General features: G+C 44.8%; 52 protein-coding genes and 1 tRNA gene (1 of these 53 running past the window's edge). 10 read left to right on the top strand and 43 right to left on the bottom strand.

The window, feature by feature from the left end:
• From D7Y06_RS26550 to D7Y06_RS12390, 4 genes are all read right to left on the bottom strand, one after another.
• Positions 1-121, bottom strand: the 5' portion of a protein-coding gene (locus D7Y06_RS26550) for a hypothetical protein (protein ID WP_199714700.1). The gene continues 83 nt to the left of window position 1, outside the view; the window shows 121 of its 204 coding nt (coding positions 1-121); it begins with the start codon at positions 119-121; its stop codon lies off the left edge, out of view.
• Positions 111-1376 (bottom strand): Y-family DNA polymerase, encoded by a 1266-nt coding sequence (locus D7Y06_RS12400; protein ID WP_120408109.1) that lies wholly within the window; start codon positions 1374-1376, stop codon positions 111-113. The genes D7Y06_RS26550 and D7Y06_RS12400 overlap by 11 nt, the downstream gene beginning before the upstream one ends.
• 75 nt (positions 1377-1451) lie before the next feature.
• Positions 1452-2228: an inositol monophosphatase family protein gene (locus D7Y06_RS12395; RefSeq protein WP_120408108.1), complete on the bottom strand. Its 777-nt coding sequence runs from the start codon at positions 2226-2228 to the stop codon at positions 1452-1454.
• Positions 2229-2237: 9 nt separating this feature from the next.
• Entirely contained in the window at positions 2238-3602 is a 1365-nt protein-coding gene (locus D7Y06_RS12390) for an MATE family efflux transporter (protein ID WP_120408107.1), read from the bottom strand.
• 201 nt (positions 3603-3803) lie between these two features.
• Here D7Y06_RS12390 and D7Y06_RS12385 point away from each other — a divergent pair, with 201 nt between their 5' ends.
• Positions 3804-5117: an O-acetylhomoserine aminocarboxypropyltransferase/cysteine synthase family protein gene (locus D7Y06_RS12385; RefSeq protein ID WP_120408106.1), complete on the top strand. Its 1314-nt coding sequence runs from the start codon at positions 3804-3806 to the stop codon at positions 5115-5117.
• Positions 5118-5180: 63 nt separating this feature from the next.
• On the opposite strand, the gene D7Y06_RS12380 is transcribed toward D7Y06_RS12385, so the two are convergent.
• From D7Y06_RS12380 to D7Y06_RS12360, 5 genes are all read right to left on the bottom strand, one after another.
• A tRNA-Gly gene (locus D7Y06_RS12380) sits at positions 5181-5251 on the bottom strand.
• 65 nt (positions 5252-5316) lie between these two features.
• Positions 5317-9312, bottom strand: coding sequence for an efflux RND transporter permease subunit (locus D7Y06_RS12375; protein ID WP_120408105.1), 3996 nt, complete (start codon positions 9310-9312; stop codon positions 5317-5319).
• Positions 9313-9412: 100 nt separating this feature from the next.
• Complete coding sequence (locus D7Y06_RS12370) at positions 9413-10783, bottom strand: MATE family efflux transporter (protein ID WP_120408104.1); 1371 nt, start codon at positions 10781-10783, stop codon at positions 9413-9415.
• Between the two features lie 29 nt (positions 10784-10812).
• Complete coding sequence (locus D7Y06_RS12365; RefSeq protein WP_120408103.1) at positions 10813-12549, bottom strand: methyl-accepting chemotaxis protein; 1737 nt, start codon at positions 12547-12549, stop codon at positions 10813-10815.
• Between the two features lie 15 nt (positions 12550-12564).
• Positions 12565-13854: an extracellular solute-binding protein gene (locus tag D7Y06_RS12360; protein WP_120408102.1), complete on the bottom strand. Its 1290-nt coding sequence runs from the start codon at positions 13852-13854 to the stop codon at positions 12565-12567.
• A 134-nt stretch (positions 13855-13988) separates the two neighbouring features.
• Here D7Y06_RS12360 and D7Y06_RS12355 point away from each other — a divergent pair, with 134 nt between their 5' ends.
• Positions 13989-14372, top strand: coding sequence for a hypothetical protein (locus tag D7Y06_RS12355; RefSeq protein ID WP_120408101.1), 384 nt, complete (start codon positions 13989-13991; stop codon positions 14370-14372).
• A gap of 139 nt (positions 14373-14511) precedes the next feature.
• Here the strand turns inward: D7Y06_RS12355 and secA are convergent, their stop codons facing one another.
• The 4 genes from secA to D7Y06_RS12335 form a co-directional block, all read right to left on the bottom strand.
• A complete protein-coding gene (gene secA, locus D7Y06_RS12350; protein ID WP_120408100.1) occupies positions 14512-17082 on the bottom strand; it encodes a preprotein translocase subunit SecA in 2571 nt (856 codons plus the stop codon).
• A 156-nt stretch (positions 17083-17238) separates the two neighbouring features.
• Positions 17239-18609, bottom strand: coding sequence for a hypothetical protein (locus D7Y06_RS12345; protein ID WP_120408099.1), 1371 nt, complete (start codon positions 18607-18609; stop codon positions 17239-17241).
• 12 nt (positions 18610-18621) lie between these two features.
• Positions 18622-19128 carry a hypothetical protein gene (locus D7Y06_RS12340; RefSeq protein WP_120408098.1) on the bottom strand — a complete coding sequence of 169 codons (507 nt, stop codon included), beginning with the start codon at positions 19126-19128 and terminating at the stop codon, positions 18622-18624.
• Positions 19125-20846, bottom strand: a complete 1722-nt coding sequence (locus D7Y06_RS12335) for a B12-binding domain-containing radical SAM protein (RefSeq protein ID WP_120408097.1) — start codon at positions 20844-20846, stop codon at positions 19125-19127. The genes D7Y06_RS12340 and D7Y06_RS12335 overlap by 4 nt, the downstream gene beginning before the upstream one ends.
• A gap of 148 nt (positions 20847-20994) precedes the next feature.
• On the opposite strand from D7Y06_RS12335, the gene D7Y06_RS12330 reads away from it, so the two are divergent.
• A complete protein-coding gene (locus D7Y06_RS12330; RefSeq protein WP_120408118.1) occupies positions 20995-22530 on the top strand; it encodes a nitrite/sulfite reductase in 1536 nt (511 codons plus the stop codon).
• Positions 22531-22551: 21 nt separating this feature from the next.
• Here the strand turns inward: D7Y06_RS12330 and D7Y06_RS27945 are convergent, their stop codons facing one another.
• The 18 genes from D7Y06_RS27945 to D7Y06_RS12240 form a co-directional block, all read right to left on the bottom strand.
• Positions 22552-23271, bottom strand: coding sequence for a metallophosphoesterase family protein (locus D7Y06_RS27945; RefSeq protein ID WP_120408096.1), 720 nt, complete (start codon positions 23269-23271; stop codon positions 22552-22554).
• A gap of 126 nt (positions 23272-23397) precedes the next feature.
• Positions 23398-24372: an Rpn family recombination-promoting nuclease/putative transposase gene (locus tag D7Y06_RS12320; protein WP_120408117.1), complete on the bottom strand. Its 975-nt coding sequence runs from the start codon at positions 24370-24372 to the stop codon at positions 23398-23400.
• 114 nt (positions 24373-24486) lie between these two features.
• Positions 24487-25074 carry a manganese efflux pump MntP gene (locus D7Y06_RS12315; protein ID WP_120408095.1) on the bottom strand — a complete coding sequence of 196 codons (588 nt, stop codon included), beginning with the start codon at positions 25072-25074 and terminating at the stop codon, positions 24487-24489.
• Positions 25075-25086: 12 nt separating this feature from the next.
• Complete coding sequence (locus D7Y06_RS12310; protein WP_120408094.1) at positions 25087-27441, bottom strand: hypothetical protein; 2355 nt, start codon at positions 27439-27441, stop codon at positions 25087-25089.
• A gap of 31 nt (positions 27442-27472) precedes the next feature.
• Positions 27473-29557 carry an efflux RND transporter permease subunit gene (locus tag D7Y06_RS12305; RefSeq protein ID WP_120408093.1) on the bottom strand — a complete coding sequence of 695 codons (2085 nt, stop codon included), beginning with the start codon at positions 29555-29557 and terminating at the stop codon, positions 27473-27475.
• Between the two features lie 154 nt (positions 29558-29711).
• On the bottom strand, positions 29712-30278 hold the full coding sequence (locus D7Y06_RS12300; RefSeq protein ID WP_120408092.1) for a TetR/AcrR family transcriptional regulator C-terminal domain-containing protein: 567 nt from the start codon (positions 30276-30278) through the stop codon (positions 29712-29714).
• A gap of 28 nt (positions 30279-30306) precedes the next feature.
• Positions 30307-31359, bottom strand: a complete 1053-nt coding sequence (locus D7Y06_RS12295) for an HD-GYP domain-containing protein (protein WP_120408091.1) — start codon at positions 31357-31359, stop codon at positions 30307-30309.
• 66 nt (positions 31360-31425) lie between these two features.
• The gene (locus D7Y06_RS12290; protein ID WP_120408090.1) at positions 31426-31656 is read right to left on the bottom strand and encodes a hypothetical protein; all 231 of its coding nucleotides are present in this window, start codon (positions 31654-31656) and stop codon (positions 31426-31428) included.
• A 1-nt stretch (position 31657) separates the two neighbouring features.
• Positions 31658-32251, bottom strand: a complete 594-nt coding sequence (locus tag D7Y06_RS12285; RefSeq protein ID WP_120408089.1) for an HdeD family acid-resistance protein — start codon at positions 32249-32251, stop codon at positions 31658-31660.
• Positions 32252-32263: 12 nt separating this feature from the next.
• Entirely contained in the window at positions 32264-33604 is a 1341-nt protein-coding gene (locus D7Y06_RS12280) for a glutathionylspermidine synthase family protein (protein ID WP_120408088.1), read from the bottom strand.
• Positions 33605-33790: 186 nt separating this feature from the next.
• Positions 33791-34537 carry a hypothetical protein gene (locus tag D7Y06_RS12275; protein ID WP_120408087.1) on the bottom strand — a complete coding sequence of 249 codons (747 nt, stop codon included), beginning with the start codon at positions 34535-34537 and terminating at the stop codon, positions 33791-33793.
• A 65-nt stretch (positions 34538-34602) separates the two neighbouring features.
• Positions 34603-35295: a hypothetical protein gene (locus D7Y06_RS12270; protein WP_120408086.1), complete on the bottom strand. Its 693-nt coding sequence runs from the start codon at positions 35293-35295 to the stop codon at positions 34603-34605.
• A 102-nt stretch (positions 35296-35397) separates the two neighbouring features.
• A complete protein-coding gene (locus D7Y06_RS12265) occupies positions 35398-36225 on the bottom strand; it encodes a 4Fe-4S binding protein (RefSeq protein WP_120408085.1) in 828 nt (275 codons plus the stop codon).
• Between the two features lie 132 nt (positions 36226-36357).
• Positions 36358-37731, bottom strand: a complete 1374-nt coding sequence (locus D7Y06_RS12260; RefSeq protein ID WP_120408084.1) for a TrpB-like pyridoxal phosphate-dependent enzyme — start codon at positions 37729-37731, stop codon at positions 36358-36360.
• Between the two features lie 118 nt (positions 37732-37849).
• Positions 37850-38689 (bottom strand): phosphatidylserine decarboxylase, encoded by an 840-nt coding sequence (locus tag D7Y06_RS12255; protein WP_158591363.1) that lies wholly within the window; start codon positions 38687-38689, stop codon positions 37850-37852.
• Entirely contained in the window at positions 38686-39327 is a 642-nt protein-coding gene (locus tag D7Y06_RS12250) for a CDP-alcohol phosphatidyltransferase family protein (RefSeq protein WP_120408082.1), read from the bottom strand. The genes D7Y06_RS12255 and D7Y06_RS12250 overlap by 4 nt, the downstream gene beginning before the upstream one ends.
• Before the next feature lie 15 nt (positions 39328-39342).
• Positions 39343-39900, bottom strand: a complete 558-nt coding sequence (locus D7Y06_RS12245) for a TVP38/TMEM64 family protein (RefSeq protein ID WP_120408081.1) — start codon at positions 39898-39900, stop codon at positions 39343-39345.
• On the bottom strand, positions 39884-40582 hold the full coding sequence (locus D7Y06_RS12240) for a phosphatase PAP2 family protein (protein ID WP_120408080.1): 699 nt from the start codon (positions 40580-40582) through the stop codon (positions 39884-39886). The genes D7Y06_RS12245 and D7Y06_RS12240 overlap by 17 nt, the downstream gene beginning before the upstream one ends.
• Positions 40583-40738: 156 nt before the next feature.
• On the opposite strand from D7Y06_RS12240, the gene D7Y06_RS12235 reads away from it, so the two are divergent.
• From D7Y06_RS12235 to D7Y06_RS12215, 5 genes are all read left to right on the top strand, one after another.
• Positions 40739-40918, top strand: coding sequence for a PH domain-containing protein (locus tag D7Y06_RS12235; protein ID WP_120408079.1), 180 nt, complete (start codon positions 40739-40741; stop codon positions 40916-40918).
• 114 nt (positions 40919-41032) lie between these two features.
• On the top strand, positions 41033-43420 hold the full coding sequence (locus D7Y06_RS12230) for an ABC transporter permease (RefSeq protein WP_120408078.1): 2388 nt from the start codon (positions 41033-41035) through the stop codon (positions 43418-43420).
• 18 nt (positions 43421-43438) lie between these two features.
• The gene (locus D7Y06_RS12225; protein ID WP_120408077.1) at positions 43439-44197 is read left to right on the top strand and encodes an ABC transporter ATP-binding protein; all 759 of its coding nucleotides are present in this window, start codon (positions 43439-43441) and stop codon (positions 44195-44197) included.
• Between the two features lies 1 nt (position 44198).
• Complete coding sequence (locus D7Y06_RS12220) at positions 44199-44864, top strand: response regulator transcription factor (RefSeq protein ID WP_120408076.1); 666 nt, start codon at positions 44199-44201, stop codon at positions 44862-44864.
• The gene (locus D7Y06_RS12215; RefSeq protein ID WP_120408075.1) at positions 44851-46074 is read left to right on the top strand and encodes a sensor histidine kinase; all 1224 of its coding nucleotides are present in this window, start codon (positions 44851-44853) and stop codon (positions 46072-46074) included. The genes D7Y06_RS12220 and D7Y06_RS12215 overlap by 14 nt, the downstream gene beginning before the upstream one ends.
• Positions 46075-46079: 5 nt before the next feature.
• Here the strand turns inward: D7Y06_RS12215 and D7Y06_RS12210 are convergent, their stop codons facing one another.
• The 7 genes from D7Y06_RS12210 to D7Y06_RS12175 all read right to left on the bottom strand — a co-directional run bounded on the left by D7Y06_RS12210 (position 46080) and on the right by D7Y06_RS12175 (position 52417).
• Positions 46080-46559, bottom strand: coding sequence for an ATP-binding protein (locus D7Y06_RS12210; RefSeq protein ID WP_243119303.1), 480 nt, complete (start codon positions 46557-46559; stop codon positions 46080-46082).
• Complete coding sequence (locus D7Y06_RS12205) at positions 46540-48069, bottom strand: recombinase family protein (RefSeq protein ID WP_243119301.1); 1530 nt, start codon at positions 48067-48069, stop codon at positions 46540-46542. Before D7Y06_RS12205 ends, D7Y06_RS12210 begins: the two co-directional genes overlap by 20 nt.
• A 313-nt stretch (positions 48070-48382) precedes the next feature.
• The gene (locus D7Y06_RS12200; protein ID WP_120408074.1) at positions 48383-48808 is read right to left on the bottom strand and encodes an RNA polymerase sigma factor; all 426 of its coding nucleotides are present in this window, start codon (positions 48806-48808) and stop codon (positions 48383-48385) included.
• Between the two features lie 464 nt (positions 48809-49272).
• Entirely contained in the window at positions 49273-49455 is a 183-nt protein-coding gene (locus D7Y06_RS12190) for a cysteine-rich KTR domain-containing protein (protein ID WP_120408072.1), read from the bottom strand.
• Positions 49456-49524: 69 nt separating this feature from the next.
• A complete protein-coding gene (gene ilvN, locus D7Y06_RS12185) occupies positions 49525-50025 on the bottom strand; it encodes an acetolactate synthase small subunit (RefSeq protein WP_120408071.1) in 501 nt (166 codons plus the stop codon).
• Positions 50022-51758, bottom strand: coding sequence for a biosynthetic-type acetolactate synthase large subunit (gene ilvB / locus D7Y06_RS12180; protein WP_120408070.1), 1737 nt, complete (start codon positions 51756-51758; stop codon positions 50022-50024). Before ilvB ends, ilvN begins: the two co-directional genes overlap by 4 nt.
• An 83-nt stretch (positions 51759-51841) precedes the next feature.
• Positions 51842-52417, bottom strand: a complete 576-nt coding sequence (locus D7Y06_RS12175; RefSeq protein WP_120408069.1) for a TetR/AcrR family transcriptional regulator — start codon at positions 52415-52417, stop codon at positions 51842-51844.
• 220 nt (positions 52418-52637) lie between these two features.
• Here D7Y06_RS12175 and D7Y06_RS12170 point away from each other — a divergent pair, with 220 nt between their 5' ends.
• Together D7Y06_RS12170 and D7Y06_RS26545 are read left to right on the top strand one after the other, a co-directional pair.
• Positions 52638-52868 (top strand): helix-turn-helix transcriptional regulator, encoded by a 231-nt coding sequence (locus D7Y06_RS12170; protein WP_243119299.1) that lies wholly within the window; start codon positions 52638-52640, stop codon positions 52866-52868.
• Positions 52869-53012: 144 nt separating this feature from the next.
• A complete protein-coding gene (locus D7Y06_RS26545; RefSeq protein WP_243119296.1) occupies positions 53013-53183 on the top strand; it encodes a hypothetical protein in 171 nt (56 codons plus the stop codon).
• A 222-nt stretch (positions 53184-53405) separates the two neighbouring features.
• Here D7Y06_RS26545 and D7Y06_RS12165 read toward each other — a convergent pair whose 3' ends face one another.
• From D7Y06_RS12165 to D7Y06_RS12145, 5 genes are all read right to left on the bottom strand, one after another.
• Positions 53406-53849, bottom strand: coding sequence for a hypothetical protein (locus D7Y06_RS12165; protein ID WP_120408068.1), 444 nt, complete (start codon positions 53847-53849; stop codon positions 53406-53408).
• Positions 53850-53876: 27 nt separating this feature from the next.
• Positions 53877-54425 (bottom strand): SMI1/KNR4 family protein, encoded by a 549-nt coding sequence (locus D7Y06_RS12160; protein ID WP_120408067.1) that lies wholly within the window; start codon positions 54423-54425, stop codon positions 53877-53879.
• Between the two features lie 35 nt (positions 54426-54460).
• Positions 54461-55261 (bottom strand): helix-turn-helix domain-containing protein, encoded by an 801-nt coding sequence (locus tag D7Y06_RS12155; protein ID WP_120408066.1) that lies wholly within the window; start codon positions 55259-55261, stop codon positions 54461-54463.
• 167 nt (positions 55262-55428) lie between these two features.
• On the bottom strand, positions 55429-56727 hold the full coding sequence (locus D7Y06_RS12150) for a tyrosine-type recombinase/integrase (protein WP_120408065.1): 1299 nt from the start codon (positions 56725-56727) through the stop codon (positions 55429-55431).
• A 124-nt stretch (positions 56728-56851) separates the two neighbouring features.
• Positions 56852-57466 carry a helix-turn-helix domain-containing protein gene (locus D7Y06_RS12145; RefSeq protein ID WP_120408064.1) on the bottom strand — a complete coding sequence of 205 codons (615 nt, stop codon included), beginning with the start codon at positions 57464-57466 and terminating at the stop codon, positions 56852-56854.
• Positions 57467-57671: the final 205 nt, after the last annotated feature.

Raw genomic sequence — 57671 nt, 5'->3', positions numbered from 1 at the left:
CCCGTAAAAACTCCTGCTCTTTTTTTGCCAGGGCCTCCTTAAATCCTTTCAGTGCGTCAAAGGGCATAAACTGTTTTGCCCTCTGTCTCCTCTCCATTTTGGGACGCATTTTATCCCCCACTCTTATGCCCCCCAATCTGGTTGTTTCGTTCCCTGGCAGTTCCCGCTTCCAGCAAATCCATTCCCCGGAAAAGAGCATTTTTCCCATAGCGATGTTTGATTTCAAGAGCTGCCCTCTGAAGCTTTTTATCCCGGTCAATCCGGCCGTCATGGGAAAAGAGATTGTACTGTCTGTAACCTTCCTCCGGCACAGTACTGCAGGTTAAGGTAAATTTCCGAATGGGTTTGTCTCTCCGGGTGATTCGCTCATATAAGTTCAATAGATATGGTATCAATACCATATAGGAATTTTCCGGATGATGCATAGAAACTGTCCCTGAGGCAGGCTTTATTTCTGTCTCATAGGAATACCCCACGGAAAGGGACACCGACCGGGCGGCAACTCCTTTTTCCAACATGGAAAGGCACAGATTGTCCGTCATTTCTTTTAAAATAAGCCCGCCTTCCTCAAAGGAATAATCCCTTAAAAGCACCTGGCTGCTGGAGAGAGAATTGTGCTTTGGCACATAGGACTTAATGTCTTCTATTGTGACACTTTCCCTGCCCCAGGCATGGTCGATTAAAAGTTCCGCATCCACGCCAAACATGCGGTAAAGCTGCTCTTCCTCTGCAAAGGCCACATCCTCCATAGTTATAAGCCCCGCATGGGAAAGCCTTTTCATGATTCCTGTTCCCACCCGGAAAAAATCAGTAAGAGGTTTGTGACGCCACAGTTTCTTCCGATACAAACCCTCGTCAAGGAAAGCGATATTGTCCTCTGCATGTTTTGCCAAAATATCCAAAGCCACTTTTGCCAGATATAGATTCGTGCCAATCCCTGCCGCTGCTGTAATCCCCGTAGTTGTTAAAACATCCGCCATAATTTCTTGCGCCAGCTCCTTTGCCGTAAGACCGTAGAGAGAAAGGTAGGGGTTCACATAAAAAAATGCCTCGTCTATGGAAAATACATGGATATCCTCTTTTGCAAAATACTTTAAATAAATACCATAGATATCAGCGGAATACTGGATATACCGTCTCATACGGGGCGGTGCTTTCAAATACTCCACATTCTTCGGGATTTCATAAACCCTGCACCTGTTTTTTATCCCCAGGGATTTCATAGCTGGCGAAATGGCAAGGCAGATCGTACCCTCTCCCCGGTCAGGGTCAGCCACAGCCAGGTTCGTTGTCATAGGGTCAAGTCCTCTGTCCACGCACTCCACAGAGGCATAAAAGGATTTTAAATCAATACAAAGGTACATGTTTTCTTCCATGGGAAAATTCTCCTGTGATTTAGAATTTCCCTTATCATGCCCTTTTTGTCCTGATTTCAAACCTCAATCTTAATTTTATTCCACCATGTCCATAATCTGAAGCAGTGCATCCATAGAAATTTTTCCCCCGCAGGCAATTACCCCCTGGGGATTAGCAAACTGCAAAGGCTCCCCCTCTGCACCTCTCACATGGCCTCCTGCCTCCTCCACAATGAGAGACGCCGCCGCATAATCCCAGGGCGAAAGCCGCAGTTCAAAATATACCCCTGCCCTGCCGCTTGCCACATCGCACAAATCAATGGTGGCGGATCCGCTCCTTCTCACATCCAAAGACTGGGTAAACAATACCTGGGCAAGATTAAAAGATCTCTCCCACAACTCTTCATAATAGGGCGCCGTTCCAAATAGAACAAGGCTCTCACTTAAAGTATCCTCAGACACATGGATAGGCTTCCCGTTTAAGAAAGCACCTTCGCCCTTTTGCGCCGTATACATTTCATCCCGGTAAGGGTTATACACAACTCCCAAAACCGGCTCTCCATCCTTTAAAAGCCCTACGGAAATGGTACTGGCATGATACCCCTTGATAAAGTTCGTGGTACCGTCAATTGGGTCTACCACAAAGAGATACCCTTCTTTTGTAAAATGTTTTCCCACTTCCTCCTCCCCCATAAAAGCTGCTTTTGGCAAAATTTTTCCAAGGCGCTCAAACAGCTCCTGCTGCACGCACTTATCATATTTTGTCACAAAATTTGCATGTCCCAGCTTACTGCTGGTAGCATTTTGTATATTCTCCGCCTCCAGAATAATTTTGCTGCACTCCCTCACAGCCCCCATAATTTGTTCCAGCATAAAATCCTCCTATTTTTCCACTGAACTGTAACCGTTTTTCATGTGTTTCTTTTTTACCCCCAAGTAACAAAGAGCATGCACCCCTCCTGTTATAAACCAGCTGACAGGATAAGAAATATAAAGATTAAGCAGTGACCTGTGCCACTGGAAAATCGTAAAAATCCATAAAATCCTAAGGCCGCAGGCTCCCAAGAGGGACACCACCATAGGCATAAAAGAATATCCCATTCCCCGAAGGGCCCCTACAAACACATCCATAATTCCACACAGGCAATATGTAGTGCAAATCACCGACAGGCGCATAATTCCATAGCGAATCACTTCCCCGTCGGAAGAATATATGTGAAGAAGGGGTTTTCCTGCCAGGTAAGCCGCCCACCCCATGGAGAGTCCCACAAATGTCACCATGGCAAGGCACAAAAGCAGTACCTGGTTAATTCTCTTTATTTTCCCTGCCCCTAAATTCTGGCTGGTAAAACTCATAGCCGTCTGATGGAAAGAATTCATGGCAATATAGATAAAACCTTCCAGATTCATGGCAGCGGTATTTCCTGCCATAGCCACGGAACCAAAAGAATTCACGGAAGACTGTATCAGAACATTTGACAGGGAAAAAACAACCCCCTGCAGTCCTGCAGGAAATCCGATTCTTATAATCTGAATTGTCTTGTCTTTTTTCAGGCAGAGTTTTTTTAAATCAAGCCTGCAGCTACCCTCCAGCCGGGAAAGGCACCGAAGAATCAAAAAGGCAGAGAGTACCTGGGATATCACCGTAGCCATTGCCACTCCTGCCACCCCTAGCTGAAACCCAATGACAAAAATCAGGTTTAATATTACATTTAACACCCCTGATGCCATAAGATAATATAAGGGGCGCCTAGTATCCCCGATGGCTCTCAAAATAGAACTGCCAAAATTGTAGAGAAGCATTACCGGCATCCCCATAAAATATATTTTCATATAAAGGGCAGCCTGTCCTAACACTTCCTCCGGTGTCCCCATCCACACTAAAATCTGCCTGGTAACCACAACTCCCAGCACCAGAAGCAAAACACCGCAGATAATGCTTAACAAAATGGCACTGTGTACCGTCTCACTTGCATCCTTCTCTTTTTTTGCCCCGTAAAACCTGGCAATCAGCACATTTGCCCCCACGGAAAAACCAATAAATAAATTGGTCAAAAGATTTATCAGGGAGGAGGTGGATCCCACCGCCGCAAGAGCCGTGCTCCCGGCAAACCTTCCCACCACCACCGTGTCCGCGGCATTAAACAAAAGCTGCAAAATTCCTGACAACATCAAGGGCAAGGAAAATGTGAGAATTTTCCCAAACAACGGCCCGTTGCACATATCGATTTCGTATGATTTTTTCATCTCTATCCCCTTTTACATTGCCAAACAACGGCAAAGAACCTTACATAATTCCATTATATTCCCATGGAATGGGAAATTCAAGGTTTGGAGTAAGAAAAGAAAAAATGAAACTCCCTATGTAAAAACTTCTTGACAAATCAACCTTGGAGTTTTATATTATACTTAATTCATATAGAAAAGATAGGTAATAAGGAGAAAATTATGGAAAAGAAATTATTACGAAACGAGAGAAACTTAAAATTTGAAACAAAACAGCTCCATGTGGGACAGGAGAAACCGGACCCGGTAACAGACGCCAGGGCCGTGCCGATTTATCAGACATCCTCCTATGTATTTCACAATTCTGACCACGCAGCCGCCAGGTTTGACCTTACGGATGCGGGAAATATTTATGGACGGCTGACAAATCCTACCCAGGACGTGTTTGAACAGAGGATTGCGGCATTAGAAGGCGGTACGGCGGCTCTTGCCGTGGCCAGCGGCGCAGCGGCAATCACTTACACGTTCCAGAACCTTGCAAAAAACGGAGACCATATTGTTTCGGCAAAAAACATTTACGGGGGCACATATAACCTTTTAGCCCACACCCTTCCAGAGTACGGCATCACCGCAGATTTTGTGGAACCCCTGCCGAAGGCTTTTGAGGCGGCTATCCGGGAAAACACCAAAGCGCTTTTTATAGAAACCTTAGGAAATCCCAACTCCGACGTGACTGATATAGAAGCCATTGCGAGAGTTGCCCACGCCCACAAAATTCCCCTGGTGATTGACAATACTTTCGCCACCCCCTACCTGGTAAGGCCCATAGAATACGGAGCTGACATTGTGGTACATTCCGCCACAAAATTTATCGGCGGACATGGGACAACCATTGGCGGTGTGATTGTAGACAGCGGAAAATTTGACTGGGAAGCATCCGGGAAATTCCCTTCCCTCACAGAGCCAAACCCAAGCTATCACGGCGTCAGCTTCACAAAGGCGGCAGGGCCAGCGGCATTTGTCACAAAAATCCGCGCCATTCTCCTTCGGGATACCGGTGCAACCCTATCTCCCTTCCATGCATTTTTCTTTTTGCAGGGCCTGGAAACCTTATCCCTCCGGGTGGAGCGCCATGTGGAAAACGCCCTGAAAGTAGTGGAGTATTTAAAGAACCATCCCCAGGTGGAGGCCGTGCACCATCCCTCTGTCTCTAAAGATGTTTTACAGCAGGAACTATATAAAAAATATTTCCCCAATGGAGGCGGCTCCATCTTTACTTTTGAGATAAAGGGAGATGCAGAAAAGGCAAAAGATTTTATTGATAATCTGGAAATTTTCTCACTCCTGGCAAATGTGGCTGATGTGAAATCTCTGGTGATACATCCTGCCTCTACCACCCACTCCCAGTTAAACGAAGAAGAGTTAAGGGAGCAGGGAATTCAACCCAATACCATTCGCCTTTCCATTGGTACGGAACATGTGGATGATATTATAGAGGACTTGCAGGAGGCTTTTAAAGCTGTAGAAATCCATTAGGGAAGTTTATCTTCCCTGGGCATAAAAATAAGGAAATCCACTTTGGATTTCCTTAAAATATAGAGCGGGTGATGGGAATCGAACCCACGTATCTAGCTTGGAAGGCTAGTGTTCTACCATTGAACTACACCCGCTTGTTTTGACAACAAATACATTTTACATAAAAATGTATTTGTTGTCAATAGGAAATTTAAAATTTTTATCCCTTCTGCTGAAGCTGTTCCATAAACTCTGCCGCATCGTCTGGCACATCATCGATAGTATCATCCCCCACGTCAATCTCTTTTACTTCTTTCCTGTAAAGAATATCGTAGAGCACCGGAACCACAAAGAGGGTCATTAAGGTGGCATACAATAGACCTGCCGCCACTACAATGGCCATGCCCCTTCCCATCTCACTTCCGCTGGTCTTGCTGAAAAGCATGGCAAGCATGGCAAGAATTGTGGTAAATGCCGTCATAAGGATGGGCCGCATACGTGTTTTTCCCGTAGCAATAAGGGCATCCCGTTTTTCCATCCCTCCTAAGCGGAGCTGGTTTGCGTAATCCACAAACACAATACCGTTATTTACCACCGTACCCATCAGTACCAAAAATCCAATCAGGCTGATCAGGGACATCTGCTCCCCGGCAAAAAGCATTCCAAGAAGTCCGCCGGTAAATGCCAGGGGTACGGTAAATATAACAATAAAGGGGGACAAAAGGCTTTGGAACTGGGCCACCATAATCAGATAAATCAATAAAAATCCCAAAAGCATCAATTTTCCCATCTGGACAATCATGTCCTCTGTATTGCTGGCTTCCCCTCCAAATTCCACAGTATAATTTTCGGGCAGGTCGTAGTCTTTTAATAAATTCTCTACTTTCCTTGCCAAAAGTGTGGTATTATATCCCTTCATGGTAGCCGCTGTCACGCTCATAGTACGCACCTGGTTGGAACGGCCGATGCTGTTGACGCCGGGACTGTATTTTAATGTGGCAAACTCACTTAATTTGTGGGTTTCTGTCACCTGTTTTCCCTCATCATCCACAGTCTGGGTTTCAAATTCCATATCCATCAAATTTTCTTTTGTGAGCAAATCCGTCTCATTGACAATTTTTACATCCATGTCTGTCTCGTCCACTTTCAGGGTCACGGCGGTTTTATCCGTGGTGAGCCTGTCGGAAATCTCCCCGTAAATCTGGGCGCCTGTCAGCCCTAAGCGCATGGATTCATCTTTGTCAATATTTAAATGTATTTCTTCGTCCGCATCCTCCTGACCGTTGGTAATATCGGAAAATCCTTCCACCTTTTCAAGCATTCCCATGATTTCTTCCGTAATGCTCTTTAACTTTTCCAAATCCGGGCCAAAAACGTCAATCTGCAAGCCGCTTCCCATCATAGCCTCCATATCCCCCATCATGGAATTGGAAACCGTCACTTCACAGTCCATATCCTTTGTCTTTTCCTCAATCGAATTGCAGATTGCATTTATCTGGCTGATATCCGTATACTCCTCTTTTGGCAGGATAAAGTAAGAATAATTGGTGTAATTTTCAGAACCGGAGGACATTCCTCCCACTAAACTAGAGGAGGCCCCGGCGTCCATAGCCCCCACATATTCCACGCCTTCCACTTCTAAAACGGCGTTCATCACATCATCCGCCTTTTTGTATGCCGTCTTTTTATCGTCCTCCTGGGGCACTTCCATGGTAACAGAAATCTGGTCGCTGCCCATATCCGGGAACATAACAATTCCCATGTTAATCACTGCGTTGATACAGAATGCCAAAAGCCCCACCGACACTGCCAGCGGAACAATTTTAAACCGCAGGCAGAAAGCCAGAACATTTCCGTATACTTCCTGAATCCTGTCAAAAACCTTATGCTCCTTGGGCTTTACATTTTTAAGCATGACGGAACCCATTGTGGGAACAACAGTAATGGCCACCACAAGAGATGCCATAAGGGCAAAGGAAATCGTCAGGGCAAAGGGCAGCATTAATTGTCTTACCAGTCCCGTGGTAAATACCATGGGGAAAAATACACAGATGGTAGTTAACGTGGATGCAAGAATTGCTCCCGCCACCTGCTTTGCCCCCTGAACGGCAGCCCTGGGAGCCGCAAGCCCCCGGTATCTTAACCTGTAAATATTTTCAATAACTACAATGGAGTTATCCACCAGCATTCCCACCGCCAGGGCCAGGCCGGAGAGAGACATAATGTTAATGGAAATATCCGTAAAATACATAATGACAATGGACAAAAGCACACTAAAGGGTATGCTGAAAGCCACAACAAGGGTAGGACGGATATCCATTAAGAAGATGGCAAGGATAACAATGGCAAGCAATGCCCCCTGGACCATGCTGCTTACCAGGCTTTCGATAATCATGGCGATATAATCCCCCTGGTCCACAAGAGCCGTGATATCAAGCCCCTCATACTCCGCCTCAAGCTCTTCCATGGCCTGGTTACAGTCTTTTGACACATCGGAAGTCCCCGCTGTGCTCCCCTTAAAAATAGACAGCACAACGCCGGGGTTGCCGTTTACTCTGGCATAGGTTTCCTCCGCATTGTCTAAAACCACAATATCCGCCACATCCTCAAGGCGTACATCCCCGATATCCTCTATATTGCAAAGCACCATATCCTCAAGCTGTTCTGGGGAATCATAGTTTTCCCCCACTTTTAACAGCCACTGGTTGTCTTCCTTATCATCCACATATCCTGCGGGCATGGAAAAGTTCTGGGCATAAATCATGCCGGACAATGTCTCTAAGGTAAGCATCTGGTTGATATTTGCATTTTCCCTGGCCTCTTTTGCAGAATCCTGGTAGGTCTCGTTTGCCTCCTCAAGCTGTTCCTTTGCCTCGTCCATAGCAGATTTCGCCGCTGCAATCTGGGCGCTGCCGGAGCCAAATCCTGCAGCCGCAGAGATTTTTCCCTGCTCTGCCTGAACATACGCATCATCAATGGTGGACATCTGCTTTTTCACCTGTTTTAATACTTCTTCCGCAGCCTTTATCTCGATTTCCAAATTGGCGAGCTCCGTATCAATCTGGGGCAGACGGGTATTTACGATATCGTATACCTGTTTTAAAGTCTTTTTATCTATGGATTGGGCCTGGCCTGCCATCTCCGGGTCAATCTGGGAATCTGGCATGGCAGCAAGTGTCTCCACAGCATTTTTAAAATATTTTAATTTATCCGGATTGTCTATGGCGTCTTTTATGTCAGAAGGCATGTTTGCGGACTGGAGAGGGGACATCTCCCCCATCTGGGCTTCTAGCGCTTCCACCGCCGCCTTCATCCCCATAAACATGCTGTTTAGACTCTCATAGCTCTCTAAAATCTTGTTTTCCTCGTAAGCTTTTTTCTCCGCCTCCAAAGCGGCCTTGCTGGTCTTTAAATTCGTAAGCTGAGCCTCGTAGGACGCTCTCGCCGCCACGGCCTCATTTAACTTTAAAGTGGCGTCCGCCAGTTGGGAAGAGGTCTCGTCCTGCTTTGTGGAAAGTTCGCTCTCCTGTTTATCTATCTCGCTTCTGGCATCTGTTAACTCCCTCTGGGCATCATCCAGTTCCGCCTGGGCGTCATCTAACTTATCGTTTGCTTTTGCAAGGACTTTCTCGTTGATTTTATCTATCTTACCCTGATTTAAACGGACTTCTATCATATGTTCCACGATACCCATATCCGTCACTCTTGCCACGCCGCTCTGCCGTTCAAAATAGGGGGAAATTTTATCCTCCACAAAGTCCGACAGTTCATAGATATCTTTTCCCTCATAGCTGACGCTGACATACATGGTCGCCATCATATCCATACTGATTTCCATAATATTGGGCGTGCCGCAGGTATCCGGCAGGGAAGACTCAAGCTGGTTTACCGCCGAGGAAACTTTTACCATGGCAGAGTCCATGCTGGTATCCTCCGCAAACTCCAAAGTCACCATGGAATAATTTTCCGCACTGGTACTGGTGACATTTTCCACCCCGCTTATGGTGCCAAGGGCGCTCTCCATAGGCTTGGTCACACTCTCCTCCACCTTCTCCGGGCTTGCTCCCGGATATGTGGTGATTACCATCATATAGGGCATATTCATTTCCGGCAGAAGATCTGTTTTCATACCGGAGAGGGACACAAAGCCGATTACCAGCACAATAATCACTGCAACTAACACTGTAAAGGGTTTCTTTACGCTATACTTAATCATGTTTCCTCCCTGTGAAAAAATCCTGTGTTTTCATCCAAGCGAATACATTTTAAACCTATTGCTCCTCTTTTACAATGATTTTGATTAAATTCATGCTTTTTTAAGATTTTTCCATCTTTGCACTATCCACCATGGATTTTGTCCTCCATTTTCCCTGGAGAAAGCGAATCAGACAAAAAGCCCCGGTGAGTACCCAGGTCAGGCCGTTGGTATACCAAACGCCCCACATGCCCACGGCGGGAATCATCATTAAAATCCATGCAAAACCAATTCTCCCCACAACCTCTGTGGCGCCGTTTAACATGGCAAACATGGCGTCTCCCACCCCGTTTAGCATTCCCCGCATCACATAGATAAGCCCAAGGCCCACATACATGCAGCTTGTAATCCGAAGGCCCTTGGCACCAATTTCAATCACTTCCGGGTCATTGACAAAAAGGCTCACAATGGGGTTTCCAAAGAGGAACATTACCACAATCATTACAGCAGAAAAACCAATCACCAGGTACACGCTCATTTTGCACCCTTTGGACACCCGCTCATAATCCCCCGCACCTGCATTTTGTCCTGCAAAAGTAGAAACAGCCGTCCCCAGAGAGCCGAAAGGCTGCTGCACCAGCTGCTCCACCCTTCCGGTGGCCGTGTAAGCCGCCATCACCACCGGTCCAAAACGGTTTACCACACTCTGCAGTGCCACGCAGGAAAAGGCAATCAGGGCATTTTGGGATGCCATGGGAATCCCAATCTGGAAACTCTTTTTCACAATTTCCCTGTCAAATACAAAATGGCGTTTTTTTAGTTTCAAATAGGGATTTTTCCACATGCCGAAAAGTATGGAGCCAATCATGGAAAAAAGCTGCGCAATCACCGTTGCCAAGGCAGCCCCCGCAACTCCCATATGAAAATTCACCACAAATAAAAGATCCAGCACCACATTGATTGCACATGCTGTTACCAGAAAAATTAAGGGCGTTTTGGAATCCCCCAACGCCCTTAAGATACATGATACAGTATTATAACCTGCCACAATCACCGTGCCCCCGCAGACAATCTGCATATAAGTCTTTGCATCAGCAAATGCCTCCGGCGGCGTGTGCATTGCATGTAAAATCGGCTCAGCCAAAAATACGGCAAACAGGCTCATAAAAAAGCCTGTTCCTATGGTAATGTACACCGCATTGGCATTAATTTTTTTCACATATTCATCCTGCCCGGCCCCAAAATACTGGGAAATTAAAATTCCGATCCCGCTGCCAAGGCCGATGCAGAGAGAAAAAAACAAAAAATTTAAACTTCCCACGGAGCCCACCGCCCCCAATGCATTGGCCCCCACAAATTTTCCCACAATAACAGAATCTACCATATTGTAAAACTGCTGGAAAATATTTCCGATGAGCATAGGCACTGCAAAGCGCAGCAAAAGCCCCATCTCATTTCCTTTTGTCATATCACAAACATACTTCTTTTCCACAATACTCTCCTCTTACTCACAAATCTAACTTACAGCTTTGTGAAAATTGCGGTTTCCTTCTTTAAATCTCCTGCTATTTCATAATTTTCATCCATACGCCTGGAGATATTTTCCATATCCTCCACCAGTCCCTGGGTACTGTCCGCCGCATTGCTCACGCCGGAAACACCGTCCTCAATGGCATGGGCAATGGTGCTTATGGATTCCGCAATTTCCCCCATAGTTACCTTCAATACTTCCGTCCGCTCGTCCAGTTCATTCATGACCAACTCGATATTGGAAGCTTTTTTCTTATACTCGCTGCCGGATTCCACAAAAGAGTCAAACTCCGGCAAAATAGAATCACTCATATACTGCACAAGACCGTTGGCGTTTTCCGCCAGATTATGTACCGCAGCAGTCACCACATTATTTATCTGCTGGATATGGTTTGCAGCCTCCTGGCTGGCAGTTGCAAGCTGGCTGATTTCCGTTGCCACCACTGCAAATCCCCTTCCGGCCTCCCCAGCTCTGGCCGCTTCTATAGAAGCATTTAAAGCCAAAAGATTTGTCTGGCTTGCAATATTTAAAATGTCATTGGTAAGATTATTTACCTGATTGACACTGTCGCTCTCCTCAATGGCCTGATTCAGCACATGTAAAATTTCATTGACCTTCACCTCGGTAGACTCTTTGTTTGTCCGTGCCGCCTCTTCCATGGAGTCTGCGTGGTCTTTCATATCCCTGGCATAATCGTTAATTTCCGTACAGCGCTGTGCAATAGCATCCACCTCGTTTTTCACAGAATCCGTATTGGAATTAATCAGGGTGGCATTTTCAGACATTTCCTGCATGGTAGCGGAGAGTTCCTCCGTCAAGGCGGAAAGGTCTGACACGTTGGAGTTGGAGGTAATGACGCTCTCCCGCACCTCGTTTACAACTTCCTCCATCTTCCGGGAATTACTGATGATAATTTTAAAGATATCCTGGAGTTTTCCCATAAATACATTGATGCCGCTGCCAACCTCGGCAACTTCCCTGTTTGCCAAAATGGTGACACGCCTTGTCAAATCTCCCTCTCTGTTGTCGATACCCGTAATAATATTGCTGATTTCTTTCTGCGTTTTTGTCAATGGCATAATAACCATTTTCAGCACGCTTAAAACCGCAAAGGCTAAGGACACCAAACTGACAATAATCGTAATGGCGCTGATAAACAGAGAACTCTGGTACACTTCCCTAAGCTGGGTCTTTGCCATGTCCGACCGATTGTTTACCACTTCTTTTATATGCTCAATATCCGCCTGCATCTGCTCCGCACAGTTTGCGATAGTCCCGTTGGCCAGACCATAAGCTTCGGCATTTTTACTGGCTGCGCTGTAAGCCATAAGATTGGCTATCTCATATTTCAACTGCTCATAATTTGCCAGAAGGTCATCATAACTCCCCTGGCTTTCCTCGGTAATATACATATGAAAATGTTCCAGATATCCCTCCAGCACTATCTGCCTGGCACGGATGTCGTCCACCAGCATAAGCATGGTGTCCAAATCTGTGGCAATAATATGAGATAAGCCCTGTTTATGTATTTTCTGGGTCTCGTTTTGTATGTCCGCCAGTTCCGATATGCATGACATGTACCCGTCGGCAATCTGTCTGGCATTGGAATTTACCCGCTGGATATTGCCCACGGCTGCCACATTGGAAATAATAGAGACAATCCCCAATATGAAAACCGGAATCAAAATAATCATTTTTGTACTTATGCGTCCCTGTCTCTTATCCATTGCTGTGCCTCCCGTCTATTGAACTGTACTGGCTGTGATACCGGCTACCAGCATGTCCATAACTTCCTGCAATTCCATTCCTTTTAAATTGCCTGCAGCCATCATTTCGCCGAAATCCATAAAAGGATCCCAGTAGCTGTTGCCTACCCGCTGCAGTTTGCCGTACTCTGCCTGGGCAATGACTGCCTGGATTGCCGGTATACTTCCCACCAATTCAGAGGAAGCCACATTCTTGTTGGAGGGTCCCTGATTTCTCACTTCCAGGCGAAGTTTCTGATTCTCCTCATTGGTAAGATAATCTGCAAGTTTTAAAGCCCACCCTTTCTGTTTGGAGTAATAATTTACCCCCAGCATTTTGTATCCTTTAAAGGAAGACATCTGTATCTGCTTCCCTTCGCAGGTGTAAGTGGGGAGTTTCACAGCACCGTAATCCTTGCCCCAGGCCTGCTGTATCTCAACGGCATTCCAAACACCGCTGACACCTGCGATAACGCTGCCATTTTTCACACCTTCCAGGAACTCGGCATCAAGACAGTTTTTAAATCCGGGATGGGCTCCTATGGTAAGCATTGCCTGGGCAATATCCACTCCCTTCACATCTCCCTCCGTGGCATTCCAGTTACAGTAATTGGTAATTCCATCCTCATTAATACCGAAATCCAGTCCTGTGCCTCCAAAAAAGGCATACAGATACCAGCCTGAACTCCAGTCCATAGTAAATTTCTTTTCATTGGCTGCTGCCACTGTCAGAATGCCGTCTAAAGTCTGCACATCCACATCACTGAGATATTTTTTATCATAATAAAGAAAATATCCGTTATCCGCTGTCATGGGATAGGCATAAAGTGTATCCCCCACGCTTGCTGCCGCCACTGCATCTTCCAGATTGGCCTGCTTGACTTCCTCCTGGTTCTCCACAGGATGCAGGGCTCCCCCTCCCACTAAATCCGTGAGCTGATCGTCTACCATAACAAAAATATCCGGCGCATTGTGAACATCGTTTAACACATTTTCCCGGATATTGGCGTCCGCATTTTCCACCAGGTTTACTTTCAAATCCACTTCCCCTGCATGTTCCGCCTTAAAATTTTCTATCATGGTATTTAACAAATCGAAATTGGCGGCCTCAGACCACATGGTTAATTCCACCGTACCGCTCTCCAAGGTTACTTCCTCCTCCGGGGACTCAATGGGAATTTCCGTCTCCTCAGGCGCCCCGGTCTCTGCCGGCTGGTTCCCGCAGCCTGCCAGTGCGGCAACGATTCCTGCTGTAAAAAACAGCCCTAACGCAATCTTTTTCTTCATTGTATGTCTCCTTTATGTATCACATGAAATTAACATTATCTTTTTCACTATTTCTATTTTACAAAAATATGATATATTTTTCAATATTGAGTTTATAATAGTTTCACAATCATTGAAAGGGGACTTTACGTTAAATGGAAAAAAAGTTATATATCAATAAAGAGGAACAGGAAAAATGCAGAAATGTGGTAAATGCTTATGCGGAAGAATTTGACGATGAAACCCTTCTGGTCCTGGAAGCGGGCCGGTTCGGTTTTGTTAAGCTTCAATATTACAATGACCCTTACGGTTTTGAGGACGCCCTTATCTTTCACGACAGCTTCAGCCTGTTTCAAGATTTATGGGAAGAGTGGCTTCATATACAGCTTTTAAACCTGACAAAGGATACGAAAATGGCGGAAATGGAATATGAGGACATGTTCCGTCATCTCGCAAAAGAAAAGCAGGAGAAGCTTATGGAAAAAAGAAATTATTTTGCAGCGAAAGCAAACATGGAATCTTTTTTTCCTCCTCTTTGATTTTTCCCTCTTCACCGGTGGAGCGGTACTGTTGGCTTATATATTGCGAATTCTACCAACATCAGGGGCATATTCCCCTGCAATGTTGATAGATTCGTCTTCTCTTTTAAACGGCACAGCGGAAACAGCTTTCATATTCTTACGCCATTCTGCCGCAGCACTGCTTATATTTTTTCCCGCTGCCGCAGGGACATGGATCATTTGGATAAATCTTGGCCGCATCCCGCTTCTTGGGCCCTCTTGCGGCAGATTCATCCTTATTGGTACCTGTTACTTTTGCCACCTGTTCACGCTCTACCTTCTGCTCAATGCGCACATGGTAGAGAAGCCGCACCGTCTCCTCCTGGATATTGGCAATCATATTGTCGAACATATCAAACCCGCTCATTTTATACTCCACTAAGGGGTCACGCTGGGCATATGCCTGAAGGCCGATACCCTGGCGGAGCTGATCCATATCATCAATGTGGTCCATCCATTTTCTGTCAATCACCTTTAACAGTACCACACGCTCCAATTCACGGAACTGCTCCGGCTCCGGAAACTCCGTCTCCTTTGCCTCGTACAATTTCACGGCTTTTTCTTTCAGGGAGTGTTTTAACTCCTTGTTGTTTTTCATCTCCTGCACTTCTTCCGGTGTGACAGGGGCTAAGGGTATCATAGGAAGGAGGATCTCATTTAATTCCTTCACATCCCACTCCTGGGGGGGAAGTTCATTGGAGATACACATATCCACCGTAGCCTCCACCCGGTCTGTAATCATTTTAAAGATAACATCCCGCATACTCTCCCCGTTTAACACCCGAAGGCGCTCCGCATAGATAATCTCCCTCTGGTCATTCATTACCTGGTCGTACTCTAAGAGGTTTTTACGGATGCCAAAGTTGTTGTACTCTATCTTTGTCTGAGCTTTTTCTATGGCGCTGGAGAGCATCTTGTGCTGAATCTGCTCCCCGTCGGGCACGCCTAATGCGTTAAACATGGACATGAGTTTTTCCGATCCGAAAAGACGCATCAAATCATCTTCCAGGGAAATATAAAACTGGGATTCTCCCGGGTCTCCCTGACGTCCGGAACGCCCCCTTAACTGATTGTCAATCCGCCTGGACTCATGGCGCTCCGTACCGATGATTTTTAATCCCCCGGCTTCCCTTGCCTCTTCGTCTAACTTAATATCGGTACCACGCCCCGCCATGTTGGTGGCAATGGTCACTGCACCGTGGACGCCGGCCTGGGCCACAATCTCCGCTTCCTGCTCATGAAACTTGGCATTTAACACATTGTGCTTAATGCCACGGCGTTTTAACAGCTTGCTTAACTCCTCGGAAGTTTCAATGGTAATGGTACCCACCAAAACAGGCTGTCCCTTTCCGTGGGCTTCTTCCACTGCGTCGCACACCGCCTGCATTTTTTCCCTTTTGGTCTTATAAACCACATCCTGCAAATCCTCTCTGGCAACGGGACGGTTGGTGGGAATCTCAATCACGTCCATGCCGTAGATATCCCGGAACTCTTTCTCCTCCGTCAAAGCCGTACCTGTCATACCGGATTTTTTCTCAAATTTATTAAAGAAATTCTGGAAAGTAATCGTTGCAAGGGTTTTGCTCTCCCGTTTCACCTTCACATGCTCTTTTGCCTCAATGGCCTGGTGAAGCCCGTCAGAGTAACGCCGTCCCGGCATAATACGCCCGGTAAACTCATCCACAATCAATACCTCGTTGTCCTTCACCACATAATCCTGGTCTTTAAACATAAGGTTGTGAGCCCTTAATGCAAGAATCACATTGTGCTGGATTTCCAGGTTTTCCGCATCCGCCAGGTTGTCAATTTTAAAGAACTGCTCTACTCTGCGGACACCTTCCTGGGTTAAGTTTACCACTTTGTCCTTTTCATTTACCACAAAGTCCCCTGTCTCCTCGATTTCCACCCCCATAATGGCATCCATCTTAGAAAACTCCTGGCTCTCCTCACCTCTGGTTAGCTGCTGGGCCAAAATATCACAGGCCTCATAAAGCCTGGTGGATTTCCCGCTCTGGCCGGAGATAATTAAAGGCGTCCTGGCCTCGTCGATAAGCACTGAGTCCACCTCATCGATAATGGCATAGTGAAGGCCCCTCTGCACTAACTGCTCCTTGTATATGACCATATTGTCCCTTAAGTAGTCAAATCCCAGCTCATTATTTGTGATATAGGTGATATCGCAGTTGTAGGCTTCCCTTCTCTCGTCATTGTCCATGGAATTTAACACAACGCCCACGGTAAGCCCTAAAAATTCATGTATCTGTCCCATCCACTCCGCATCACGCTTTGCCAGGTAATCATTTACCGTTACAATGCAGACGCCCTTTTCCTCTAAGGCATTTAAATAGGCCGGCAGGGTGGACACAAGGGTTTTTCCTTCACCGGTGCGCATCTCTGCAATTCGTCCCTGGTGCAGAATAATTCCGCCGATAAGCTGCACCCGGTAATGCTCCATATTTAACACACGCCTTGCGGCTTCCCTCACCGTGGCAAATGCCTCCGGCAGAATATCATCCAATGTCTCCCCTTCCGAAAGACGTCTCTTAAACTCTTTTGTCTTTTCCCGCAGCTCTTCGTCTTTTAACTCCATATAAGAGTCACGGTAAGACTCAATTTTGTCCACAAGGGGATAAATCCTCTTTAATTCCCTTTCACTGTGGGTTCCAAATAGTCTTTGTATCGCATTCATATATTTTAGCTCCTATCAACTTCCAAAAATTACTGTAACATTCTCTGTCCTTCCCTATTGCAAACTACCTTGTATTGTAACACGTTCATTACCAATGCACAATAGCGAAAAACATGAACAATGCGTAAAGGAATTATAAACTTTTTATTACCTCTTTTATACACTTCCTGTTTGTATCAGGCCAAATATAACGCAAAACAGGATAAAACAGGTTCCCACAAGCTGCAGGGCCTCCAGCGCTTTCCGCTTTTCCCGGAGCATGGCAATATTATTTACCACAAGCCAGGTGGCACTGATGCCAAGAATCATGTAGAAAAACAGATATGTCCTCTCCTTTGACACATAAATGGTGGGGGTAAAGCCCATAACCACCCGGGTGGCGAGGCCCAGGACAAGAAGATAGCACTGTGCAATTAATTCCGCCCAGGTGTCACACACCACCACCAGGGAGAGAAGCACGCTCCCCAGCACAAACAGGTATAAAACCATGAGAATGTAACTCTCCCCCAGGTGATAATTTGTGCCGTTAGGATAAGCGTTCTCTTTAAAAAGCTCCCAGAAAGAGGGCACATACTTTTCAAGGGTGCCCTGGAAAAATACCAAAACTCCGTTTACAACCGGAGGAACCAGGGCAAAAAAACGGTACCGCAAATCTTCGCTTTTTAAAAATACAAGTACAGCCAATATCAGGGAAAACATAAAAAACATAAAATTCCCGGAGTTTAGGAGGTGCTGCATTGTCTCCGTAAATCCCAGGCAGATTTTATCCATAAAGTCAAAGGATGCATACCTGGGCATCCAGTTGGCAATCTCCTGGTTTTCCCGAAGAGCGTTTCCCGGACAGGTGAGTATAAATAGAATTTCCCCCAGGGAAACAAGGAAGCATGCAATGACATGCCAGTACTTTTTAAAGCTTATTTTTTTATATACGAAATATAAAATGGCCAGAAAATTTACCGCCAGAAGCACGGCACACATCTGCTCCATATTTGCTCCGTAACATGCGGCCAGTATGTATAAAACCGCCAAAAGAACAGGTGTCTTTTTCCCGTAATATACCCGCACTGCACCGTGGAGGGAAAACACCCCTAAGGCCAGCACCCAGGTATAATTGGCACTGGTGGCAATCCAGCCCGCCGTGCGCAAATCCCACAGAGGGTACATCAGTAAAAATCCCACCGTCATGTAACAGGCCACTCTGCGCTTTTCCTCGGGAAACAGCCAGGCAATGGCCCAGGCAAGAAACACCCAGAAGAAATAGTCCAAAATTTTCCAAAGCAGAACATGCCTGGATAGATACACCAGTACGCCTTCTATAAGAAATCTGGAAGACCATGTCTGATAACGGATAATAAGATAATCTTTCAAAGTATAAGCGTCCAACTGATTTCTGAAAAACCACATGGCGTCCGAAGCTTCCGGCTCCCGCATAAAAAAATGATAGATAAGGGAAATCCCGGCAAATGCCCACAGAGGAATATATTTTTTTTGTGTTATTGTCCCAAAAAAGTCCCGTACTTTATTCATCCCATCCTCCTTTTACCTGTAATCAAAAACTTCTCCCGTATCCGCCAGGATATCCACACCGTTATTTTGACAGCGGATATAAAACTTGGTATCGTCCCAAATCTTATCCGCCAGCACCACGGAAGAAAAGCCGCAGTAATCATAGTTATGGCCGTCCTTAACTTTTTTTGTAACCTTTGTCTTTTTCACAATCTCCGTGGGCAGCCTGTAATATTTATCCTCCCCAGGGTGATAGGCGATAACCGAAATATCGGCATAATCAATGCTTTGCCCCGGCACATAGGCATACCCCTCCAGCTTGATAAAATTTGTCCCGTAGGTTTTTGTAATCTTGTAGGTAAGCTGGCCCTGATCCGCCTCACATCCACCTACATCCACCGGGACAATCCTCTGGTTCCACCAAAACAATGCCAGGAGAAACAAAAGGGATACCGCCAGAAAAATCCCGCCTAAAATCATAAGTACATTTTTCTTCTCGTACTTTTTATCCAAATCCAGTTGTAATCCCTTTCCCCTCATATCAATTCCTCTTTTCTGTATTCCCGTATCTCTGCCTGATGATTTAAGGCATCCCTTTTACGGTAGTCAAACTCCACATATATCTCCTCACTAAGCCGCCGGGGCAGTTCTTTTATTTCCTCCCCCGCCCAGGGAAAATGGTAAAAAAACGGCTCTATATGGGTCATTTTTCCATTTTTGCAGTGTTTTTTTGTCATATGGGCAAAAACAGAAGGGTTTACAGCCCAAATAGGGCGGCTTTTTATGTTTTCCCGGTAATATAAATCAAAAATCAGGGACTCTTTTGCCAAATCCATGGGAATGGTTCCTTCCTCCTGAAAAAATTCCAGCAAAATTTCACATCTGCGGATTCTGGAATGGTTCATGGCAAGATATCCCTTCCTCTCATAAAATTCCCCTAATTTCAGAAAAAATCCAAAGGAATCCTCATATACCGCATCCAGGCATTTCATAGTCACCTGAAACTGACCGCTGTTGTAGTATACTTCAAGCATTTCCTCCACCAGCTTTATGGAGAGAATCTCCCCGTAAGAAAGCCACTTCGTCTCCATCACCTCATAGGGGGGCAGGCTTTTATGCAATATCCCGTACTCTTCTTTTTTTTCACAAATATACGAACCTTTTAAGACCTTTAAAAACCCAAGCTGAAGCTGATTGGGCTTTAGGGCATAAACCTCCCTGAAAGACCGGGCAAAACTGTCAAATCCTTCATAGGGAAGCCCGGCAATCAAATCAAGATGTTCATGGATATTTCCCCCATTTTTTATATGGATTACCCCATCTTCTATTTGTTTCAAAGACGCAGTCCGGCGGATTTCTTTTAAAGTTTTTTCATTGGTGCTCTGCACCCCAATCTCAAGCTGCACCAAACCGGGACGAAAGGAGGCAAGAAGCGCCAGTTCCTCTTTGGTTAAAAGGTCGGCAGCAATCTCAAAATGGAAATTCGTGATTCCCCTGTCCCTCTCCCCTAGAAATTTCCAGATTTCCATGGCGTGGCGGTGATTGCAGTTAAATGTTCTGTCCACAAACTTTACCTGGGGCACTTCTTTTTCTATAAAAAAGGCCAGCTCCTCTTTCACCAGATCCATATCCCGGAAACGCATGGTTTTTTCAATGGAAGAGAGACAATAGCTGCACCGAAAAGGGCATCCCCTGCAGGATTCATAATAGACAATCCTGTTTTTAAAATCTTCCATATCCTCATAACAAAAGGGAATGGAACTTAAATCCAAAGGATCTCTCTCCTGTGTAATATGAATCTCCTGTGAGCCGTATCCCTCTCTGCGAAAGGCAATTCCTTTGATATGAAACAGGTTTTCCTGTCCTCTCCCCTCACAGTAATGCTCCGCCAGTTCCTGAAAGGATGCTTCACCCTCGCCTACCATAATACCATAAAATCCTGGATTTTCCAAAAAAGTTTCCGAAATGCAAAAAGAGACTTCCGGTCCTCCGGCCCAAACAGGGAGATTGGGAAGAAGCTTGTGGATTTCCGCTGCAATTTCCCGGACATAAGTATAGTTCCAGATATAACAGGAAAAACAAAGGACATCGGGTTTTATTTTATATATTTCCTGGAGAATATATTCACTTCTGTGGTTAATGGTAAATTCCCGGATTTCAATGGAATCCTTAAATTTTCCGGCATACGCCCTAAGGCTGTACACCGCCAGGTTTGAGTGGATATATTTTGCATTTATAGCTGTAAGTAAAATTTTCATAAGAGGATTCCTCCATACAAAAGCATTTTAGAACGTAGCGTATCGCTTGTCAAGGAAGTAAAATTTTCTCACATTGGTTTTTCCTCTGTCCTGTGGTATAATAACAAAAAAATCCAGCCAAAATAAGAGATATGAGAAAGGAGTTTTTATGGATAAAAATTATGCAGAGGAATTCCGCAGCGATTTAGCGGAATTCCGGGAAAAAACAAAACTCTTTTATGAGGGAAAATTATCTGTTCCGGAGTACAAAGGTTTCTCCGGTGGATTTGGAAGCTACGCCCAGCGGGGGGCAAAATGCGGTATGCTTAGACTTAGGCTCTACGGGGGCAGGGTTACAAAGGATTATCTTAAATTCGTGATAGACAGCATTGACAAATATCACATAGACCGGGTGCATCTCACCACCTGCCAGACCATCCAGCTCCACAATTTAAGTGGGGAGACGATCTGCTCCCTCATTGAGGAAGCCTGGGACCATGGCATTATCACCAGGGGCGGCGGCGGGGATTTCCCCAGAAATGTAATGATGACTCCCCTGGCCGGGGTGACAAAGGAGGAAGCTTTTGACGTCTCCCCCTACGCCAAAGAAGCTGCCGATTATCTCCTGTCCTTTATCAAAGCAGTAAAACTGCCCAGGAAATTGAAAGTGTGCTTTTCCTCCACAAAGGAAAACTTTCCCCACGCCACTTTCCGGGATTTGGGTTTTGTGGCATGTGAAGACGGGACTTTTGATGTATACAGCGCGGGGGGCTTAGGAAACAACCCGAAAATGGGGGTAAAAGTCGCTGACCATGTGGCTCCTGAAAAAATTCTTTACTACATCAAGGCTATGGTGGACACCTTTACCGCCTACGGCAATTATGAAAACCGGGGGCGTGCAAGAACCAGGTATATGCAGGATACATTGGGGGCAGATGGGTATAAAAAAGCCTACCAGGAAAAGCTGGAGGAAACTTTAAAAAATGAAAATCTGGAGATTAACGTAACGGTGCCTTCCATCAAGAAGTCCGGAGATGGAAACTTAAACCACCAAAGGGCGTTTCCCCAGAAACAGGAAGGTCTCTACGCCGTATCCTATCATCCCATCGGGGGCAATCCCACTCCGGACATGCTCCATAAGATTTTAGATGCTATTCTTCCCATGGAGGATGTGGAAATCCGTCTCACACCGGAAGAGGGAATGTATTTTATCAACTGCACCGCCAAGGAAGGGGAAAAGCTTATTGCCCTTACAGACGACGGGGCGGAAACTCTGTTTGAAACCTCCGTGGCCTGCATTGGAAACAGCATCTGCCAGGTAGGGGCCAGGGATTCCCAGAGCCTGTTAAATGACTGCGTAAAAGCTGTCCGTCCATTAAAATTTCCAGACGGTGTGCTGCCGAAAATCCACATCAGCGGATGTCCTTCCTCCTGCAGCGCCCACCAGATTGGATCCATTGGCTTTCGGGGCGGTGTGAAGCAGACGCCGGAGGGGCCGAAAGCCGCCTTTGCCATGTATGTAAACGGCAGCGACATCCAGGGGGAAGAACGCTTCGGGGAAGATGCAGGGGTTTTAACGGTGGAGGATATCCCCAGATTCTTTGTTGCACTGGGAAAAGAGATTTCCGGGGCAAAAGAGACATTTGAAACCTGGTATCCCAAAAATAGAGAAAAATTCATGGAGATTGTCGGACAGTTTGCCTGATATTATTTAACCGGGAGAGAATTATAAAATATTCTCTCCCGGCCTGTCAAACAAAGCACTGACCTCCATTTTATCCATAATCCCCTGGGCATCCACCCCGGGGTGGGTTACATAGATTCTTAACACCTGCTCTACGAACTCCCGCTCTACTCCCAAATGTTCTGCAATATATTCTACTTTGCGCCCTGCTTTCATTTCCTTAATAATAATTTCCAGAGTATGTTTCAGATTTCCTTCTGACACACCCAAAACAGAAGGCTTTGAAACACCTTCTGTTAAATCTATTTTTTCCACCTGAAAGCTTCCCGTATCTTCTTCCACCGTCACAACCGCCATGGTCACAGGCAGCCGGAAACGCCTGGGGCCGCAGCTCCCGGGATTCAGCCAGTAAACGCCATCTTCTTCCTTTTCTTCATATTTATGAGAATGGCCGTAGATAAATAAATCCACATCATGAAGATCTGCTTTTTTGTGCTTTTTATTGTGCACCATATAAATGCGCAGCCCAAACATAGTGACCATAAGTTCTTGGTGAAGTTCCCGGGCCCACTCTTTATCCCCATTTCCCCTCACGGCATATACCGGGGCAATCTCTTTTAACTTCTCTAATATTTTCCAGCTGTTCATATCGCCCCCATGGAAAATAACCTGACATCCTTTTAGTATCTCTTTGATTTCAGGGCGCAAAAGCCCATGGGTATCCGATATAACGGCAATTTTATGAACTGCATTTTCTTTCATACGCATCCTCCAAAGCTTCCGACGGTTTCATACAACCTTTCTTTGCAGCAATCCCTGAAAAAGGAAAAGCAGCCGCTTACGACACTTTTACGTGTCATAAAAGGCTGCAGCTATACAGCTATGATATTATTTATCTTCCACACATGATTTTATATACTCTCTTGAAACCTCAAATTTAGAGGAGATTATATCCAATACCTCTGAATATGGTGTACCTATCTCCATAAGAACAGAGTGCATTGCGCAAATCCCTTCTTTTAAGCCTTCCTTGCGGCCTTCCTTTAGGCCTTCTTTCAGACCTTCCTTGCGGCCTTCCTTCAGACCTTCCTTGCGGCCTTCCTTTAGGCCCTCTTTTAGGCCTTCTTTTAAACCTGTTTCCCTCCCAATAGACAACCCGCGGGCTTCCGCTTCACGGATAAACTGGTTATGGTCTCTTACGGCTTTCTCACGTGCTTCATATTCTAAACGTTTCTGTTTGTCCTGGCTGATAATCTGGAGTTTTTGATAAGCGCTTTCAATATAAGGATCTTTTTCTGCAATCATGTCAAATTCCTCCTTCTGCTCTGCATTAATAAACTTTGCCCATAAAAGAAGATTGCTGCTCTCCGCTTTCAGCTCCCCGGAAATCTTGGGAAGCTCTAATACATGGAATTCCATTTTATCTGTGAGCAGCGTATGCCTCGTATCCTCAGCAATGTGAAAACAGGAATAAAACTCATCCGAATCGTCAAATAATACAAAATCCAGAATGGATATGCTGACACATTTTTTAAACCTGGCATAATCATCACCGGAGCTAATCTGGTCTGTATACATCTTTGATAGATAAAACAAAGAACGCTCTGCCCATACTGTCAGCTTTGCAAGCTGGACTTCAATATCGATTTCCGTATCGTCATTCATAAGAACACGTACATCAAGAATCCCCAGTTTGTCATCCCCATGGATTTTCCGGAGATTTGTATTCAAAAGCCGGGTTTCTTTGATATCAGCAGGGTTTAGCTTTAGTATGGCGGACAAGAAACCTACACGTGCCTTTTCGTCTGTCATGATTTCCTTGAAAGCAAAGTCTATTTTGGGTTTCATAAGAAAAATGTCCATACGATATTTACCTCCCTGTGAAACATCCCTGCTGCCCATGTAAATGTACAACTATTGTATCCTCATTATATGAAAGTATTGAATAAAAAGCAAGCGCCTGATTTTTTTATTGTTTTATATCACCTGCAGCACATTCCTCAAAACAATATCAGCCCCTGCCAGCCACAATAATACCGCCCCTGCAATATATGCCTTGTTTTTTTGCTGGAAGCCGAAATGATATCCTGTATACAATCCTCCGATTACCACCAGCACGGAAAAAACTGCCATCATGATTACCGTATCTATAAGTTTTGTCCCCACAAATCCAAAAGCGATTCCTGTCAATAATGTATAAAACCCTGCAACTTTTACCATTTGGACATAATTTGTGACCTTGATTCCCGCCTCCCTGCGCTCCTGAACCGCCTCGTTTTTAATTGCCTTAGACATAAGCCTTACTCCCAGGCACACAAAAATGGCAACGGCTATCACACTTCCGATAAACATCTCATTTTCCGCTATCCCATCCTTTTTCAAAAGGAGGGTGGAAAGAAAATTTCCTGCAAATAAGGCAGCTGCCTGCCATACGCTGACAACTGCACAGGCCAGTACCAACTGTTTTTTTTCTATTTTTGCCAGCAGGGAGCCTTTACATTCCATGCCGGCAAAAATATCCAGTGATATGCCCAGCAGAATCAGCAGATTCTCCGGCCAATCCATATCTTACATCCTTTACTCTTTATCTGCTTTTATTGCATCCGTCTTAATAATGAATTTTACGCTGGAAACGGTATCTTCCGCTTTTCCTCCAAAGGATTCATATTCGCATCCTGCATCCATAATGGCCTGGATACGGTCAACCAGCTCTTTCACATCACCGTTATAGCTGTCTAACAATTTCTCAATTCCCTCTTCGTTAAACTCAATCACTCCGTCTGCCAGCTCTCTGGAACCGCTTGCCAACTTCGTCACGCCCTCCGCCATGGTATTTTTCCCGTCGAGCAGCCTGCTTAAACCATCGTTAATGGTGCCGTTGTTGGAAACCAATGTCTGGCTGCCGTTATAAAGCTGGTCAATACCGCTTGACAGGGTAGGCATTTTTTGTGCCATCTGTTTTACTGCCTTGTTTAATTCATTCATGCCGGATACCAGGCTGTGGCCGGAATTTTTGTCTTTTGCGTTGATGTTGGAGGCAATCGTTGCCTTTGCTGTCTCTGCTCCCTGGATAGCCGCTTCCCCGGATGCTGTGCCTGCTGCCTGCTTCGCCGCTGTTCTGGCTGCACTTGCCACAGAATTTCCAATTGTGTCCGCCTGGCCTGCCACTCCGTCCAGTACTGTGCCGGCTACCGCACCTGCAACTTCACTTGCCACGCCGCTTGCCACTGCATCCGCCGTCTGTCCTGCTACACCTTTCAGTGATTCTGTAACGGCTCCGCTAAGCTCCGGAACTTTTGCGGCTACCTGCTGGCTTACACCTTCTGCTACCTGGGCTGCAATCGCATCTGCCTGCTGCTCTGTTATTGCCCCGGCCGACACCAAATCATTTAATCCGGCTCTGACGCTATCCTTTATACCTCCCAAACTTCCGTTTATAGATCCTGCTAACTGCTCTGTTATCTGAGGAGCCATTGCATTCACCTGGTCGTATACCTGGCCTTTAATTGCATCCATCTTCCCTGCCACTACCTGATTGGCCCCTTCTCTTGCCTGGGCTACTGTGGCATCCTTACTTGCCAATATAGTTCCCCTGAACTGTTCTGCCGCCTGGGCCTTAATGCCGTTAAACTGCTCGCTTCCGTCTGCAAGCTGTGCATCCACTGCTGCCTGGGCTGCCTGTGACGCCTGAGCCCTGGCAGCCTCTTTCTCCTTATCGCTCATTTTGGCACTCACGGCTTTATTCAATGTCTGTACTCCGTTATTCAAAGTATTCACACTGGTTTTTAACTGGTCAACCCCGCTGATTAACTCACCAGAACTGCTCTTTAATGTGCTGATGCCGTCGGCTAAGGTCTTTGCCCCGTCTGTGTAAGACCTGACACCATTTTGCAAATCATTTAAGCCGTTGGAAAATTCCGGCATTTTGTCATTCAATTTTTTAAGCCCGTCTGCCAGGTCCCCGGAGCCGTCGGATAATTTGTCCACAGCGTCTGTCAAATCATCGATTTTGCTGTCCAGGTCAGAAAAATCAAATGCACCGTCCACATTTAAGCTGGAACTGCTGCTGACAATACTCATAGTCATATCCAGTTCAAAGTCCTCGGCGTCCGCTGTAACTTCCACATAATCGGGTATGGAAATATTGTCGGAGAGATCCTCTTCCTTAATATTTAAACTGTCTTTTAATCCTGGCATTGCAATACCAACCACCATATTTCCCGCACCGTTAGAGATCACTTTTCCGTTTGTCACGTCCACATTAGTAAAATTATCCCCTAACACCATACCGGAAACTACGATAAAGGGAACGTTGATTTCCTCCTCCTTGCCAGCAATAGAAGCTTTTGTCTTCTCGTTGTTTGTATAATCAAATCTAATCTTAACTTTCCCACTCTTTCCTGCAATTTCTTTAGGAGAAACTTCCTTTCCATCCAGGAAATATGTGATTTTTTCCGTGACGGGAGTATCTTTTGAGGTAGTTCCCTGGTAGTAGATGTCGCTTCCCGCCGCATCCCAGGTTATCTCACTTCCCTTCTGGGTAAAGGTTTCGTCCCCCTTCACATTGGTGATATCCTTTAAATCAGAGGCATCTGTCAGCTTCTCCTTTCCGTCGGGATTCCGGAGCCATGCACTTACAATGGTGGAGGTTGCCTTTCCGGTGCTGTCGGCAATGACATACACCGTCTCGTCCTTATCTACTTCCTTGGCCTCCACATTAATATTGTCAGAGAGCATATCCTTTAAATCATTTTCAAACTCGCTGTTGTCCTGGCCCTTACTGTCCTCTGCCGTGTCTACAGCCGTCTTTTTTGCACCGTACACGGTATATGCGGTGGCGCTGCTGCCTAATACGGCAACCGTTAATACACCTGCCACAATGCGAATCACATATTTATTTTTGAATTTACTTTTCAACTCTGCTAATTTCATTTCCTTTACCTCCTGAAAATTATATATTGATTTAATTATTTGTCTGTTTTTCCGGCTTAAATCCGATACTTGTGTGAAGAATCAGTTTGTCAAACACCACAAACATAGCCGGCAATATAAATACTACCACAAAGAGACTGATGATTGCTCCTCTTGCAAGGAGAACACACAGGGAGCTTATCATATCAATACTGGAATATACCCCTACTCCAAAGGTTGCCGCAAAGAAGCTAAGGGCACTTACCATAACGGATGGGAGGGAAGTATTTAGAGATATTTCTATAGCTTCTTTCTTACCAGCCCCCTTGCTCCTCTCACGTTTGTAACGGTTTGTCATCAAAATTGCATAATCCACAGTTGCCCCCAGCTGGATGGTTCCGATTACAATAGAAGCGATAAAGGGAAGTACCGTTCCCGTGTAATGGGGAATGCCCATGTTGATAAATATGGCAAACTCAATCACAGACACCAGTATCACCGGAAGGGAGACGGATTTTAACACTATTGCAATAATCAAAAAGATTAAGATAATGGACACTGCACTTACGGTTTTAAAATCCTGGTCCGTAATTGTAATCAAATCCTGGGTACAGGGCGCCTCCCCGATAAGCATAATGGATTCGTCATACCCTTTTATAATTTTGCGGATGGCGTCACACTGTTCATTCACTTCATCCGTCCCTGTTTTGTACTCAGACATAACATAAATCATCTGATACTTTCCGTTGTTTAACACATCTTTTATATGTTGCGGCACCAACTCTTTGGGAATAGCCGGTCCTACCACTGCGTCAAGTCCCAATGCAAGTTTTACGCCTTTTACATCCTGGAGCTCTTTTTCCATATTGTAGGCGTCTTTGGCGGACATATTGGCGTCTGCCAGAATCACATGGGTGGCTCCCATCTCAAAGGTATCTTCCAGCGACATGCCTGCCTGTACGCTTTCCAAGTCCTCCGGCAGCGTTCCCATAAGGTCGTAATACACTTGCGTATGGTTCTGTCCGTAAAAAGCCGGTCCGATAACCACCAAAAATACGATGATAAACACCCAGAAATGTTTTGTCACAAATTTTCCCAGTTCAAAGTTCGGCAAAAGGGCTTTATGCCTTGTCTTTTCTATAGCCTTATCCATTACAAGAATCATAGAAGGAAGTATGGTGACACAGCCAATCACTCCAAATACCACTCCTTTTGCCATAACAACACCAAGGTCCATACCCAGGGTAAATGTCATAAAGCACATGGCCAAAAAACCTGCAATGGTTGTAATGGAGCTTCCCACAACGGATGTGATGGTCTGGGAAATCGCATGGGACATGGCCCTCTTTTTATCCCCCGGATAACGCTCCTGGTTTTCCTGGTAACTGTGCCACAGGAAAATGGAGTAGTCCATGGTGACCGCCAGCTGAAGCACTGCTGCTAAAGCCTGAGTAATAAAGGAAATCTCACCTGCGATAAAATTACTTCCCAGATTATAGATAATTGCCATTCCAATACTTAAAAGGAAGATAACCGGTATCAGGAAGGAATCCATGGTAATGGCCAATACCAGTGCTGAGAGGCCTCCGGCTATGGCTACATAAATTGGGACTTCGCTTTCGCAGATAATCTTGATATCTGAGACCACAGCCGACATACCGCTTAAGAGGCATTGTTTCTGGGTCAGCCCTCTGATTTCCTTAATGGCATTCAATGTCTCATCCGCCGACATAGATGTGTCAAAAGTGACAATCATAAGCTGGCTTCCTGTTTCCGCATCCTTGAGGGCCTCTCCGATTTCCGTGGGAAGGACTTCTATTGGAACGGAAATGTCTGCAATGGCTCCGTACCACAGCACATCTTTTACGTGATCCACATCTTTCAGCTCATTTTCCAGAATCGTAATCTGCTTTTCCTCCATTCCCTGGATGACACATACCGAAAAGGCTCCTGTGCCGAACTCTTCCAGCAGGATATCCTGCCCTTTCATGGTTTCAATGTCCCCGGGGAGATAGGAGAGAATATCATAGTTGATTCTTGTGTTCAGATATCCTATCCCGGTGGGAATCAACAGTAAAAAACTGATGATCAATATGGGGATTCTTAGTTTTACAATGGCTTTTCCTAACTTAATCATTACGCTTTTTCATCTCTTTCATTTTTATTTTTTCCACGTAAAGTATCATATAAAAAAAGATTGAATTTGTTAATATTCAATCTTTTCCCCGTGTCACGCTCCCATATACAAATTCGCCCTTTTGTATATGGGTCATAACATTCATTTTAAATTGTCATTCCCCAAACAACACGTCATCCATGGAACGGCGCATAATATATTGATAAATTTCCACCAGTTCTTTGGAAGAGATCACAAATCCGCTTTTAATCCAGCTGATAACCACATAGCACATGTCCCTGGCATAATATGTGGCAATCCGCTCCGGGGTAAGCCAGGAAAACTTTGCTGCTCCCCCGCCGGGACTCTTCATAATAATATCCAAAAGAACCCCTGTGACGCTTTGTTCCGCAATGGATTCAAAGGAATTCTGCCCCTCTAACTTTACCGCCTGCCTGTAAAAATCCCTCTCCTTTTCTATATTGGTAAACAACAAGGTCAGAGCCTCTTTTATCATACGGTTTTCCACCAGGGGCTGGATGGGCCACAAAAGGTCGTTTGTGATAATCCATTCCAAAAGCTCATATTTATCCTGAAAATGATTATAAAAGGTGGGGCGGATAACCCCCGCCTTGTCCGTAATCTCTTTAATTGTTATCTTTTCAATAGAACGCTGCATTGCAAGCTCTTTAAAACTCTCTGCAAGTAAAGTGTCAATAGCGCTCTTTCCCTGCACTGTCATATCTTATCCGCTCTTTCTATTTTATAAATTATATCAATACCCTTGTAATGGTAATATTTCTTGCCTTCTCATCCTGCATTAAATCCACTACTTTTTCCGTCTCCATTATTTTTATCTTGGGCCTTAACACAAAATCGCTGTAATTTTCCATTACAACGGCGTGCTGCCCGTTGGAAAGCTCCACTTCACACCCCACAGGGTATGCCACAATCTTATTTAAAAAGGTAATCACCACATTGGGGTCAAACTCACTGCCCATCCTCCCCATGATATACTCCACAATCTCCGAGGGCTGGGCCGGCTCGTGGTAAGGCCGCTTGGAACCCATGGCATCCACCGTATCCGCCAGCTTGATAATTCTGGCATAGATAGAAATATCGTTTCCCGCCTTATGTAAGGGGTATCCCTCCCCGTTGTACCACTCGTGATGCTCCAGCACGCTGAGGCACACCATGCTGGGAAAATGAAAATGCTGTTTTAAAAATTCAAACCCCAGCCTGGGATGGTCTAAAAGAAGCTGCTTCTCCTTTGCCCCCAAAAGCTTTGGGGTATTTAACAATTCCAGGGATAAAAACTTTTTCCCAATATCATGGAGTATGGCTGCCGTAGCCAAAATAGTCAGCTCCTGCCTTGTCATACACATCTGGGAACCCATCATCACGGAAAGCACCGCCACATTTACAGAGTGAAAATAGGTATAGTCGTCATACACCTTTAAATCCAGCATATTGTACATGACATCCCCGTTGCTTAAAATATCCTCTATCACATCCAAAACCAGCTTTTTAATCCGTGCTTCTTCCTCCGCCGCATCCTCATCGTAGGCATTACTGATAAAAAGCTCCCGCACGCCCCGGATTGCCTCCCTGCGCACTTCAGGGCTTACAACCTCCTGAATACGAATGCCCTCCGTAAATTCGTCGTCAATATAGACTCCGGGAAATCCCAGATCTCCCAGAGCCTTAATATAATCCTTATCCAAAATCAAATGCCTGGCCACCAGAAGCTGTCCGTCCCCGTCATAGAGTTCCTGTCCTAATGCCATTCCCGGTTCTGCCAAATTCATCGGAACGTATCTCATACATTTCCCTCACCCAATCTGCCCGCAGGAATCCATTCCTGAAGCTTATTATAGCACAGCCTGCTTTTACTCGTCAAACTCCACTGTCACAAAATACCCCTTGGGCGTTTCCTCCACGGAAACCACCTTTCCCTCCTTAGAGGAAAGCCTTTCGTTAAACTTGTAATTTGCCGACATGGCAAAAGCCTTGCCTAAAGTATAATAGTAGGATGTGGGAAGTTTTCCCTCCGTCACGGGAAGCACATCCCCCACCTTTAAAAGCCCCATGCGCTCCATTTTAAATTCCATCTGCCGCATCTTACCTGGTCTCCTCATAGGGCACGTCTAAGGCTTCCATGTCCTGTATGATGTCTTTTGCCGCTTTCCTCACCCGGCTTAAAATAAAGATACTGGAAATCCCGTCATAAATCAGGGCCAGGCCCACAAGGGTTAAGGCAATGGTAGCCGTTACGGTAAACACCCCGAAACAGTCAATTACGCACACCACCCCGAAAACTGCATTTAGAAGGGATAAAAGCATTAACACAATCCAGCTTCCATACCCGCTTTTTTGGGATTCCCATGCCATCTGGATCCCTTTGATGCCGTGAAAAAATAGAGTGACCCCCACCCCGATAAAAATCAGGCTCTCAATGCTGGCGGGGTGCAGTAGAATCCATACCCCCACAATCAAAAGCAAAAGCCCCAGTGGAAAATCAATGCCGGATTTCACTTTGGAAAGAAGGGTGGACACAAGGCGCACGCCTCCCAAAATGGCAAGAATCACCCCAACTGCCTGGCAGGCCACCGTCACCACCTGGGTGGGAAACAAAATCAGCACCACCCCCATAACAATACAAACCACGGAAGTCACAATCACATCTATCTTTACTGCTCTCATAAACTCTTTCATACCTGTTCTCCTTTATCTCTTTTCTGCCGCTGTCATGGTGGGCAGGGCAATCTCACTGTACTGTGTGGAAATGATTTTCCCCCTGGACACCCTGGAATAAATTCCCTGAAACTTTCCCCCGTACACAAACAACCCCGTCAGATTGTAAACAGGGATAAAATCCGCATCCCTTCCCCCGGAAAAGTCAATATTTAAGGTTTCATAGGGAGTACAGAACTCCTGCAGGAGATAGTCATGGGTTGAATGTGCCTTCACGATACTCTCCCATTCCGCCAAAGACTCATATTCCACCCCCGCATATACTCCTTTGGAACCGTAGGAATCCTGGGGTTTTAAAATCCAGTTATCTTTGCTTTTACAAACGGATTCCATGGGAATGTAAGGCGCATCCATCAGGGCCGTGTAAGGCACATGGGCCTCCACATACTCGCATTCTTCCAAAGTTAAAAATTCCTGTGTCATAGGATGGTGCAGCATGCGGTATATCATCTTATTGTGGACAATCTGGGTTGTAAAATCCCCCAAAAGGCATACCGCATCCTCCTTTACCCCCTGGATAAAATCTCCCACCTCATCATAATGCTTCATAATATCCGAGGTGACAGCCCTGCGGTAAATCAGGTCGATGGGAATATTCCCTTCCCCGTACAGCCTGCCCTTTTCGTACCTTAAATTCCGTATCTCACAAATTTCACAGCTCAATCCCAGTTTTCGGTAACTTTCGGCAAAAATTTCAAACTCATTGTTTGTAGCGCTCTCCATAAAATCCACAATAGCCACATGGGGCCGCTTAACGGCACATTTTGCGGAGTGATAAATCTCAAGGGATTTTTCCGCCCAGGAGTCAAAGAGTTCAAAGGTGGAAAGATCATACAATTCCGATAGCTGTTTATACCCCAGAGTGCGTTTAATACCTATATTTAACTCCCTGTCCTCGTTCATGGCGCTGGAGCCGTCGGTGTTAAACTCACAAAATTTAAAGTCCCCGGTGTCCTCGTTATAAAAAATATCAATCCTGGCAATGGGAATATTGCAGTCGTACCGCTTCTCCCTTAAAATCAGCTCCTCCAGCCTCTCATCAAACCCAAAGAGCTTTCGGTAGGCTTCATCCTCCCGGTACTTTGCTATCACCTTGTCAAAAATCCCGTAAAGGGTAGAAATCAGTTTCTCAAACCTCTCAATATCCTGTTTTAAAAAAATCTTTGGCATATATAGGGTACTGACACATCTCCCATGATACTTTGCCGTGGATTGGCTCATATAGGCGATTTCTTCGGCAGCAGAGAGGGCATGGGCCTCTTTATCCTCCTTTATCCTCTGGCAATACTCCTGATTCAATTTGGTCAGCTCCAAACTTTTTACCTCTTTTCTTTTATTTTTCTTATATTTTGCTCATTCTCTTTTCATTTTAGTATATCAATGTCTTATTAAATACTGTACCATAAAATTACAGATTTGACCACAGGAAATACTTTGCCCAAAAAAGAAGCAGCACTCTTTGCCTTTAAACAAAGAGCAGCTGCTCCATTTTTAAATTTCTTATACACACACATCCACCGCTGTTCCCACAGGGACCGCAAAGCCTGAGGCATCCCCGGACATGGCAATCTCCCCCATCTCCATCGTCCCTCCGGAAAGCTCTACGCTGACCCCGGAAAAATCGGAAAAGGAATCTCCCCCCCCCTCACGCATCTGGCTCTCCAGGTACTTAAGTTCCGCATCGGTTATTTTTTCCAGTTCCTCCCTGCGGTTATTTTTCTTTTTCTGCATAAGCTCCTGGCGCCTTGTTTTTTCCCACAGCACATCATGGCTTTCTTCCAGGGCAATTTTCTGCCTTAACTCCTGCTCTTTTCTAGCCAGCTTCCGCTGTATACCGGCTTTCTTTTTTATGTCCCTTCCCTGGCGTTCCCGCTGGTGCTTCACTGCCATCTGCTCCTCTTCCTTTAAATGGAGCACCTTCATTTTGGAGCACTCCACCATCTTTTTTGCATGGACAAGAGCCCTTCGCACAGCAGCCTCCTCATAGGCGCCGCTGGAAAGAGCCTGTTCCAAAACCGCCACTTTCTCCTTGGCTTTCACCATAACCACCGCCGCGCTGGAAGCCTTGGAGGCACGAAGAAGCTCCCCGGAAATTTCCCTTGGGTTATAGGCATATTTCTTCTTTTTCCCCGCTTTATTCTTATCTTCCTTCTTTTTTCCATAGACTTTTTCAAATGAAAAGCCAGGTTTTTTTGCTGCCGTAAAGCCCAGGCCGCCCTGGGCCAATGTTTCCATAGACATTCCCATAGCCGTTCCTCCCTGAAACTAATTTCGACTCCATTCTTTATCAAAAGGAAATATCTTTGCAGGATTTATCCCCAGAAATTGTAGTGATTTGCCACATAAGATTCCAGATTGGCAATTCCCTTCTCATTATACTGATTTAAGAAAGCATATTCGCTGGCCGAGGCATTTTCCGATACTCTGCCGGCGATAAAGCCAACCTTATCTGTAAACCCGGAAGTACTTCCAAATGCTTTTTTCAATGTCTCCAAATCTGCATTTTTCAGTTTTTCTTCGTCAATCACAAGCTTACCGTCAGCCCCAGCCGTAACGCCTGCTGCGCTTAAAGCCTCCCTGTGGTCTGACACATAGGTCTTTAACTCGTCCATGTAGAACTTATTTAATTCGCCCTCTGTGTTTTTTAACTGGTCTAAGGTATTGTTATAGGCATCCACCATTCCCTGTACATTGGTGACAATATCCTCTGTGCTCTCACTTTTCTCGGCTTTTCCAAAAAGGGAATCCTCCCCTGCCGCATTTAATTTTGTGGCGAATTCATTTAAAGAATCCGCATGTTTCTGAAGCTTCTCATTTTTCCGGTTTTTTAACTGCTGCAGTGCGGCAAAAGTCAAATCATCATCTTTTTTCTTTCCGATTTTGGAGAGCAGCCCGTTTTCCTCAGACTGGTACTGCTTTGTCATTATATTAAGCAGGCTGTTCTGCTGCAGCGGAATTCCGCTTTTCGCCGCTGTTTTTGCTAACATCTGGTTTGTAATACGCATGATATTTTCCTCCTGTTTGTCGTTCTTATATTCTATATCGTCAAAGAACAAAAAATCTAAAGTCTAATGGCATAAACTGACTATGGATACTTTAACCAACTCTTACAGCGCATTTTTCGGACAGGACTTTACACATTCCATACATAAAATACACTCTGTCCTGTTTTCCCGTTTCCTGGAATTATCCGTTACATCCACATCCATAGGGCATACCCTTTTACACTTGCCGCAGGAAATACATTTGCTCTCGTCACATTTAATGCGCATAAGGGAAAAATAAGACATGGGCTTTAAAAACACGGTAATGGGGCATATGTATTTGCAGAAAGCACGGTTATCCTTCAGGGCAAAGGCCAGAATAATTCCTACTGTGTAATATAAAAAATTTCCAACCAAAAAGGCCCAGAACATAATCCGTTCCATATCTTTTACCTGGGCAAGGAACAGTGCGCTGACAAAAAGGAAAGACAGAACAAAGGTTATGTATCTTATGAACCCCCATTTTTTCCTGTGCTGTTCAGGGGTTTTGTAGGGAAGCAAGTCAAGTATCATTGCCGTCCAGCAGGCAAACCCGCACCAGCCCCGGCCGAAAATCAGGGGGCCAAATATTTTTGCCACCGCATAATGGATGGTGGCCGCTTCAAACACCCCGGTAAAAAGATAGTACCAGAATCCTTCTATCTGCATATTCTCATTGGATATCAAACCAAGATACACAAGCATATAAGTTCCCACCAAAAATTGGGCCACTCTCCGGGCGTGTTTGTAGCGAAGTTTAAACAAGAGAAACCCTGCTGCAATGGATGTTCCGATGTAACTGAAATTTAACAGATAAAATAAATTGTCCTTTGTAAGCCACAGGGTAACGGCTATGGTTTCAAAAATTAACCAGAAAACGGCGGGCAGCGCAAATTTTTTTAGATTTTTCATTTGAATGATTCCTCCTCTTTTCTATCTCAAATCAAAGTATATCAGATTTGAGAAACAAAAAAAGAGCCCCTCCGGCAAGCTGCCGGAACGGGCGTCTAAGATGTATGTTTTATCACGTAAGATACTTCCCATTTAACCTATTTGGGGAAGGGATGCAAACCCAGGTTTTAAATCCTCATCCGTGGGAATATAATCTTCCATTTTTCCGTCGTTATATTTCTGATATGCCACCATATCAAAATACCCGGTTCCCGTAAGGCCAAAGACAATGGTTTTTTCCTCCCCTGTCTCCTTGCACTTTAATGCCTCGTCAATAGCTACACGGATAGCGTGGGAGCTTTCCGGCGCCGGAAGGATTCCCTCTACTCTGGCAAACTGTACGGCGGCATCAAATACGGACGTCTGCTCCACGGAGACAGCTTCCATTAACCCGTCATGGTAAAGCTGGGATAAAGTGGAACTCATGCCGTGATACCGAAGGCCCCCTGCATGGTTTGCAGAGGGGATAAAGCCGCTGCCCAAAGTGTACATTTTTGCAAGGGGGCAGACCTTACCCGTATCGCAGAAATCGTAAGCGAATTTTCCCCTGGTAAAACTTGGGCAGGAGGCAGGTTCCACCGCAATAATCCGGTAGTTTTTATTTCCCTTTAATTTTTCTCCCATAAAAGGAGAAATCAAACCGCCTAAATTGGAACCGCCTCCGGCACAGCCGATAATAATATCCGGCTCAATGCCATACTTATCCAACGCCGCCTTGGCCTCCAAACCGATAACAGACTGATGTAAAAGCACCTGGTTTAACACGCTCCCCAGCACATAGCGGTAACCTTCCGTTCCCACTGCCACTTCCACAGCCTCGGAGATAGCGCAACCAAGGCTTCCGGAAGTTCCCGGATGCTCCGCAAGAATCTTTCTCCCCACCTCTGTTGTCTCGGAAGGGGAGGGTGTTACACTGGCGCCGTAGGTGCGCATAACTTCCCTTCTGAAAGGTTTCTGCTCATAGGAAACTTTTACCATATAGACTTTACAGTCCAGCCCAAAATAGGAACAGGCCATGGAAAGGGCCGTTCCCCACTGTCCTGCCCCTGTCTCAGTGGTTACGCCTTTTAACCCCTGTTTCTTTGCGTAATACGCCTGGGCAATGGCGGAATTTAACTTGTGGCTGCCGCTGGTATTGTTTCCCTCAAATTTGTAATATATTTTTGCAGGGGTGTCCAGTTTTTCCTCCAGACAGTAAGCCCTTACCAAGGGTGAGGGGCGGTACATTTTATAAAACTTACGGATTTCCTCGGGGATATCAATGTAAGCCGTGGTATCGTCAAGCTCCTGTCTTGCCAGCTCTTCGCAGAACACACCGGAAAGCTCTTCTAATGTCATTGGATTTAAAGTCTCCGGGTTTAAGAGAGGCGCCGGTTTATTTTTCATATCCGCCCGCACATTGTACCACTGGGCAGGCATTTCCTTTTCTTCTAAGTAAATCTTGTATGGAATTGTCTTGTCACTCATTTTCTTTCTCCTTTTTACATTCAGCTTAAAACATCTTATTTAAAGCTATCATTTTCTGGCATTTCTGTCAATCTTTTACAGAGAAATGCCCACAGTATTTTGTGAAGAATAAGGAGCGTTACCCAAGATATTTATACCCTATGGTCTCCCCCATATGAACAGAAATTTCTCCGTTGCCGTCAATTCTTCCATACAATTCTTCTTTTAAAACCATCCTGTCTTTTTCAAACAAAAGAATAATAGTGGATCCTCCGAATTCAAAATAACCTTTTTCTTCCCCTGCCAGAACCTGTTTTGATTCCCGGGCCGGGCTGTGGTTTTTTATCTTCCCCACAAGAAGGGCGCCTACTTCCATCTGCACCATTATCCCGAAATTTTCTGTTTCTATCAACTCAAACTCCCTGGTATTTTGTACAAACACAGGAAACGTCCGAAGGGCCACGGGCCTGACGCAGTGAAGCACGCCATCTATCCTTCGGGCGGCAAGGATTTTTCCCTTTGCAGGATAACAGTATCTGTGGTAATTGGCGGGAGTAAGCCGGAAGATAAAAGCCATACCGTCCCGAAACCGTTCTGAAAGGCCAGGGCTTTTCAGCAAATCTTTCAGGGAATATTCCGCATTTTTAATATCAAAAACCGTATCCTTTTCTATTTTTACAGGGGTTAAAAATCCGTCGCAGGGGCTGATTACCTCCCCTTCCTTTGTCTTAAACCCCCCCCCGGTATCTATTTTCCTTGTAAAAAAATCATTAAAGGAAGAAAACCCGCCGTCCGGAATCATTACATTTGACATCTTTATGTGATTCTTCCGGATATACCAGGGAATAAAATATTTTGACGCGCCGCTGGAAAGAATGCGCCCTGCAAAAACAGACACCTTTGGCTGTACCAGAAACTTTAATACGCTTCTCCCGGGAACCGTCCTGTATAAAAACCTTAAAATGAACGAATCCTTCATACCATATCCCATCCCATAAACATAAGCATTCCCAGCATCTCCACAATGCCCACAAGAATCAGGCACGCTTTTCCTGCCACTCCAGGTTTCCGTATTTCAATAGGGGATAAAAAACCTGCGCCCATGAAAACCAAAAGCAGTGGAAAACACAGAACTGTCTTACACAGCCTGTAATCATACAAAAGATAGAATAAGGGCAGGGAAACCGCCATGGTAGTCACCGGAACCCCTATGTAGCTTTTTCTTCCCTCATCGGTATGTCTCTGCCGCTCCTCCTCTAACACATTAAAATAGGAGAGACGAATCAGGGTGCACAGGACAAAGAGAGATGACAATATCCCCACAAAGAGATTTTGATTGGAAATCATGTAGACAAAAAGCCCAGGAAGAACCCCAAAGCTGATCAGGTCGCTGAAAGAATCTATCTGGATCCCAAACCTTTTTTCCATCTCCGTCCTGTCTTTTGTGGCGGCCACCGTTCCGTCGAACATATCACATACCCCGGCAAACATAAGGCAGAATACTGCCTCCCAGTAATTTCCCCTTATCACCCGAAGTATGCCTGCAAAGGCAAACAACATTCCGCAATATGTAAGTATCACCGTATAATCGTAGTATCCAAGTACCTTTTTCTTCATAAAACCTTTTCTCCTTTATTGTATCAGTCCAAAGACTATGCTGTATCCCAGGATGCACCACGGCTTGCCCAAAATAATAATCCAGACAAATTTTTTCCAATTCATTTTTATCAGCCCGGAAAAGTAACACAAAAAATCATCAGGAAATAAGGGCAGCAGCGTGGCCACAAAAAGAAAGACGTCATAGGCTTTGCTTTTTTCAATGCGTACACTCCATTTATCATACTGCTTTTTGGGGAACATAGCCAGAACAATTTCCATTCCGTATTTTCGTGCCAGGAAATAGGCCATAATGCTTCCCAGGCTGATGCCGATATAATTGCACAAAAATCCTGTTGTACTTCCAAATGCAACGGCCCCGGCAGCACATCCCAAATACCCCGGCAACACCGGAACCACCACCTGAAACGCCTGAAAGGCAGTGAGGACAAAGGGGGCGGCAATGCCAAACCCTTTCATATAATTCTGCACATCAGCCACGCAGGTAAACTCCTGCTCAAAAAACTCCTTTGCAAATACTACCACAACTACGGTCACAATTACAAGAACCCAGACTTTAATATTTTTCACCATGCATCCACCGCCTCCTGTCTGCCATCCATTTTTCCCCCTTCTCCATCACATTTTTATACCATCGTGAAAATCCGCTTTTTTCCACAAAAAGATAACTCAACTCCGCCAAAGCAACCCCGGCAAACACATCAATAAGCACATGCTGTTTTGTGGTAAGTGTGGAGATACAGATGCTTACCGCAATAAGCAGGGACACCCATTTATACCATACTGGTATTTTTTCATTTTTCCGGACTGCCAGAAAGCAAAACCAGCTTGTGAGGCAATGGATGGAGGGCAGCAGATTATCCGCCGCATCCATGCGATACAAAAGCCGCATAATCTCCTCCCATACAGAACTCCCCTCAATCACCGGCCTGGTATTTGTCGTGGGAAATGCCATATAACAGAACAGGCACACCAACTTTGCGGCGAAATCGGCGCTGATAAACCGAAATGCCCTGTCCCTCTCCTGCCTGCAGCCAATCACATAATTTATAACCCAAAACACATAGCAGCCCAAGTAAATCACAACTGTCCAGGGCACAAAAGGAATCCCGTCATCCAGACGGTTGGATAAATCAAAATGATATCTATTGCTGGTAAACTGCCGGGAACCAAAATAAGTTATGGAATTTAGAGTCAGTGTAAGAATCAGCGGCATCCACATAATCCTTGGTATTATTTCAAATTTCTTTTGCATTGCTTCCTTCCTTTTATCTGATGTTATTTTCTTTCTTTACTTTACCATAGACAGAAAAAAATACAAAGAGCTAAATCCATAAATTTAATTAAAATTTCTTTAAGATAATTATAATTTTAAAGCGTTTCCATATTAAAATTACAAAGGGAGAAAAATATGATTAACTTTAGCAAAAATTCTGTATTTAACCTGAAACCAATTAATGTAAACGAAGTAAGAGAAGAAGTGAATGGTTTGCTGATAGGGGGCGAAGAAATTATAGCTGCTTTCAAAACACTCCGTGACCAGCTTTTATTTACAAATCTTTGTATGGCAAATGGCATCCTGAAGCGCTGACATCACCAGCTCTTTCGTCATCACGATATAAATTTGATTTTCGCAAACCGATTTAAGGATTATTTAATAACTTCTATGCTACAATCAAATCACAAAGCGAAAGGAGCAATAAAAATGTATTTACGAATACTAAAAAAAGACCTAAAGCGCAAAAGGACGATGAACGTGATATTGCTGGTGTTTATTATACTTGCGTCGATGTTCATGTCCTCTGGCGTAAGCAACATCATCACCGTGACGACTGCGCTGGACAGCTATTTTGAAATGGCGGACGTACCCGATTACTGGGCGATGAGCGAAAACAAATCCTCGGACAAGGACATTTGCGGGACGCTTGAAAACGCCTCCGCGATAGACGAGTTCCGTATCGAGGAGTACATCCGTATGTCCCAGTCCAATATTACGCAGGCCGGCGAACCGTTTAACGATTCCAACGCCAATCAAATATTGGTATTACAGAGCGACAGAGATATGGGGATGAATTATTTTCTGGATGACGAAAGTATTCTGAAAAGCGTACCGAAAGGGGAAATTTACGCTGCCCGTTACATAGCGAAAAACATGGGGCTTAAGACAGGTGACAAAATTACTGTCGAAATAGAGGGCGTAAGCCACGAATTTACCTTTGCGGGCAGTTTCAGGGACGCTGTCTGCGGCACGGAATTGATTGGCATTAAAAGGTTTATCATGAACGGCGAGGAATTTGACGAATATATGTCCGACGAAACGATGAAAAATATGTACGGCGGGAAATTCTTATACATACACACCGCCAATATTGACAAGACCCTGTCCCAAATAGCGGATATATCCGACAGCTTTACCTTTGCGAGTGACACGGATACACTGGGGCAAGCCTATATTTTTAACATGATAATCATGGGTCTTATCCTTGCGGTGAGCCTTATTCTTATCATCATATCCTTTGCGGTACTGCGGTTCACCATAGCCTTTACCCTCTCTGAAGAATTCCGCGAGATAGGCGTTATGAAAGCAATAGGCATACGGAACATAAAAATTCGTGGGCTGTACCTTACAAAATACTTCGCCATTTCCGTTGTCGGCGCAGCACTCGGCTTGATACTCAGCTACCCATTCGGGAAAATGCTTATAAGTTATTCCTTGGAGTCTATTATAATAGACAGCAGCAATAACGGATTTGTAAACATTGCCTGCGCGGTTCTGACAGCGGCTGTGATTCTCCTATTCTGTCTCAGTTGTACGGGCAGGGTGAGCAAAATGTCCCCTATCGACGCTGTAAGGAACGGGCAGACAGGGGAACGCTTCCGCAAAAAAGGCGTTATGAGCCTTGGAAGATCGCGGCTTGGCACGACGGCTTTCCTTGCCGCAAACGATATTGTAAGCAGTCCCAAACGCTACGCTGTCATTGTTTTTACGTTTTTTCTGTGTATGTCGCTGCTGATCATGCTTTCCAATGCCACGGCGTCTCTTAAAAGCGGAAAGCTGCTGAAATATTTCGGGAAAGCGGACTGCCACGCCGTTGCGGACATCGGCGACGAAGTTGTGAAATTTATGACCGTGGACGGACATGACAAGGTTAAAAAATATCTTGATGATATGGAGCAGACCCTTGCGGAAAACGGTATGCCCGCGGAATGTATGACGGAATATTATATTTATACGATGATAAGATACGGCGGACAGGAAAGCAAGACAGTTATACTTCAGGGTACTGGGACAACAATGGATATGTACGAATATTTAGAGGGTACTCCTCCCCAAAACAGCGATGAAATTGCAGTGACAACCCTTTTGGCAAAAAAGCTGGGGGCGGAAATAGGCGATACCGTTACCTTGTCCTACCCGACGGGCGAAACGGCGGAGTTCATCATAACCGCTCTGTATCAGGCAATGGTCAATCAGGGCATATCCGTAAGGGTTCATACCGACTGCGATATCAACTATATCGCAGCAAGCGGCTCCGACGGTACGCAGATAAGATTTACCGACGACCCCGACGATAAGGAAGTATTAAGCAGAATTGAAAAGATCAAGGAGCTTTATCCTAAGTTTTCAAGCGTTAAAACAGCGGGCGAAACCGTAAAGGACACCACCGGAGTCGGCGATGCCATAGACGCAGTGAAAAAAATGTCCGCCGTCCTTACGGTAATTTTAGCCGCACTTATCACCGTGCTTATGGCGCGTTCCTTTATCGCAAAGGAGCAGGCGGAAATCGCCCTTATGAAAGCCATTGGCATTAGGAACGCCAAAATATATGGACAGTACACATTAAGATTTTTCATTGCGGTGGCGGCGGCTGTACTTCTTGCGGAGTTTTTTGGTATGCCCCTTACAAAGCTTTGCTTCGACCCTATTTTCGGGACGATGGGGCTTGAAATGGGCGTAGAATATATGCAAAACCCTGTGGAGATATACGCAGTATTCCCCGTTATCGTCCTTACCGCCACAGCCGTAAGCGCGTTTTTGACCTCTCTATACACAAGAAAAATCAAATCCTCCGATACAGCAAGCATTGAATAATGAAAGGAAGAATCAATTATGAATATTCTCGAAGTAAAAGACCTCTGCAAAACGTATATCGTAAACAAACGGCAGAACAACGTATTGAAAAACGTAAATTTCACGATTGGCGAGGGAGAAATGGTCGCCGTTATGGGGCCGTCAGGCTCTGGAAAATCCACGCTGCTGTACGCAGTTTCGGGCATGGATAATTTTACCGCAGGGGAGGTGAACTTCTGTGGAAAAAATATCGCAGGGATAGGAGAAAGAGAACTTGCAGACCTGCGCCTTGACGAAATGGGTTTTATCTTTCAGCAAATGTATATGCTGAAAAACCTCACCATATTGGATAATATCATACTTCCTGCAACGCAATCCAAAAAGCAGCGTGAACCCCGCAGGGAAACGGCGCGGCGCGGCCAGGATTTCATGCGCAGACTCGGCATTATCGGCATTGCCGACAACGACATCAATGAGGTTTCGGGCGGCCAGCTCCAGCGGGCGTGTATCTGCCGCAGTATGATAAACAACCCGAAAATGATTTTTGCCGACGAGCCGACGGGGGCATTGAACCGCACTTCCTCCGGCGAGGTAATGGAGGAACTTGTAAAATTAAATTCTGAGGGAACAACAATCATGCTCGTTACCCACGATGTTAAGGTCGCGGCAAAATGTACAAGGGTCATGTACATTGTTGACGGGAACATAAAGGGAGAGTACGACTTAAGCGGCTGTTCCACACAGATAAGAGAACGGGAACGCGCATTGAATAACTGGCTTTTGGAATTAGGGTGGTAATATGGATATTCTCATTGTTGAGGACAACAAGGAACTTGCCGATCTGCTGTGTGATTTTCTCCGTGCGGAAAATTACACGGTATCGGCGGTCCAAACAGCCGAAGAAGCCTTGCCGCTGTACGAAAGATACGGCGCAAGGCTTGTCGTGCTTGATATCATGCTGCCCGGCAGGGACGGGTTTTATGTTCTGGAAAAAATCCGTACAGAAAGCAATACGCCCGTACTGATTGTAAGTGCGAAAACGGAAAAAGAGGACAAGCTGAACGGATTGAATCTTGGCGCGGACGACTACATTGAAAAGCCCTATGATATTGATATCATGCTCGCAAAAATAAGCGGAATTTTTAAACGTCGTTACGCTCTTGATGAAATTACTGATGGCAATATACGCATAAATAAGGCGAGCCGCACCGTTTACAAAAACGAAAAAGAACTGGAAATGACCACGAAGGAATTTGAACTGCTCCTGCTTTTGATGGAGAATATGGGCAGGGCTTTAAGCAAGGAATACATTTTCGGGCAGGTCTGGGGCAGCGACAGCTTTTCAGAACAACAGACACTGACGGTACACATAAAATGGCTGCGGCAGAAAATAGAGGACATCCCAAAAAATCCTAAAAAAATAGTGACTGTATGGGGGGTGGGTTATAAATATGAAAGCGTTTAACAGAATTTTTTCGGCAGTTACAGTTGCTATAATCCTATTGTTTGTTGTCGTGAATATGATTCTTGCCGCCGACAAGACCGATGGGAGCAGGCAGTATCGGGTGGAGATAAGCCGTCTTGCCCGTGAAATAGAAGCGAATGGTTCTGCCGACATTTCCGAATGTGTGTATGTAACAAATATTGAGCGATACGGAAAAAAATTTTACAGCACGGACAGCGACTATGTGATCTATGAGATAAACGGAGAACTTTACCGCTTCGATTACAGTGCAAATGGTTATTCCAACAAGGCGCATTTTGTGGGAATTGTAAATGCTGTTCTCGGCGTTATAGCAATTTTATTTATCGCAGTTATGCTTTATATAAAATACGCAATTCTTGCGCCCTTTGAACGCCTGAGCAGTCTCCCTTACGAACTTTCAAAGGGGAATCTCACCACGCCGGTAAAGGAAACAAAAAACCGTTTTTTCGGAAAATTTCTTTGGGGAATTGATATTCTCCGCGAAAACATCGAACAGCAAAAGCAGCGAGAGCTGGAAATGCAGAAAGAAAAGAAAACGCTGTTGTTATCGCTTTCTCATGATATTAAAACACCTCTTTCCGCGATAAAACTGTACTCGGCGGCACTGTCGAAAAATTTGTATCCGGACGCGAAAAAGCAGCAAAAAATCGCTGAAAGCATCACCGAAAAAGCGGACGAGATTGAGGGTTATGTTTTGCAGATCATAACCGCTTCGCGAAAAGATTTCCTTAGTCTTGAAGTGAATATGGGCGAGTTTTATCTTTCAGAGCTTATTGAAAAAATTACAGAATATTACAGTGAAAAACTGGCGCTTATCAAAACAGATTTTAACATCGGAAAATATAAAAATTGTCTGCTTTCAGGGGATTTGAACAGGAGTGTTGAAGTGCTGCAAAACATGATGGAAAATTCTCTCAAATACGGCGACGGCAGGCGTGTGGAATTGATTTTCCCCGAAGACGACGAATGCGTCCAGATTGCGCTCAGGAATGGCGGTTGTACGCTCAGCGTGGACGATTTGCCGCATATTTTCGAGAGTTTTTGGCGCGGCGCTAATGCGGAAAGCATCCGTGGCAGCGGCCTGGGACTTTACATTTGCAGACAGCTTATGCGCAAGATGAACGGCGAGATTTTTGCGGAGATTGACGGTGACATCATCACCGTCATTGCCGTTTTCACAAGAGCGTAAATGATTTAGAGATTCGCATTTACTTCTTTCGCCGCGTCCATCCACGCATCCTTGGCTTCTTCCTGCACCCGTTTCTTTTTCCTTTCCTGTAACAGCACTGTTACGCTGAACTCGTTTTTCTTAACTTTAATATCTACATTTCCCAAATACTTCGCCGCCTCAAGCCTGACATTCGACAAGCCTATGCCGTGGAACGGAGCCGGGCCTCCCGAACTCTCCGGCGCTTTCGTGGAAACCGGAAGATTTGTACTTTTATCAAATACCACCTCCCCCTCAAAGGAATTCTTTACAGATATGAGGAAAAATCTGTTTTTCCTGCTGCCGGAAAGGGAAATATACCTTTCCCCCGATGTCATCCTCTCACATGCTTCCAGCGCATTCTGCTGCAGGTTATTTACAATGATCGCAATGTCATACGCATTATACCTGTCTGATGATGAGTGTTCATTTTGGTATAAAGGGCGTTTACTGTAACGCCCCCACAAACTTGTAATAAATCGTAACGATTTTCTCTTTCCCTTTGCGGTAACGCCCCATGTTGGGTGTTTCGTAGATTGTGATTTTCTCAATCAGCTCATGGAGCATGAAGCTGTCGAGTTCCTCAAAACTGGTGTATTTCTGGATTAGCTTTGAGAAACGCTCCACGTCAGACATTGCGGCATTGGAACTGTCAATGCGTTTTTCTAATTCACGGATAGTGTGCTGCAATGTTTCTTTTTCTTCATCGTAGTTCCCAATAAGCATCGTGAAAATATGGTCTGGCAGCTTGCCAGAAAGGTTGTCCTCATATGCACGGCGGAGCTTTGCATCAAGCCCTGCAAGCTGGTTTCTCGAAGCGGTCAGCTCGGATTTCATCTGCGACACTTTTTTCTGGTCGTCGGAACATTTCTTTTCTGTCAGTTCTTTGACAGCCCGTTCCGTATCCTCTGCAAACAGGACGGCGTTTCTTTTTATGTCCTCTTGGACAATGCGGGTAATCGTGTCGCAGCTTATATAATGGCTTGAGCAGGCTATGTTCCCCTGCCCGTGATGGCGACCGCATACATAATAGACGTATTTCCCATTGCCTGTGCGGTGTTTCCGCATCGCCGTCCCGCAGGCTTCGCATCGGAACAGCCCAGAGAAGATGTCTGGCGTGACACGGTGGGGGCTGTCCTTGCGGGTCTGTATCCTGCGGGAGTACATGGATTTCTGTGCCTGCTCGAACAGCTCAGCCGAGATAATCGGCTCATGCGTGTTCGCAACGACAATCCAGTCGTCCTTTTCCTTTTTCACCCGCTTCTTGGTACGGTAGGACGGTGTGTACTGCCTGCCCTGCACCATGTTCCCGATAAACATTTCATTCTGGAGCATCGTTCGGATATAGTTCTGCCCCCAGAACCGTTTGCGGACAAAAGCCCCGTCTTTTTCTGGGTCATGTTTTTGGAAGCGGATGTATTCTGCGGGTGAGAGGACGCCTTCGTTGTTTAAGGTAAACGCTATGCTCCTTGCCCCCATGCCGCCCGCACACATCTCAAAGATGCGTTTTACGATGGGGGCTGTTTCCTCATTGACAAGCAGCTTGTGTTTGTCTTTCGGGTCACGGACATACCCGTAAGGGTCAACCGCACCCAGATACTCGCCACGCATCGCTTTCATGTGCAGCGACGATTTTATCTTTGTGGAGATGTCCTTTGCGTACATGTCGTTCAGGATGTGCTTGAAGGGCGTGATGTCCATGCTGCCCGTGTTATTGATGGTGTCAACATTGTCATTCACCGCAATGAAGCGCACGCCCTTTTCGGGGAAGTAAATCTCGGTGTACTGTCCGCACATGATATAGTTCCGTCCAAGCCTTGATAAGTCCTTTACGACAACCATGTTGATTTTGCCGTTTTCGATGTCGCCTATCATCCGCTTGAAATCTGGTCTTTCAAAATTCGTCCCAGAGTACCCGTCGTCGATATAAATATCCCCGACTTCCCATCCCTGCCTTTTCACATAGTCGCTGAGCATCGCTTGCCTGCGGCGGACTGGTTACCGCTCGGACTGTGGCTGGACGGGAGTATCATTGTCCTCTTTGTGGGTCATGGCGGAATCGGGAGCTGCCCGATATTTTCAGTCGGTATTTTCCGCTTGCCGTCTTTCGGCGGGTCATGGCGTACCGCTGCACACGCTTATGCTTATTACAGCCACAAAGAGAATGTATTTGGTGAATGGGTATTCGGTTTTCAAAGAGCCGTCCCATTTTCTTTTCACAAAGAAAAATGGGGCGAAGGTTTTTGCCTTACACCCCATAGTCCTTGAAAGCACCCGAAATATTAGATGCCTACAAAATATTTTTCAATTTTTTTCTAAGATGCCACATACGGAAATTTACGGCACTGACAGACAGCCCGCACTTTTCGGAAATTTCAGAGCTGTTATAGCCGTCCATTTTCCATAAAGCAATCTGCAAAGTAAGCCTGTCCACGGTAATAAGGAGCTGATAAAGCTGCTGGTTTTCAATGCTGTCCAAAAAGTCCTCAACCGTTCTTATTTCGGGTTGTATTGTGTCCACTGCAACGTCCTCAAGATATGTACCGACTTCTTTCAGCCTGCGGTAATATCTTCTGTCGGAATTAAAAACCGCCCAATCGTAGTTGTGGAGATTTTCTATGGTTTCCTCATCAACGCCTAAGTCCCGCAATTCTTTTTCCTCGGCTTCTTTCCAGAGCCGCCATTTCTTTTCTTCTCTGCCATAATTGAATGACATTTCCTTTACCTCCAATCTGAATTTTTTTGAAAATCCAGATTGGCAGGCGGTGAACGACATCCCACGCCAGAAACAGCCTTACGGCGTATTCCAACAAAAAACGACAAAAGAAAAACCGTAAAGGCTGTCGTACCTTTACGGTTTATAGATATTTTGGTTCTTATATGTAGAGATTTGACTTCTACTTCTTGGGTAGAAAGCCCCCTTACACTGACAAGGATTTTTTTAACAGGCTGTCCACCCATCCCCAATATGATATATGTAAATGGAAATTGCTATTTGCAGGCAATAAAAATCCCTCCAAACTTGAAACAGGTTTGGAGAGTGTTTGTTAAGTCTTTCGGGCATAGCAATGCCGCCCACCAAATCGCCGTTTTTTTTAATTTGGTGGACGTCTACCTTTAGTTATGTAAAAAGAAAAGCCGACAAACTGTGATTGCTCACACGTTCATCGGCTCTGCGTCTTATGCGTCTGGCTCTGTGATGACTGTTATTTTTAAATTCTTCGCTTCAATCAATGTTTCCTGCTTGCATTTGGGGCAATAGAGTGGATAATTTATTAGAACAGTATCCCCTCTAATCCTATTGCGTGTTTTGCTGCCACAAACTGGGCAGCGTACCCATTCAATCCTACTGTTTATATTCATAAAAACCTCACTGATAATACCATCTAAAAGTTCTATCTTGATAAATTCAAATAGATTAAAATATTGTTTTTATCTCTCAGAAATCCCAACAGATTCAATCGCAACACTTCCGCCCCTTACAATCTCAATCCTATTCACAAATTTTCTTTTCAACAAAGCAATCAAATCATCATTTCTGTTTTCTGTCTGGGTACATTGCAAAAGAACAGTAGTACCATCATAGTCAATGATTGTAACCCCAAACACATTTGAAATCCGAAACAGCTCTGTTATATCTTCATCAGAACAGTCATTAACCTTGACAAACAAAATTTCTTTCATGTGGATAGGCGTATCGGTATAGTCAATTAATTTAATAACCTCCACGCTTCTGCTTAACTGCTTCTTTATCTGTTCAAAAGTCTTATCATCACTTGTTAAGCTGATTGTCATCCGTGATATGGTACTGTCCTCAGTAATTCCGACTGTTAAGCTGTCTAAATTATATGATTTAGCAGAAAACAAGCCAGAGATACGGGCAAGAACACCTATTTCATTTTCTACAAATAAACAAATCCATCTCTTTTTCATTTTGTGCTTTCCTCGCTTTCCAAAATCATGTCATTAAGTGAGTTTCCTGGCGGAACAATTGGCATAACATTGATTTCTCTATCTATGATAAATTCAATAACCGTAGGCGTTTTCGTGTTCTGCTTCGCACTTATCAAAGCTGCTTTTATATCCTCTGCTTTTGTAACACGGATGCCTTTCGCCCCATAGCTTTCTGCCAGTGCAATAAAATTGGGCGTATATTCTGGGCAACAATGATTAGGGGTATTACAGCCTGTTTCACAACTTCTTCGGTAACGCATACAGGTACTTGAATAACGCCTATCATAAAACATCTCCTGCCATTGCCGTACATTTCCTAAATATCCATTATTCAATATACAGATAATAACAGGCAATTCATATACAATAGCAGTTGCCATTTCTTGAATGTTCATCTGCATACCGCCATCACCAGAGATAACAATAACATCTTTATCGGGATTGCCAAGTTTTGCACCGATTGCCGCAGGGAAACCATACCCCATCGTTCCCAAGCCGCCAGAAGTCAGCATTTGCTTATTCTCGTCAATATCAAGGAATTGCGTTGTCCATAACTGATTTTGACCTACATCCGTGGTAATAACAGCATCTTCAAAAACATCATTGATAGATTGAATAATCATCTGTGGTGTCAAACCGACTTTTCCCATGTCAATGGGGTATTCCATTTTCCAACGGTTTATTTCATCTGTCCACTCTGAAATATGAAGTGGTTTTGCCTTTTCAAGCAAAGCACATATCGCTTTTTTCGCATCAGCTACAATAGGAACATCAACAACAATATTGCGTGAAATGGATGCAGCATCAATGTCGATGTGGACAATCTTAGCGTTTGCTGCAAATTCTTCGATTTTTCCAGTAATACGGTCATTGAACCTTGTTCCTATTGAGAAAAGAACATCGCAATTACTGATAGCAGAATTGGCTGCATAACTTCCATGAATGCCTATATTTCCAACATACAAATTATTTGTTGTGGGAATTGCCCCTTTGCCCATAATAGTCGTAATAACGGGAACTCCTGTCATCTCTGCAAGCTGTGTCATTTCCTTATTTGCATGGGCAATATTAACTCCTCCACCTATCAGAAAAGCAGGCTTTTTTGCATGGTTCAAAATATCCAATGCCTTATTTAATTGTCCCGCATGAACGGAAGTATTGGGCTTGTAACCTCTAACCGTTATTTCTTTTGGGTAAACATCACTTCCGTAAGCTCTCTGAACATCTTTTGGCAAATCGACAACAACAACTCCTGGCTTTCCTGTTCTTGCAATATAAAAAGCCTTTCTGATTGTTTCTGCCAAATCCTCTCTTTTTCGCACAGTTACCGCATATTTGCTGATGCTTCTTGTGATGCCAACTATATCCACTTCCTGAAAAGCATCATTTCCAATAAGGTTTGTTGGCACTTGTCCTGTAAAGCATACCAGTGGAACACTGTCATAATTTGCAGTGGCAATACCCGTAACAAGATTGGTAGCTCCCGGTCCGCTTGTTACAAGGCAGACACCCACCTTTCCTGTGGAGCGGGCGTATCCGTCCGCTGCATGGACTAATCCTTGCTCATGACGTGGCAAAATAACATCTATATCCTTTTCTCCATATAATGCATTAAACAGGTCTATTGCCTGCCCTCCAGGATAAGCAAATAAAGTTGTAACAGATTCTTCCTTTAATGCTTTTACAAATAATTCAGCACCCGTTATATCCATAATATCATTCCTCCTCTTGTATGCGTGTGCTTGCTTGCATACTGCTTATTTTTTTCGGTACTACCATAAGGCAGTACCGATTTTTACTGTTCTAATCCTTTTATAAACATTTGTACACTGCTTTTTATATATTCATCTTTTTCTACTTTAGATAATTCATTACCAAAGGATGCCTTTAAAAATGTATATCCAAATGTTGATGAAAAAACTGTTAGAGCCAAAGCATCAAAATCTGCTTTTGGTATTTTCCCCATTTCAAACATCTTATTAAGATACTCCGTAAATGACGCTAAAAAAGCCTGTGGAACTTTCATAATAAGGGAAGATGTTTCTTCATATAACTGCGGTGCTCTCAAACCGATAGACAAATTTACAAAATCTGGCGTCATCCTATCCATATATGCCCTCATAAACATCTCTATGTCTGCCTGCAAATCCCATTGTACATTTTCAAAAATCTCTGGCGTGACATTTGCCCTCCACTCAGCTTGGTTTACACCTTGCAACACAATATCTTTTTTATTTTTAAATTTCCGAAACAGGGTACATTCATTCACACCTGCAGCTTTTGCAATCGCTTTTGTAGTAGTAGCAACGTACCCTTTATCTCGCACTAACATCATTGTTGCATCAATGATTCTTTGACTTGTTTCATCCAAGTTATCACCTCCATGCAAGTGAATACTCTCATTATACATAAACTTCGCATATATTGCAAGTAGACAAATAGATAATTAACAAAAAATTGTTTTCTGCATTTATATCTCTGCAAACGAGAAATTAAATCTCCTATATGTGGAAATCATACATCGTTTAAGCAGAACTTTCACTTCTGTAAAATATAAAAGAACAAAATCAACATGAACAGGTGGTGAAAAAATGAGCGAAATTATAGAAAATTTTGACTTTATGGAATTAGGACAGGCAATCCAAGATGCCCGTGAGAAACAGCGGATTACAAGAGAGGAATTAGCCGAGGAGCTTGGTATTTCGGCAAGGCATTTGCAATCCGTGGAGAAAGAGGGGCAGTATCCGAGCTTTCGGCTGTTTATTCAGCTTGTTAGGTCATTTTACAAGGAACTACACGCAGACCGTGAAACGGGCTGCTGACAACAAACAGGCGCTATGCTCCCGGCAAGGGGCATAGCGCCTGTTTGTTGTGGGGGTATCCAAAGGGGGCAACGCCCCATTTGGCACACGACTTTGCGAAGCAAAGTGTAGTGTGTTATACGCTCTGTCGGCGTTGCCGTAAAAATGCCGTTGCCGCCGGGGAGGGCAAGGGCATTTGAAGCGGCAGGAAAACAGGGCTTTGTTTGGGGCTGGGAAGCCAGAAACAAAGGGCTGGTTTCAGCAGCAGACAGGGCGTATATGAAAGCCCTCGTCCACCGTCCTCAGCCTATGGGACAAAATGTCCCAAACCTTTAGACACCGTGACTATATGTGTGGCCACACTCATTTATTTTAGTGGTCGTTCTTTTCTCAAAATTGAAATGGGCGGGAAGCCATTTTAGGGCTTTCCCGCCTTGATTGCCCATCAGCAAAAGCAGGCGGGGCTGTCAACGGCGGCGCATTTGTGCGCCGTTCATCTTGACCGTTGACTGGCTCGGCTGCCTTTGCTATCTCCCCCGATAAACTGAAAGTTTTAGATTAGTCCCACACGATTTCCAAACAATCGAAGTTATCTGGAATTGGTGGTACGCACGAATAAGTATTTAATTCAAATGCCTCTATTGTAATTACTCCATCAGAGCATAGCCATTCGCAATTTACTAATTTTTCTAATTCCGCAGGCAAAATGGTTGTGCAAATCACGATTGTATCTCCTGCAAGAACTAATTCTTCTTTCCCATTGTTTTCTACGATTTCTGTATCATCGTGGAGAGCAACACGCACCCATACTATGTCAGGCATTAACTCAATCTTTTGTAGCATATTTCGTATTTCAGAAAGCGTTGGACGGCCAAATTCCCATTGGTTCGGAGCAATGGAATCCTCCTCTGTGTTTCCATCGAAAAATTCATCAAGCGTTAGTAATGGCAAGCGTTCTTCATTTTCTTCCAATATTTTTTTGAATGTATTCAACTCTATCATAGTCACAATTCTCCTCGCAAATCAGAATTAGTTGATTTTATCCTCTCCCCGGATTTTCTTGTTTTTCCGTTCTTCTAACTCCGCAATTTGGTTCATCAAGCAATCTGAAAAAGTCCCCTCAATCGGTGTAGCTTCTCCTGTTGTGTAGTAGTCAAGAAGGACTATGTTATTATTCTTGTCAAAACAAAATATTTCATCACCATTCCCTATAATGGACAAGAATGGGATAAAATCAGTAAAACCTTCATCGTGTAGTTCTTTCGTTTTTTCACGAATATCCAAAGAATCGGGTATTCCATTGGCAATTCCATAGACTATAATTCCTCGACAGAACGACCAAAATGGGCCTATGTCATATTGTTTCGCTTGTGGCCATATTTCTTCTCGAACCTCCATATAAAGCCCACCTAATGGGGACATAGTGAACTCTCTAAAATCAGCAGGAAGATTTATCCCATACTGATTTTCAAAATCCTTTATATCCTGCTCCGATGGCTCATTTCCCATACAAGCTACAACCTGATAAGTCTGCTTATCATAATTATGGAAATAATCATAAACTTTTTCCAATGACATAATATACCTCCTACAAAATGCGATTTTTTATTTTCTTACTTCCGTCCCCGCTGTGGGGTTGGTTTTTTCAGCAAGTCCGACTTCTGTGCAATCTTTTTCAGCCACTTCTTTTCTTCCCCGGACAGCTTCTTAAAGTTCAGCCGCAGCCGTTTGCAGATAAACGCCAAAGACGCTTGCTCCGGGTCACTGTCTGGGTTGGTAATTTCGGTAGCGGCTTCCAATAATCCTTTCAGCGGGTTATCCTCCGGGACGCTGAAAAAATCCTCCCTGTGGGCTTCCCGCAGGCCGGCGGCTATCTCGTCTATGTCCTGCTGGATTATGTAACGGCAAAAGCTGTCATCATCAATATGGGCAGCGATAAGCTGTCTTAACTGCGGGTCGGTCAAGCCGGGATTGTGCTGTTTCATAATCATTGCGCTCATAGCGTCCACAATGGCGTTTGCGCTCTGTACCTGCTTCACCGCCGTTCCGTTCACATAGATTTCAAGGTCGGCCATCAGCTTGATAAAATCCGGGTGCGCCGCCAATTCGCACAGCAGAGCATTGTCCACCTGCCCGCTTTTCAGCAGGTCAATCATTCCGTCACTCAAACGCAGGTCTGCAAGATCAGCGTTTGGGTGACGCTTCATTTCAGACAGCCCCAGCAGATAGTCGGTGGTCACGCCGTAAAACTTCGCCAGCTTGATAAGAGCATAGTGGCTGATGTCCTTAAAATCGTCCGCTTCATAACTGCCCAACGCAGACTTGGAGAGGTTCGTCTGCTCTGCAAGCTGTTCCAGCGTCAAGCCACGCTGCACACGCAGGTCTTTCAAGCGTTCTTGAATGGATAAAGACATTTTCTCGCCCTCCTTGTCTGTTCGATAAATCGGAATTAGCAGATGATTTTCTTGAACTTTCCTTATTTTTCAAGGCTTTTAGAGCCTCATATAGTGAAATGATATGTATTTTCCCTTGTTTTTGCCCTTATGGGTATTTTACAAGGGAAAGTTTTTGTGAAATGTACTTAATCGTTGCCTGCCACTTTATCCAAGAGCCTAGCGGAAGTCCGTTTTGCTTCCCTTGTGGCATGGGCATATACATTCATTGTGGTACTCACGTCAGAGTGTCCTAAGAGTTCCTGCACGTCTTTTGGGGCTGCACCGTTTGACAGAAGATTGCTTGTGTAAGTGTGGCGTAACTGGTGGAAATGGAATCCCTCAAATCCGTCTAACTTCTTTGCAAGCGTCCTGCATACGATACTAAGTGTGCTTGGCGTTTCAAGGCATCCGTCTGGTCTTATGCAGACAAAGGATATTACGTTGTAACCTGCCGGAACTTCCTGCGTATTTTCCAAGCTGTAATACTCATAGTAAACCCTGTTTTTTTCATGTACTTCTTTGTAGTAATTGTGGTGGTACAGTTCTCCGTACTGCATCTGGTTTGTAAGCTGTTCTTTCCTTGCCTTTTTCAGAATGGCGGTAAGGGTATCCCCAAAATCAACAGTCCGTACTTTTTTGCGTTTTGTCGGTCCGATAATCGTTTTGTGCTTTGCACCGTCATAGCGGACACTGCGCTTTACCGTAAGATACTGTTCCTCAAGATTGATGTCCTGCCAAGTCAGCCCGCATACTTCGCCAATCCTAAGACCGGCATAATAGGCTATCTGTATCGGCAGAACCGCAGGGGGATTTTTCTTTTCCAAATACGCAATCAGCTTTTCGTATTCTTCATGGGAAATAGGCTGTGTTCCTGTATGCCCCATATCTTCCTCTGAAAATAAGTCCACTTCTTCAGCTTTGCGTTTCAGTTTGATGTACTGCATTGGATTGAACGTGATTAGTTGCTTTGGGAATACCGCAAAACGGAATGACTGCTGTAAAACTGCTGAAAACGAATGGATATAATCCTTGCTCATGCCTCTCTTTACTGTTCCGTCGGGATAAGTGCCGCCGAAAGTAAGTAAATCGAGGAACGCCTGCAAATGTCCCGCTGTTACGGTTTTCAGTTTACGGTCAGCAATCGGATGTTTCTTAATGCAACGGATAGCGCCGAGATAATTCTCAACCGTACCATTGCTGAGAGTGCCGACCTTTAATTCTTCCTCCGCCCAAATGTCAAGCAGTTCCCCAAGCGTGATATTGTCCGCCTTTGCAATGAATTTCTTGCTTTCGTAGTCCTCCATTGCCTGCCTTAACAGCTTTTCCGTTTCACTCTTGCTTTCTGTTCCTGCACATTCTTTCTGTACCAGATTACCGCTTGCGTCCTCCACATAGAAGCGGTAGTACCATTTTTTTCCTTTCTTCCGTACTGATCCTTTTGCCATAATCGTTTCTCCTTTCAATGAACGCATTTCTGCGTATGTAATACATTGAACAGATATGGCAGTCGGAACTGATGGAATGCTTTCTGCTGATAAGGATAGCATAAAATCTGCTGTCCTTCCATACCTAATCGGGATCTTCCTCTGATAAAAGGCTGGAAAGCCTTGCAGCGGCGGCATCAGGATTTTTGGAATAGAGCCTCACTATGTCGCCCATATCATTAAGGGCATTTACTGTGTGGGTAATCTCCCGGAGGAACATGATTTCATCATATTCCTTTCCCGATTCAAACCCCATTGTCTTTGCAAGCCTGGCGCTTTCCTTACTTCCTTTAAACTTCCTGCACGCAAGGCGGAAAGAGTCCACAAACAATTCATATTCCCGCAGCATCAGCAACAGCAGGTCTTTTGAAAAGTCTGACTCGGAAGTTTCCATGTCATAAGGCAGCTTTGAAAGAATGGAGGACATGGCATCACGGATTAACATTTCCTTTTTATCCGTAATGTCTGATTCGTATTCTTCCGTTTCGCCTTTTAACCACTCTACGGAAACATGGAGGGCATCTGCCAGACCGTCAAGGACGAGTTTCTTGGTGTTGTCAATCGTTCCTGCCTCGTACCTCTGAATGGTGGATGCGGTAACACCCATTTTTTCAGCAACATAAGGCTGGTTGACGCCCAGTTCCAATCTCCGCTGTTTTGCCCTGCCGCCGATTATCCTGCGCAGCTCTTTGTCTTTCATGTTGGGTTTCCTCCTTTATCGGTATGGTCAGAGTATATCATATCAAAAACAATATTGCAATATGCAAGTTGAAATAATTTTAAAAATCACATAACGCTTGACAACAAAATATAATTGGTGTATAGTAAGCATACCAATGTTAACAACCTAACTCAAGCAACTACAACATATTGTGTTTTTCTTTTAATTGGCACGGGGTTCCCTG

This window comes from Roseburia sp. 1XD42-69 (assembly GCF_003612565.1).
GTDB lineage: Bacteria > Bacillota > Clostridia > Lachnospirales > Lachnospiraceae > Roseburia_B.
The sequence above is the reverse complement of the archived record's forward strand: the minus strand, read 5'-3'. Positions and strand labels throughout refer to the sequence as shown.

Bases quoted from the DNA above. Each gene is read 5' to 3' on its own strand.
- D7Y06_RS12320 (WP_120408117.1), bottom strand. From the start codon at position 24,372: ATGGACATTTTTCTTATGAAACCCAAAATAGACTTTGCTTTCAAGGAA.
- D7Y06_RS12330 (WP_120408118.1), top strand. From the start codon at position 20,995: ATGGATAAAAATTATGCAGAGGAATTCCGCAGCGATTTAGCGGAATTC.
- ilvB (WP_120408070.1), bottom strand. From the start codon at position 51,758: ATGGATATAACGGGTGCTGAATTATTTGTAAAAGCATTAAAGGAAGAA.
- D7Y06_RS12260 (WP_120408084.1), bottom strand. From the start codon at position 37,731: ATGAGTGACAAGACAATTCCATACAAGATTTACTTAGAAGAAAAGGAA.
- D7Y06_RS12400 (WP_120408109.1), bottom strand. From the start codon at position 1,376: ATGGAAGAAAACATGTACCTTTGTATTGATTTAAAATCCTTTTATGCC.
- D7Y06_RS12345 (WP_120408099.1), bottom strand. From the start codon at position 18,609: ATGAATAAAGTACGGGACTTTTTTGGGACAATAACACAAAAAAAATAT.
- D7Y06_RS12220 (WP_120408076.1), top strand. From the start codon at position 44,199: ATGGATATTCTCATTGTTGAGGACAACAAGGAACTTGCCGATCTGCTG.
- D7Y06_RS12385 (WP_120408106.1), top strand. From the start codon at position 3,804: ATGGAAAAGAAATTATTACGAAACGAGAGAAACTTAAAATTTGAAACA.
- D7Y06_RS12250 (WP_120408082.1), bottom strand. From the start codon at position 39,327: ATGAAGAAAAAGGTACTTGGATACTACGATTATACGGTGATACTTACA.
- D7Y06_RS12290 (WP_120408090.1), bottom strand. From the start codon at position 31,656: ATGCGGCAGATGGAATTTAAAATGGAGCGCATGGGGCTTTTAAAGGTG.
- D7Y06_RS12390 (WP_120408107.1), bottom strand. From the start codon at position 3,602: ATGAAAAAATCATACGAAATCGATATGTGCAACGGGCCGTTGTTTGGG.
- ilvN (WP_120408071.1), bottom strand. From the start codon at position 50,025: ATGAAAAAGAGATGGATTTGTTTATTTGTAGAAAATGAAATAGGTGTT.
- D7Y06_RS12190 (WP_120408072.1), bottom strand. From the start codon at position 49,455: ATGAATATAAACAGTAGGATTGAATGGGTACGCTGCCCAGTTTGTGGC.
- D7Y06_RS12395 (WP_120408108.1), bottom strand. From the start codon at position 2,228: ATGCTGGAACAAATTATGGGGGCTGTGAGGGAGTGCAGCAAAATTATT.
- D7Y06_RS12150 (WP_120408065.1), bottom strand. From the start codon at position 56,727: ATGGCAAAAGGATCAGTACGGAAGAAAGGAAAAAAATGGTACTACCGC.
- D7Y06_RS12300 (WP_120408092.1), bottom strand. From the start codon at position 30,278: ATGACAGTGCAGGGAAAGAGCGCTATTGACACTTTACTTGCAGAGAGT.
- D7Y06_RS12360 (WP_120408102.1), bottom strand. From the start codon at position 13,854: ATGAAGAAAAAGATTGCGTTAGGGCTGTTTTTTACAGCAGGAATCGTT.
- D7Y06_RS12305 (WP_120408093.1), bottom strand. From the start codon at position 29,557: ATGATTAAGTTAGGAAAAGCCATTGTAAAACTAAGAATCCCCATATTG.
- D7Y06_RS12335 (WP_120408097.1), bottom strand. From the start codon at position 20,846: ATGAAAATTTTACTTACAGCTATAAATGCAAAATATATCCACTCAAAC.
- D7Y06_RS12145 (WP_120408064.1), bottom strand. From the start codon at position 57,466: ATGAAAGACAAAGAGCTGCGCAGGATAATCGGCGGCAGGGCAAAACAG.
- D7Y06_RS12240 (WP_120408080.1), bottom strand. From the start codon at position 40,582: ATGCAAAAGAAATTTGAAATAATACCAAGGATTATGTGGATGCCGCTG.
- D7Y06_RS12285 (WP_120408089.1), bottom strand. From the start codon at position 32,251: ATGAAAGAGTTTATGAGAGCAGTAAAGATAGATGTGATTGTGACTTCC.
- D7Y06_RS12225 (WP_120408077.1), top strand. From the start codon at position 43,439: ATGAATATTCTCGAAGTAAAAGACCTCTGCAAAACGTATATCGTAAAC.
- D7Y06_RS12230 (WP_120408078.1), top strand. From the start codon at position 41,033: ATGTATTTACGAATACTAAAAAAAGACCTAAAGCGCAAAAGGACGATG.
- D7Y06_RS12340 (WP_120408098.1), bottom strand. From the start codon at position 19,128: ATGAGGGGAAAGGGATTACAACTGGATTTGGATAAAAAGTACGAGAAG.
- D7Y06_RS12215 (WP_120408075.1), top strand. From the start codon at position 44,851: ATGAAAGCGTTTAACAGAATTTTTTCGGCAGTTACAGTTGCTATAATC.
- D7Y06_RS12315 (WP_120408095.1), bottom strand. From the start codon at position 25,074: ATGGATTGGCCGGAGAATCTGCTGATTCTGCTGGGCATATCACTGGAT.
- D7Y06_RS12355 (WP_120408101.1), top strand. From the start codon at position 13,989: ATGGAAAAAAAGTTATATATCAATAAAGAGGAACAGGAAAAATGCAGA.
- D7Y06_RS12200 (WP_120408074.1), bottom strand. From the start codon at position 48,808: ATGTCATTCAATTATGGCAGAGAAGAAAAGAAATGGCGGCTCTGGAAA.
- D7Y06_RS27945 (WP_120408096.1), bottom strand. From the start codon at position 23,271: ATGAAAGAAAATGCAGTTCATAAAATTGCCGTTATATCGGATACCCAT.
- D7Y06_RS12160 (WP_120408067.1), bottom strand. From the start codon at position 54,425: ATGTCATTGGAAAAAGTTTATGATTATTTCCATAATTATGATAAGCAG.
- D7Y06_RS26545 (WP_243119296.1), top strand. From the start codon at position 53,013: ATGCCGTTGCCGCCGGGGAGGGCAAGGGCATTTGAAGCGGCAGGAAAA.
- D7Y06_RS12255 (WP_158591363.1), bottom strand. From the start codon at position 38,689: ATGAAGGATTCGTTCATTTTAAGGTTTTTATACAGGACGGTTCCCGGG.
- D7Y06_RS12295 (WP_120408091.1), bottom strand. From the start codon at position 31,359: ATGAGATACGTTCCGATGAATTTGGCAGAACCGGGAATGGCATTAGGA.
- D7Y06_RS12165 (WP_120408068.1), bottom strand. From the start codon at position 53,849: ATGATAGAGTTGAATACATTCAAAAAAATATTGGAAGAAAATGAAGAA.
- secA (WP_120408100.1), bottom strand. From the start codon at position 17,082: ATGAATGCGATACAAAGACTATTTGGAACCCACAGTGAAAGGGAATTA.
- D7Y06_RS12270 (WP_120408086.1), bottom strand. From the start codon at position 35,295: ATGCGTATTACAAACCAGATGTTAGCAAAAACAGCGGCGAAAAGCGGA.
- D7Y06_RS12275 (WP_120408087.1), bottom strand. From the start codon at position 34,537: ATGGGAATGTCTATGGAAACATTGGCCCAGGGCGGCCTGGGCTTTACG.
- D7Y06_RS12155 (WP_120408066.1), bottom strand. From the start codon at position 55,261: ATGTCTTTATCCATTCAAGAACGCTTGAAAGACCTGCGTGTGCAGCGT.
- D7Y06_RS12205 (WP_243119301.1), bottom strand. From the start codon at position 48,069: ATGCTCAGCGACTATGTGAAAAGGCAGGGATGGGAAGTCGGGGATATT.
- D7Y06_RS12265 (WP_120408085.1), bottom strand. From the start codon at position 36,225: ATGAAAAATCTAAAAAAATTTGCGCTGCCCGCCGTTTTCTGGTTAATT.
- D7Y06_RS12245 (WP_120408081.1), bottom strand. From the start codon at position 39,900: ATGGTGAAAAATATTAAAGTCTGGGTTCTTGTAATTGTGACCGTAGTT.
- D7Y06_RS12235 (WP_120408079.1), top strand. From the start codon at position 40,739: ATGATTAACTTTAGCAAAAATTCTGTATTTAACCTGAAACCAATTAAT.
- D7Y06_RS12375 (WP_120408105.1), bottom strand. From the start codon at position 9,312: ATGATTAAGTATAGCGTAAAGAAACCCTTTACAGTGTTAGTTGCAGTG.
- D7Y06_RS12170 (WP_243119299.1), top strand. From the start codon at position 52,638: ATGAGCGAAATTATAGAAAATTTTGACTTTATGGAATTAGGACAGGCA.
- D7Y06_RS12365 (WP_120408103.1), bottom strand. From the start codon at position 12,549: ATGGATAAGAGACAGGGACGCATAAGTACAAAAATGATTATTTTGATT.
- D7Y06_RS12310 (WP_120408094.1), bottom strand. From the start codon at position 27,441: ATGAAATTAGCAGAGTTGAAAAGTAAATTCAAAAATAAATATGTGATT.